Genomic DNA, 57,066 nt, shown 5'->3' on the forward strand with positions numbered 1-57,066 from the left:
GCGTCTCAATCGTCAGGTTTGCAGTGCCCCCTGGAGCAAGGCGCTCTGTTAGATCGGGACGATCTTGGCCTGCGCAATAAGCCAATCAATCAGTAGGGTTATCTCGGGCACGCCACGACTTTCCTCGTTGCAGATGCAGAAGTAGTCCATGCCGGTGGGCACCTTCAGTGCAAAAGGCTGCACCAGGCGCCCTTCGTCCAAGTCGCGCGACGAGTTGATCTCATCGCTCAGAGCCACCCCGTAGCCATCTCTGGCAGCTTGCAGGGCAATGCCTAGGTCTTCGAGATGAACATCGGCATCGCCGGGGTAGGGCAGGCGGGCTTCAAGTAGCCAGCGCCGCCATTGCGCACCGTCATCTTCATGCAGGAGGCGATGGTGAATCAGGTCTGATGGCTGCCTCAACGCGTGTGGGCCTCGCAGCAATTGCGGGCAGCAGACGGGGAACATGTGCAGGCTTTGCAGCGGCCGCCACCAGAAGCCCTCCCAGGTGGGCGCGTCGTAAAGCACGGCGATATCGGCCCGGCGCCAGTCCACTTCGCTAATGTCGTCCGCCGTAATCACACGCAGTTGAATGTGTGGATGTTCGGCGCGAAAGGCGAAGAGCTTTGGCATCAGCCAGGAGGCGCCAAATACCGGCTCGGTGGAAATGGTCAGCACTTTCGCGGCGGTCTTTTCGAACTGCGCATCGGCAATCTGCCGCACCCCTTCACTGATCTCGCCAATGCCTCGCGCGACAGAGCGTTGCAGGGTCAAGCCGCGTTCGGTGAGCAGCAAGCGACGGCCCTGCTTGTAGAACAGGTTGATGCCCAGCGAGGCCTGCAATGCCCTTATTTGCTGGCTGACAGCGCCTGCGGTGACATGCAGCTCGGCCGCAGCGGCGCCGACGTGGCCAAGTCGGGCAACGCTTTCAAATACGCGAAAGGCGTGTAGTGGGGGCATGGACATTGTGCTTAACCGTTTAGTTTGGCTGCTTATATATCTGTCAATTTATATAGATTGATTCGGTTTGCGGCAACCTCAACAATTTGCGCACGTTAAGCCCAAGACAACAATTAAACAGGCGATCCAATGCAAACTGCGCGCTCATACATCGGCTATCCCCCGTCTACGAACAAACGCTCTTGGTGCCAGGTCGGTGCGCGGATGGGCAGCATGCGTGCGGTGCTGATGTTGGTTCTGGCTACGTTAACGGCGCCGGTGTTGGCGGCCGAGCGCGTCGTCAATATCTACGCCTGGGCCGAGTACGTTGCTCCGGAGACGCTAAAGAAGTTCGAGACCGCAACAGGGATCAAGGTCCAGTACGACACCTTTGACAGTGCCGACGTTCTGGAAACCAAGATGCTCACGGGGGGCAGTGGCTACGATGTGGTCTTCCCGAGCATTGCCATGTTGGATCGGCTTATTCAGGCCAAGGCCTTGCAGCCAACCGGGATGCAGCAGATGTCTACGGTGGGTGAGCTGGACCCGCAACTGCTCGGTCAGCTGAGGGCTGTCGACCCCGGTAATTATTTCGCGGTGCCTTACACCTGGGGCACCACCGGGTTGGCTTTCAATCGCACTGAGATCGCAAAGCGTATCCCCAATCCGCCGCTGAACAGCCTTGACCTGCTGTTCAAGCCTGAGTACGCAAGCCAGCTCAAAGACTGCGGCATTTCGATTATCGACGCGCCGCAGGAGGTGATCAGCATTGCCCTGCACTATCTGGGTAAGCCCACTACCAGTAAACAGCCCGCCGATCTACGCGCTGTGCAGGCGCTTCTCAGCGCCGTGCGACCGTCAATTAGAAGTATCGCTACCGGCACTCAAAGCAGCGATTTGGCTAATGGTGAGCTCTGCCTGGCGCTGACCTACAGCGGTGATGCGGTGTTGGCCCAAAGCCTGGCCGTAGCGGCACAAAAAGCCGTCACCATCGAGTACGCCAGCCCCGAGGAGGGCACTTTGACCTGGGTCGATACCTTGGCCATTCCCGTGGACGCCCCGCACCCGTCCGAAGCCAAAGCCTTTATCGAGTTTATTACCCGTTCCGAGTCGATGGCCGAGCTGACCAGTAGCTTCTTCTTTGCCAACGCCAACCTGGCCGCCGTCCCGCTATTGGCGGCAGACATTGCCGCCGATCCGGCCATCTATCCCCCAGAGATCGTTCGTAGTCGGCTGTTTGGCGAGCAGCCATTGCCCCTGCGAGCACTGCGCGAGCGCACCCGTATCTGGGCCAATTTCCGTAACCAGCATTGAGAGTCCCATGACAGACGAGACCCCGACAATCGACCAGGCCCTGACTCGTGAGAGCCTTTACGGCACCGATGGCGAGCCTACGTATGGCGGTATCACCAGCTTTATGCGCCGTCGCTACAGCCGCGACCTGCGTGGCGTGGATATAGCCATCAGCGGCATCCCGTTCGATACCGCGACCAGTAACCGTCCCGGCAGCCGCTTTGGACCGCGAGCGATTCGCGAAGCCTCAGTGCAATCGGCCTGGGTGCGCCACTGGCCTTGGGAATTTGACCCGTTCGACCTGCTGGCCTGCGTCGATTACGGCGATTGCTTCTTCGATTACGGCAAACCTGAGCAAACGCCGGCAGCGATCAGGACGCATGCCGAGCGCATTCTGGCCGCGGGCAGCGCCATGCTGACCCTGGGCGGTGATCACTTCATCAGCTACCCGTTGCTGCAAGCACATGCGGCCAAACATGGCCCGCTGTCGCTTATTCATTTCGATGCGCACCATGACCTGGAGTGCGACGGCGAAGAGCAGCGAATCGATCATGGTTCGATGTTCTATCACGCGGTTCGCGAAGGCCTGATAGATCCGGCGCGTTCCATCCAGATTGGTCAGCGCACCACCAATGATGACGTCATGGGCTTTCAGGTGCTGAACGCCAACGCGGTCCATGAGCATTCTAATAAGGAACTGGCGGAGATCATTCGTGCCCGGGTTGGCGACAGCCCGGTTTATCTCACTTTCGACATTGACTGCTTGGACCCGGCCTTTGCGCCTGGCACCGGCACGCCGGTGTGCGGCGGCTTATCCAGCCATCAGGCATTGGCCATTCTGCGTGGCCTGCGTGGCATCAACTTGGTCGGTATGGACGTGGTTGAAGTGGCGCCACCTTACGATCATGCCGAGATTACCGCGCTTGCCGGTGCCGCCGTGGCTATGGAGATGATCTGCCTGTATGCCGCGCGGCATAAGTTGTAAGTCGCCAGTGACTTAGTCAGTAGGGGGGGATGTGGACCGATAATCCGGCTACCTGTTTCTGTGGGTAGACCTGGCTGTTCAGGTCCGCACGCCCCTGGACACTCCAGCGGGTGGGCAATGTGCTTGTCCTCCTGCTTCTTCGCTGACGATTGTGGTGTGGCTATTCACCGTCAAACCGTCATGAATAGCGACAGCACTCTCCGCGTCTTTTGGCTCCTGTCGCGATTCCTACCATCGTCGCTCAGTCGTGCTGCATACCCGCGCGCTTGAGCAGTTTTTTGCAGCGTTCAGACAAGTGCAGCACGCGCAGGTGTTTGCCGGCCTTGCTGTAGCGTTCACGCAGGGTTTTCAGCGCGGCGATGGCCGAGTAGTCGACGAAGCTCAGGTGGCGGCAGTCGAGGGTGACTTGGGCCGGGTCGTTGGCGGGGTCGAACTGGTTGAGAAACGGCGTGGTCGAGGCGAAGAACAGGGTGCCGTGCAGGCGGTAGAGTTTGCTGCCGTCGGCCTGCAGGTCGCTGTCGGCATACAGTTCGCGGGCCTGTTGCCAGGCAAAGTTCAGCGCCGCAATGACGATGCCGCAGAGCACGGCGGTGGCCAGGTCGGTGAATACGGTGATGGTGGTTACGGCGATGATCACCACGACATCGTTGCGCGGCACCTTGTGCAGCACCCGCAGCGAGGCCCAGGCGAAGGTTTGCTGCGCTACCACGAACATCACGCCGACCAGCGCGGCGAGCGGAATGCGCTCGATCAGGGGCGAGAGAAACAGGATAAACAGCAGGATCATCACCCCAGCCACCACGCCAGACAGTCGCCCACGGCCGCCGGAGCTGAGGTTGATTACGGTCTGGCCGATCATCGCGCAACCGCCCATGCCGCCGAACAGGCCGGAGACCATATTGGCTGCACCCAGGGTTACGCACTCTCGGTCCGGATAGCCACGGCTGGCGGTGATTTCGTCGGTCAGGTTGAGGGTCAGCAGGGTTTCCAGAATACCGACCAGGGCCATCAGCAGGGCATAGGGGGCGATGATGCGCAGGGTGTCCAAGTTCCACGGCACCTGTGGCAGGGCCAGCTCAGGCAGACCGCCGGCAATATGGGCCATGTCGCCGAGGGTGCGGGTGGGCAGGCCGAGCAGGTACACCGCCAGGCCGACGCCGAGAATTGCCACCAAGGCCGGCGGCACGCTGCGGGTCAGGCGTGGCAGCAGGTAGACGATGGCCATGGTCAGCGCCACTAGGCCGAGCATCAGGTACAGCGGGTTACCACTGAGCCAGGTTTCGCCGGCTTTGAAGTGCTCCAACTGGGCCAGGGCGATGATGATCGCCAGGCCGTTGACGAAACCGAGCATCACCGAGTGCGGCACCATGCGGATCAGTTTGCCCAGCCGTAACAGGCCGAAAATGCCCATCAGCAGCCCGCCCAGTAACACGGTGGCGAGCAGGTATTGCACGCCGTGCTCTACCACCAGCGCGACGATCACCACCGCCATCGAGCCGGCGGCGCCGGAGACCATGCCCGGCCGGCCGCCGAACAGCGCGGTGAGGGTGCAGATGATGAATGCGCCGTAGAGCCCCATCAGCGGGTTGAGGTGGGCCACCAGGGCGAAGGCGATGCATTCGGGCACCAGGGCAAACGAGCTGGTAAGCCCGGCAAGAATGTCGCTGCGCAGATGTTTGCTTTGCATGGGGTTTCGCTAGGTCGGCAGTGGTGCGGGGGCGGGCATGCTACGGCGTTGCCGCTACGCATGCCAGTCGGCGGACTCAGCCCTTAAGCAGGGCTGCGACCTCGGCGCTGCTGAGGACCTTGCCGACCGACACCACCTTGTCGTCAATCACCAGCGCCGGAGTGGACATCACGCCATGGGCGGCGATGGCGGCAAAATCAGTAACTTTCACCACCTCGGCAGTCAGGCCCAGATCACGCAGGGCGGCCTGGGTGTTGTCGGTCAGGGTGATGCACTTCTTGCAGCCGGAACCGAGAATTTTGATGATCATGGGCAGCTCCACAGGTCAGATAAACAGATAGGCAACGGCATTGAACAGATAGCCGATCAGCACAATGCCGACCACCACAATGGTGAAGAACAGCACCAGCAGCGGCGCCTTGATCACCTTCTTGAGCATGATCAACGACGGCAGCGACAGCGCCGTGACCGCCATCATAAAAGCCAGCGCGGTGCCCAGGCCGACGCCCTTGGCAACCAGGGCCTCGGCTATCGGCAGGGTGCCGAAAATGTCGGCATACATGGGTACGCCGACCAGGGTCGCCAGTGGCACCGACCACCAGTTCGCCTGGCCCAGCAGCGACTCGATCCAGGTCGCCGGAATCCAATTGTGGATGGCCGCACCTATGCCGACGCCAATCAGCACATACAGCCACACGCGGCGGAAAATATCGCTGACCTGGGACCAGGCGAATTGCGCCCGCTCACGCTGCGTCAGTTGCTCTTGGGGGATGTCGAGCACCGGGCTGTGCAGGACGAACGCTTCGATGTAACGCTCCATTTTCGCTCGGCCGATCAGCGTGCCACCCAGTACCGCCAACACCAGGCCGACCAATACGTAGGCCAGGGCAATCGACCAATTGAAGATGCTCGCCAGCAAAATCACCGAGGCCAGGTCCACCAGCGGTGAGGAGATCAGAAAGGCAAAGGTCACCCCCAGCGGTAGGCCAGCGCTGGTGAAGCCAATAAACAGCGGGATCGACGAGCACGAGCAAAACGGCGTGATGGTGCCCAGCAGGGCGCCGCTAAGCCGGGCCTTGAAGCCGCTCATACCGCCGAGAATGCGCCGTGTGCGCTCCGGCGGAAAATAGCTCTGCACCCAGGAAATGCTGAAGATCAGCACGGCCAACAGGATGAAGATCTTGATCACGTCGTAGATGAAAAAATGCAGGCTGGCACCGACCCGGCTGCTCAGGTCCAGGCCAAAACCGTCTTCCAGCAGCACGCGCACCAGCCCACTCAGCCAGTCCATGCGCAGCAGTTGGTCGTTCAGCCATTTAAACAGTTCCATGGGCCTTCCTTAGTTTTGCACCTGAGGGCGCTCGTACCAGCCCTTGCTGCTGTTGACCATGCGCACCAGCCAGAGCATCACCGGCACTTCGATCAGCACGCCGACCACGGTCGCCAGGGCGGCACCGGAGTTGAAACCATACAACACGATGGCGACGGCCACCGCCAGCTCAAAGAAGTTTGAGGCGCCGATCATGGCCGCCGGCCCGGCGATGTCGTGGCGGACCTTGAGGCGCCGGCACATCCAGTAGCCCAGCGCGGCAATCAACAGGGTTTGCAACAAAATAGGCACCGCCAGCAGGGCGATGATCAGCGGCTGGGCGACGATGGTCTGGCCCTGAAAGGAAAACAGCAGCACCAGGGTGGCCAGCAGGGCGACGATGGAAAACGGCCCAATACGCGTCAGCACGGCTGGCAGTGCTGTCTCACCACGGCGTAGCAGGCGGGCGCGGATAAATTGGGCGATGGCCAAAGGAATGACGATGTACATCACCACCGAGAGCAACAGGGTGTCCCACGGCACGGGGATCGACGACACGCCAAGCAGCAGGGCGACGATGGGCGCGAAGGCAAACACCATCACCAGGTCATTGATTGCCACCTGGCTCAAGGTGAAGTTGGCGTTGCCCTGGCACAGGTTGCTCCACACGAACACCATCGCCGTGCAGGGCGCCGCGCCGAGCAGAATCAGGCCGGCAACGTAGCTGTCGAGTTGCTCAGCCGGCAGCCAGTCGGCAAACACATGGCGCAGAAACAGCCAGGCGAAGAAGGCCATGGTGAAGGGTTTGATCAGCCAGTTGATGGTCAAGGTCACGGCCATGCCGGCGCGCTGCTCGTAGACCTCGTGCAGGGCGCTGAAGTCGATCTTCATCAGCATGGGGATGATCATCACCCAGATCAGCACGCCCACCGGGATGTTCACCTGGGCGATTTCCAGCGCGCCGATGGCCTGGGTTGCCGCCGGGGCCGCTAGGCCTAGCAGAGTGCCGGCGATAATGCAGAGAAACACCCAGAGGCTCAGGTAGCGTTCAAAGAAACCCAGAGGGCTGGCTTGGCTCGACATTGGAGGCTCCACGGTCATCAGGCTGCAATATTCGTTTTACAGAATATGCTTTACTGAATATATTCGGCAAACCATATTTGTTGTCGTGAGCCCGCCACCATGTCGCGTCCCCTGCGAGTCCTGTTCCTCTGTGTCGCCAACTCGGCCCGTTCGTTGATGGCCGAAGCCTTGCTGCGCCATGCCGGCGGCGAGGCCTATGCGGTGTTCAGTGCTGGCAGCCAGCCCAGCCAGCCCGATCCGCGCGCCCTGGCGGCGTTGGAGCAGGTCGGCGTGCAGGTGGCCGGGTTGCGCAGCAAGGCGGTCGATGAGTTTGCCGATGAGCATTTCGACTACGTGATTACCCTGTGCGACAAGAGTGCGCTGGAATGTGCAGCGCTGCCGCAGGCGGACGAAACCCTGGCCTGGCACTTTGAAGACCCGGCCGACAGCCACCAGCCGACGGCCTATCGACAGACCCTGCAAGCCATTCATGAGCGGATCAAGCTGTTTGTGCTGATCAACCGCAAGGAGCAGGCCGCGCTTGCCGACAGCCTGACGCCGGTCAACCTGTTCAAGTGCCTGGCTGACGAGACCCGAGCGCGCATGAGCCTGTTGATTGCCACCGAGGGTGAGCTGTGTGTCTGCGAGCTGACCTGCGCCCTCAACGAAAGCCAACCGAAAACCTCCCGCCACCTGGCGTTATTGCGCAGCAGCGGTTTGCTCGCGGACCGTCGCCAAGGCCAGTGGGTTTACTACCGCCTGCATCCGCAGCTGCCGGCCTGGGCGCGGCAACTGCTGGAGAACGTGGCACAGGCCAACGGTGATTGGCTGCAGGCGGATGTCGCCCGGCTGCAGGCCATGGCCGATCGACCGCTGCGCCAAGCGCTGTGTTGCTGAATCAGGGACCACTTTGCCAGGACTGTTTATGACCGATGATCACTTGCCGCACCTCGACCTTGAGCTGTTTGACCGACCCAGTGCCGATAAGCTCGCCAGCGTACCGACCGTTGCCCATCCGCCGCGCATCCTGCTGCTGTACGGCTCCAATCGCGAGCGTTCGTTCAGCCGCCTGCTGACCTTCGAGGCGGCGCGCTTGCTGCAGGCCATGGGCGCGGAAACGCGGATCTTTAATCCCAGCGGTCTGCCGCAGGTGGACGATGCGCCGGACAGTCACCCCAAGGTGCAGGAACTGCGCGAGCTGGTGCTGTGGTCGGAAGGCCAGGTGTGGTGCTCGCCGGAACGCCACGGGGCGATGACAGGGGTGTTCAAGTCGCAGATCGACTGGATTCCCCTGAGCATGGGCGCCGTACGTCCCAGCCAGGGCAAGACCCTGGCGCTGATGCAGGTGTCGGGCGGTTCGCAATCGTTCAACGCGTTGAACCAGATGCGCGTACTCGGGCGCTGGATGCGCATGTTCACCATCCCCAATCAGTCGTCGGTGGCCAAGGCGTTTCTCGAATTCGACGACGCCGGGCGAATGAAACCCTCGGCCTATTACGACCGGGTGGTGGATGTGATGGAGGAGTTGGTCAAGTTCACCCTGCTGCTGCGTGGGCAGGCGGACTACCTGGTGGACCGCTACTCCGAGCGCAAGGAGTCGGCCGAGCAGCTGTCGAAACGGGTTAATCAATCTTCCATTTAAGGAGCAGTGTATGACCATCAAAGTGGGTATCAACGGTTTTGGCCGCATCGGCCGCCTGGCCCTGCGCGCTGCCTGGGGCTGGCCAGAGCTGGAATTCGTGCAGGTCAACGACCCGGCTGGCGATGCGGCGACCCACGCCCATCTGCTCAATTTCGACTCGGTGCATGGCCGTTGGCAACATGAGGCCAGCCATGCTGGCGAGTGCATCGTGATCGACGGCAAGTCGATCAAGGTCACGGCCAACAGAGCCATCGCCGACACCGATTGGTCGGGCTGCGACCTGGTGATCGAAGCCAGCGGCAAGATGAAGACGGTGGCGGTGCTGCAGGGCTATCTCGATCAGGGCGTGAAGCGCGTAGTGGTCAGCGCCCCGGTGAAAGAGGCCGGTGCATTAAACGTGGTGATGGGGGTCAACCAGGACCTGTTCGACCCGGCCGTGCACCGCATTGTCACGGCGGCCTCCTGCACCACCAACTGCTTGGCACCGGTGGTCAAGGTGATCCACGAACACCTGGGCATCCGCCACGGGTCGATCACCACCATCCATGACCTGACCAACACCCAGAGCATCCTCGACCAGCCGCACAAGGACCTGCGTCGCGCTCGGGCTTCGGGTATGAGCCTGATTCCGACCAGCACCGGTTCGGCCACCGCGATTGCCGAGATCTTTCCGGAACTGCGCGGCAAACTGAATGGCCACGCCGTGCGTGTGCCGCTGGCCAACGCTTCGCTGACCGATTGCGTGTTCGAGGTTGAGCGTGCGACCACGGCGGAGGAGGTCAACGCCTTGTTTAAGGCGGCGGCGGAGGGTTCGCTGGCCGGGATTCTCGGTTATGAAGAGCGGCCGCTGGTGTCCATCGATTACCGCACCGACCCGCGCTCGTCGATCATCGACGCGTTGTCGACCATGGTCGTCAACGGCACCCAAGTGAAGATTTACGCCTGGTACGACAACGAATGGGGCTACGCCAACCGCACCGTTGAACTGGCACGGCTGGTGGGTTTGGCCGGCTGAGCGAAACCCGTGGGTGATTCGGGGGGCTATGGGTGCTTTCCCGGATTACATCCGGGCTACGGGCTTAAATCGTAGCGCGGATGTAATCCGGGAAGTTCTGGCAAGTGTCCACCTTGGATTGCACTCGGACTACCACCCTCTCCCCCAGCCCCCGCTCTGCGCCCCAGCCCTTCGCAGAGCTCAGGGCGCTTTAGCGGGCGAAGCAGTGCTTCGCTTTCCCGCTACGCCCCGTGAACGGGAGAGGGGAGCCAAACCCACGCAGTATTCAGCGCACGCGTACCGCCCATCTCACCTATGGGGAGAGGGGCGCGGGGCTCACACACTATTCAGGAATAACCCATGGGTTTGTTCTCGCAGCTTTCCAGCGACGTCCGCCAATACCTGCTGGTAACCGGTAACTACTGGGCCTTTACCCTCACCGACGGTGCCTTGCGCATGTTGGTGGTGCTGCATTTTCACAGCCTCGGCTACACGCCGCTGCAGATCGCCGCGCTGTTTTTGTTCTACGAAATCTTCGGCGTGGTCACCAACCTGCTGGGCGGTTACCTGGGCGCGCGGCTGGGCTTGAATCGCACCATGAACATCGGCCTCGGCCTGCAGGTGGGCGCCTTGCTGGTGCTCACCGTGCCAGCAGCCTGGCTGACGATTCCCTGGGTGATGGGCGCCCAGGCGCTGTCGGGCATCGCCAAAGACCTGAACAAGATGAGCGCCAAAAGCTCAATCAAGTTGCTGGTGCCGGATGGCGAGCAGGGCCGGTTGTACCAGTGGGTGGCGATTCTCACGGGGTCGAAGAACGCCCTCAAAGGCGTGGGCTTTTTCCTCGGCGGCGCGTTGCTGGCGCTGCTGGGCTTTGCCGGTGCGGTGTTGGCCATGGCTGCCGTGCTGGCGCTGATCTGGCTGGCCAGCTTGCGGCTGTTGCAGAAGGACTTGGGCAAGGCCAGCGGCAAACCGAAGTTTCGCGACATCCTGTCCAAGAGTCGGGCAATCAACATTCTTTCTGCAGCCCGGCTGTTTCTGTTCGGTGCCCGCGATGTGTGGTTTGTGGTGGCGCTGCCGGTGTACCTGTCCGCCGTGTTCGGTTGGGACTTCTGGCAGGTGGGCGGGTTTCTCGCCACCTGGGTGATCGGTTACGGCGTGGTGCAGTCCTTCGCGCCGCGCATCACCGGCAAGGCCCGCGGTGAGCTGCCGGATGGTCGCGCGGCGTTGGTCTGGGCCTTGCTGCTGGCAGGGTTGCCGGCGGCGATTGCTCTGGTCCTGGGCAGCCCGTTGCCGGCCGAATGGGTGTTGATCGGCGGCTTGTTGCTGTTCGGCGCGCTGTTTGCGGTCAACTCCTCGCTGCACAGCTACCTGATCGTCAGCTATGCCAAGGCCGATGGCGTTTCGCTGGACGTGGGCTTCTACTACATGTCCAACGCCCTCGGCCGCCTGCTCGGCACCTTGCTGTCGGGCTGGGTGTATCAGGCGTACGGGTTGGAGGCGTGTTTGTGGATTTCCTCGGCGTTCGTGTTGCTGGCGGCGCTGATCTCTATTGGCTTGCCGCGGCATGGGGTGCCGAGTGCTTAGGCGGGTTATGTCCATGTGCGGGGCTGTTATAGGGATTAAGTGATCGGCGCAATTCGCGGCTGAAGCCGCTCCTACAAAAGCCTGGTCGCCGTGCATACAAGCAGCGCAATTCTTTGGATTAGCGAGAGTCGCGCAGCGGGCTAGATCAGCATCGGCAGCGCCTGCCGCCATTCCTGTGGGAGCGGCTTCAGCCGCGAAGTGGGTGTTGAGAGTTGGAGGGTTCGCTGCTGAAGCCTCACCTAAGACAGGCGCGCGCGGTGCAACCGTGCGCAGGCGAGTCGCCGTCAATAAGCGCAACTTTGTGCAAGTGCGCCTGGCCTGGGCGGCGCAGACTTTGGCTTCGTGATTGGGAGCCGTCTGATGAACCTGTTTTTGTATCTGTTGACCGTGCTGATCTGGGGCACCACCTGGATCGCCATCAAACTGCAATTGGGTGAGGTGGCTCTGGCCGCCTCCATCGCCTATCGCTTTGCCATGGCGGCGCTGGTGCTGTTTGCCGTGCTGCTGCTCAGCGGCGGTTTGCAGCGCCTGGATCGGCGTACCCAAGGGCTGTGTCTGGCCCAGGGCTTGTGCTTGTTCAGCCTGAATTTTCTGTGTTTCTACACCGCCAGCCAGTGGATCCCCAGTGGCCTGATCGCCGTGGTGTTTTCCACTGCCACGCTATGGAATGCGCTGAATGCGCGGTTGTTCCTGCGCCAGCGGATTGCCGCCAATGTGCTGGCCGGCGGTGCTCTGGGGCTGTGCGGCCTGGGCCTGTTGTTTTGGCCGGAGTTGGTTGGTCATGAGGCCAGCCGGGAGACGTTGTTGGGGCTGGGTTTGTCGCTGCTAGGCACCCTGTGTTTTTCCGCCGGCAACCTGCTCTCCAGCCTGCAGCAGAAGGCTGGTTACCGCCCACTGAGCACCAATGCCTGGAGCATGGCCTACGGCGCCATCCTGCTGATTGGCTATTGCCTGCTCAGCGGTACGCCGCTTGAGATTGATTGGAGCACGCGCTATATCGGCTCGCTGCTTTATCTAGCGATTCCCGGTTCGGTGATTGGTTTTACCGCTTACCTGACCCTGGTCGGGCGCATGGGCCCGGAGCGCGCGGCCTATTGCACGGTGCTGTTCCCGCTGGTGGCGCTGAATATCTCCGCCGTGGTCGAGGGCTATCAATGGACGCCGCCAGCCTTGCTTGGCCTGCTGCTGGTGATGCTCGGCAATATCCTGGTGTTCCGCCGGCCCAAGCCACAGTTGGCCCCGGCTTAGTTTTCTGGCACCAGCAGCTTGGCGTAGTCCGCTGCCGGTAGCGGTCGGGAGAAGTAGTAACCCTGCAACTCGTCGCAGTTGAGACGGTGCAGCAACTGGGCTTGCTCGGCGCTTTCCACCCCTTCGGCAATCACCGACAGGTTGAGGCTGTGGCCAATGCTGATAATGGCGCTGACCAGCGGTGCGTCGGGGTCTTCGCTGCTCAGACTGCTGATAAAGGAACGGTCGATTTTCAGCTGATCAACCGGGAAGCGGTGCAGGTAGGACAGCGACGAGTAGCCGGTGCCGAAGTCATCCAGGCTGATTTTGATGCCCAGTTGCCGCAGGCCGACGAGGTTGCTGTGCACGGTGCAGCTTTCTTGCAGCAACAGGCCTTCGGTGACCTCCAACTGCAGCAGGTTGGGCGTCAGCGCAAACTCGTCGAGCAAGGCCTGCAGCTCTGGTAGCAGAGACTCGCGGCCAAAGTGGGCCGATGACAAATTTACCGCCACTGGCAGGCCCGGCACGCCGGCATCAAGCCATTCGCGCAGCTGGCTGCAGGCCTGGCGCAGCACGTACTGGTCGATGCCGAGGATCAGGTTGCGCTGTTCGGCGAACGGGATGAACTTGTCCGGCGGTACTTGCCCTTGGCCGTGGCGGTTCCAGCGGATCAACGCTTCGGCGCCGATGATTTTCTGGCTGGCGGCGGCGACTTTGGGCTGGTAGTAAAGCTCGAACTCCTGTTGCTCGATGGCTTGGCGCAGGGCCATTTCCAGGCGTAGGACCTCGCTGGCCAGTTCGCCCATATCGGCGGTGTAGCACTGATAGCTGTTGCGCCCCTGGGCTTTGGCCCGGTACATGGCAATGTCGGCATTGCGCAGCAGGGTTTCCGCATCCAGACCGTCATTCGGGTAGAGGGCGATGCCGATGCTTGGGGTGATGGTCAGGTTGGCGCCTTCCAGATGCACCACATCGCCCAGGCATTTGATGACGTTTTTCGCCACCCGGATGGCGTCTTCACTGTGGGTGATGTGCGGCAGCAAGATGACAAATTCGTCCCCGCCCAGGCGGGCCACCGTGTCGCCTTTGCGCACCTGATTGCACAGCAGGCCGCTGACCATCTTGAGCAGTTCATCGCCCAGGCTGTGGCCCAGGGTGTCATTGACCTGCTTGAAGTGGTCGAGGTCGATGAACAACAGCGCGATCAGATGGGGATTGCGTTCGTTGGTCAGGATGGTTTGTTGCAGGCGATCGGTCAGCAGCAAGCGGTTGGCCAGGCCGGTCAGCGAATCATGGGTGGCCATGTGCAGGATGCGCTGCTCGACCCGTTTGCGTTCGGTGATGTCCACCTGCACGCCGGTGAGGCGGCTGGCCTTGCCGTTGTTGTCGAAGCTGACGTGGAAGATGCACGACAGGTAATGCACCTCACCATTTGGCCACTTTAGTTGGTACTCGATCTCGTGCCGCGAATGGGGACCGTCGATGCCATTGCGCAGGACGGTTACCAGGCGCGAGCGGTCCTCGTCGGTCAGCCGTTCGAGCCAGATATCAGTGCTGGCTTTGACGCTGAATGGCTCCAGGCCATAAAGCCGAAAGGTTTGTGCATCCCAGTAGGACTGTTGAGCGCTGATGTCCCACTCCCAGACGCCCAGGTAGGCCACCTCGGCCGCGATCGACAGACGATCGGAAAGCCGTTGACGGGCGTCCTCGGATTCATGGCGTTGCTGGATTTCGTGTTCCAGTTGCGCGGCGCGCACACTCAAGGCTTCATCGCGGGCTCTTAGCTTGCTGGCCATTTCGGTAAAGCTGCGGGCCAGTTTGCCCAGTTCGTCCTGGCGTTCGGTAGGCAGTTCTGGACTCAGTTCGCCGGTTGCCAGGGATTGGGTCGCCCGTTGCAACATGCCCAGCGGGCGCGCCACCTGCCAGCGGATAATCCAGGCCAACAACAGCAATTCAATCGCCAGGCCAATCAGGCCAGCGATCAGAATGGTACGGGCGGAGGCGAAGGCTTTTTCTTCTAGCAGTGCCTTGGGGTAAACGCTGACAAACGACCAGTTGGGCCCGCGAATACGCCCCACACCCAGGTAGTACTGACCGTCGGCCGAGGTTACGACGCTGGGCCAGCGTTGGAGATTGCGAATGCTCTGGGCAAAGCTCTGCAGCAGAGGGTCACCCAATTTATCCAGATGCAGGCTGCCGGCCGACGTACGAATTTTTTCCATCAACTGCGGGTGGGCGATCAAGCGTTGTTGGTCGTCAATGATTAAGTTGTAGGTGCCGGTGTTGTCCTGCTCAGTGGTGCGCTTCACCAGGGCTTCGATGGAGATATCCTGGGAAACGGTACCCAGCCACTGGCCGTGTTGGTCCGCCGGGGTGATGGTGGACAGCATCCAGATGCCGGCCTTGTCATCGAAGTACACCTCCGTCCAGCTGTTCAGGCGCTGTGGGTTACGGTCAGGCGCGGAGTTGCGCACCGGTGGGTAGTCGAAATTATTGGTATTACGATCAGACTCCTGGCCCCAGTTGACCGAGGGCGAGTACATGATCAGGGCGACGCCGGGTAAGTCGATATAGGCCGAGTAATAACGCATGGTCATCGGCGCGCCCCATTCGCGCAGCAGCTTGAAGGCCACGAGTACCTGGCGGCGGATATCGTCATTCAACGTCACCTGAGCACGGATATAAATCGATGGCTGACGCTTGAAGTCGTCCAGTTCCGGGCGCACACGGATCAAGCCGTCGGGGTAGCGCACGAACCAGTGATCAAATTCAATTTGCGGGTCTTGCCCAGCCTGCTCCTGCAGGCGCCGTAGGTATTCATCACGCAGCAGGTAGGTGTTCTGTTCGGCTTGGATAAACACATCGGAGTCGAACTGGGTGCGCGAGGACACTTCGCTGCGCAGGCTGTCGAGCGCTTGCTGGCGCAGGCTGCGCATGCTGGTCTGGTAGCTGAGCCAGGTCACGGCAATGATCGCCAGAGCAATCACCAGGCCGATTTGCAACTGAATGCGGCGGGCCAGATTGAAATGGCGACGTGTGACGACTGATCCCATGAGTACTACTCGGCGTCTTGCAGGGGGGAGAGAGGCGCTGACGCTTCTCTTGGCAGCATAGCTGACGGGTGGCGTGGCTCTGTTGCTGTCATTTCAACGCCCCTCACGCCTGCTGCGCGCCGAAAGCTAGATTTTCCGTCGCGCATTGCGCCCGGCTAACGCCAGCCAGGCCAATAAGGGATAGCAGAAATAGTGCGCGCCGAACAGCAACAGGCCCATGGGCCCTGGTTCATCTTTGAGCACCATCAGGCCGAGCAAACCGAGGTAGAGCAACGCCAGTACGCCGCCATAAACGCCGAGCAGGCGCAGACGTTCACTGCTGCTGGGTGGGCGCTGCTGTTGCCAGGCAAACCAGCGGGCCATGCCGAAGCCGACAGCGCTGGCGATCAGCAGCGTGGTAATCACGCCGCCCAGGTGCACCAGGCTGCGCAGCAGTAGGTTGAGCACTATCACCGCAGCAACGCCGCTCAGGGCCAGGCGGCTGACTGCAACATTGCTGGACGTGGGTTCGTGCATGGCGCCCCCTACAGGCTGCGATTGAGGCCGAAGCGTTTTTTCAAGCCGGCTTGCAGCCAGGCCTTGGGCACCAGAGCGGCGAGCAGGGGCAGGGCGCGGCTGCCGTTGCCCAGGCGCAGCAAGTGCGGGCGCCGGCGTTTTTGCACGGCGGCGAGCAGGTCACGGGCAAACTCGCTGGCCGGGGTCGGGTGGTCCTGAGAGGCATTGGCGCGGGCGCGGATGCCATCACGGATCGGCCACCAGGGCGAGGCTTCGTCCAGCAGTTGTTCGGCCTGGGCGCTGGCGTTGCTGCCGAAGCTGGAGGCGATCGCGCCGGGTTGTACTTCCATGACCTCGATGGCGAACGGTGCCAGCTCCATGCGCAGGGCATCAGAGAGCGCCTGCACGGCCGCCTTGCTGGCGCAGTAGGCGCCGGCAAACGGGGTAACCAACACGCCGGAGACGCTGCCGATATTCACCACCAGGCCCTTGTTCTGGCGCAGCAGCGGAAAACACGCGCGGGTCACGCCGATCAGGGCAAAGACGTTGGTTTCGAACTGCTTGCGCAGGGCCTCAACGCCGCCATCCAGCAGCGGTCCCATGGCGCCGTAACCGGCGTTGTTGATCAGCACGTCGAGGCCACCGGCTTCGGCTTTCAGGCGTTCGGCCAACTGGCCCAGGGCCAGGCCGTCATTGACGTCCAGTTGCACCGCGGTAAAGCCGGCGGCGCTCAGGGCGGCTAGGTCTTCGGCTTTGCGGGCGCTGGCCCAGACGCAATAGCCGGCAGCCTGGAAGGCGTCGGCGAGGGCGCGGCCGATGCCGCTGGAACAACCGGTGATCAGGGCGACAGGCTGGGTCATGCAACAGTCCTTGTGAAAGATAAGTTTGAGGGTGGCTCAGTCGTCGGCGTGGTCGCGCAGAAACACCAGGCTGTCGGCCTTGGAGTGCTCGCTGCTGAAACGGTAGCCCTGGGCGTTGAAGTCCTTGAGGCCGGCCGGGTCTTGCAGGCGTTCCTTGATCACATAGCGCGCCATCAGGCCGCGGGCTTTCTTGGCGTAGAAACTGATGATCTTGTACTGGCCGTTTTTCAGGTCTTTGAACTCAGTGTTGATCACCCGCGCGTGCAGGGCTTTGCGCTTCACGGCGCTGAAGTATTCATTGGAGGCCAGGTTGAGCAGCACGTCGTCGCCCTGTGCTGCCAGGGCCTCGTTGAGCCAGCCGCTGATGCGCTCGTCCCAGAATTCATAGAGGTTCTTGCCGCGCGGGTTGGCCAGCTTGGTGCCCATTTCCAGGCGGTAGGGCTGCATCAGGTCGAGGGGCCGCAACAGGCCATAGAGGCCGGAGAGCATGCGCAGGTGCTGCTGGGCAAAGTCGAAGTCGGCGTCGTTGAAGTCGTCGGCGTGCAGGCCGGTATAGACGTCGCCCTTGAACGCCAGCAAGGCCTGCTTGGCGTTGGCCGGGGTGAAGTCCAGCGACCAGCTGCCGAAGCGTGCCGCGTTCAGGCCGGCAAGTTTGTCGGAGAGGTCCATCAGCGTGCTGATGTCCGCCGGGCTCAGTTCGCGCAGCTGAGCGATCAGTTCGCTGGCGTGGTCGAGGTGAGCGGGCAGGGTGAAGCGCGGGGTCGCCGCTGGGGTCTCGTAGTCGAGGGTCTTGGCTGGGGAAATCACCATCAGCATAAAGCGGCTCCTAAATATGTGCGGCGATTCTAGCGCGTCGCTTGCAGGGCTGGGTTATCGGGTAGTGGGAGAAAATAAAGATTTGTAACCGTTAGCTGTTGTAAGGCAATCATCCTTGCGCCCGGATAGAGCTGGAGCTGTTAAAAGCTTCGCGGTCAAGACCGCTCCCACGGATTCTCAAGCGCCTCGGTCCCGTCAGGAGGTCGAAACGTAGCGCACCGAAGTAACAGCCGCAGGCTGGCCCGAAGGGCGAGCGTAGCGAGTCAAGAGAAAGTAACTCGGCGTAAAGCCGAAACCGGTAATGGCGGTAAGCGCAACAGGTAGCTGGCGCTGCAGAAAAATAATCACCGCGAGTCTGTTGTAGTGCTTTTCCTGTCATCGTTTTTGCGTTATCTACTGAGCTAGACCGTCGAACCCGGCAACACCGGTGGCGGTCGTGGCGTGTTGTGGTTTATCGCTGCCTTGCCACTGCAGCGGTGCTGTTACCACGGCCTGCTCGGCCTTCACGGGTGTGTACCGGCCCACCGCCCTGGGTGGGAGCTCGACGCTCTGTTCGCGGCGCAATGCTGCTGCAGTGCTGCGTCGTCTGGCCCCCAGTGAAAAGGTGAGCGAGTATGGAAAATCACGGACGTGTCAGCCCCACCGCGCCAACCCTGTACGCCCTCGATACCAACGTACTGATCCACGACCCGAATGCCTTGCTGAACTTTCAGGAGCACCACGTCGCCATCCCGATGACGGTGCTGGAAGAGTTGGACAAGCTCAAAAGCGGTAAACAGGGGGTGGCGGCCGAGTGTCGCCAGGCCATTCGCCTGATCGACAAGATTCTTGGCGGTGCCACGCCGGAGGAGGTCGAGCACGGGGTGCCGATCCTGCGCGACAAGAGTGGGCCCTGCGGTTACCTGTCGATCCTCATGAGCAAGCGCGCGGAGCCGCTGACCTGGCTGCCGGAAGACCTCAACGACAACAAGATCATCAACCAGTTGGTCGAGCTGCAAGCCAGCCGTCCGGGCCTGTCCGTGGTGCTGGTGACCAAGGACATCAACATGCGCCTGAAGGCGCGGGCCTGCGGGATTGCCGCCGAGGATTACCACACCGACCAGTTGGTGGACGATGTGGCGCTGTTGCCCAAGGGCTATCACACCCTGAGTGGCTCGTTCTGGGACCGCGTCAGTAAGGTCGAGACCCGTCAGGGCCAGGGCCGCACCTGGCATCAGGTGCAGCTGATCGACAACCTGCCGGCGGTACACATCAATGAATTTATCGTCGACGAGCAGGGCTTCGTCGGCTGGATCAAAGGCATCAAGGCTGATGAGTTGCTGATTCTCGATCTGCATCAGGAGCCATTGCTGCATCAGGAGGCCTGGGGGTTGCGGCCACGGGATATCTATCAGGCGCTGGCGCTGTATGCGCTGCTCGATCCGGATATTCACTTAGTCAATCTGTCCGGCGCGGCGGGCTCGGGCAAGACCATCCTGGCCCTGGCGGCGGCCATCGAGCAGACCATGGTCAGCAAGCGCTACCGGCGCATCATCGCCACCCGTAGCGTGCAAGGGCTGGATCAGGAGATCGGCTTTCTGCCCGGCACCGAGGCGGAGAAGATGGAGCCCTGGCTTGGCGCCATCACCGATAACCTCGAAGCCTTGCATATGGATGACGAGAACACCCACGGCAGCGTCGACTACATCCTGCAAAAGGTGCCGCTGCAGTTCAAATCCCTCAACTACATTCGCGGGCGCAGCTTCCAGCAGAGCCTGATCCTTATCGACGAGTGCCAGAACCTTACTCCGCACCAGATGAAAACCATCATCACCCGCGCCGGCACCGGCTCCAAGGTGGTGTGCCTGGGCAACCTGGCGCAGATCGATACGCCCTACCTGTCGGCGCCCAGCTCCGGCCTGACCTACCTGACCGAGCGCTTCAAGGACTTCCCCCATGGCGTGCACATCACCCTGCAAGGGGTGCCGCGTTCGCTGCTGGCGGAATACGCCGAGGCCAATATGTAAGGCGATGTCCCGATAGTGTGTTGCGCGTTTGGCCACTATCGGTTTCGCCTTTACGGCGAGTCACTTTCTCTTGACTCGCTACGCTCGCCCTGCGGGCCAGCCTGCGGCTGTTACTTCGCTTCGCTTCGCTACGTTGGCTTGCGCGAAAGAGAAAGTAACCAAAGAGAAAGCGCACCCGGCATCCGGGTTTCGCTGCGCGAAACTTCCCTCGCTCCGGCACTGCTCCGAGGGTCGTCACGGTGGGCCATCCTTGGCCCATCGTGACTCATTTGGCATCCATGCCAAATGCCCCTCTCCACAGCACCTCCACTACTCGCTGCGCTCGCCCTTCGGGCCAGCCTGCGGCTGTTACTTCGCTTCGCTACGTTTCGGCCTTCTGACGGGACCGGGGGACCGCGGCGCCTGCACGATCCGTGGGAGCGGTCTTGACCGCGAAGCGTTTAACCGCGCCCACTCAATGCTGTGTCAAACATAGTCGTAAGGTGACAGACCCATATGTGAGTGCCCGGCGGGTGTCACTTAGGCGCCCGCCGACGTTTGCCCCATGGTTGGCCTGGCGGTTTACAATCGGCGCTCCTAATCCGGAGCAATCCTGTGCTGACTCATCTCGATTCCCAGGGCCACGCCAATATGGTCGATGTCACCGCCAAGGCCGTGACCTTCCGTGAAGCGCAAGCCGAAGCGCTGGTGCGTATGCGCCCTGAAACCCTGCAGTTGATCGTCCAGGGCGGTCACCCCAAGGGTGATGTGTTCGCCGTGGCGCGGATTGCCGGCATCCAGGCAGCGAAGAAAACCTCTGATCTGATTCCACTCTGCCATCCGCTGTTGCTGACCGGCGTCAAGGTCGAGCTGACGGCCCTGGGCGAGGATGCCGTGCGCATCGTCGCGCGCTGCAAACTGGCCGGCCAGACCGGGGTTGAGATGGAGGCCCTGACCGCTGCCAGCGTTGCTGCCCTGACCATTTATGACATGTGCAAGGCGGTGGATCGCGGCATGGTCATCGAACAGGTGCGCCTGCTGGAGAAACTCGGCGGCAAGAGCGGCCACTACCGTCTGCAGGATCAAGAGGGAGGCGAAGCATGATTCATGTGCAGTATTTCGCCCGCTATCGCGAAACCCTAGGCATCGATGCGGAGCAACTGAGCGGCAGTTTCGCTAGTCTCGACGCGTTGCGTCAGCAACTCCTGGCCCGTGGCGGGGTGTGGCAGGTGCTGGCCGAGCCGAACCTGATGTGCGCGCGCAATCAAGAGCTGTGCAGCCTCGATGAGGCCGTCAGCGCCGGTGACGAAGTCGCCTTTTTTCCCACCGTAACGGGAGGTTAGCCACATGGCCATTCGGGTCCAGAACGCGCCGTTTGATCCGGGTGCCGAGGTCAATGCCCTGCACGCGGCCAATGTCGGCATCGGCGCGGTGGTCGGCTTTGTCGGCTATGTGCGCGACTTCAATGCCGGGCAGGACGTGGCCGGCATGTTCCTCGAACATTATCCGGGGATGACCGAGAAGGCCCTGGCCAAAATTGCCGTCGAGGCCGAGCAGCGCTGGCCGCTGCTGCGCCTGGAAATTCTCCATCGCGTTGGCGCCCTGGAGCCCGGTGAGCCGATTGTTTTTGTCGGCACCGCCAGCGCCCACCGCGAGGCCGCTTTCGAGGCCTGCAACTTCGTTATGGATTACCTGAAGACCCGCGCGCCGTTCTGGAAGAAGGAACACGGCAGCACCGGCGCCAGCTGGGTGGAAGGTCGTGCCAGCGATCAGCAAGCCGCACAGCGCTGGCAGGATGAAACACCGAGTTGAATATGTCGGTTCTGCCGCCGCAGGATGAGGCCGCCGCCAGCCTTGAGGCGCCGGCCAAACCCTGGTTTGTCTACCTGGTGCGGGCCGCTAACGGGGCCTTGTATTGCGGCATCAGCGACGACCCGCAGCGGCGCTTTGCCCAACATCAGCGCGGCAAGGGCGCGCGCTTCTTCTACTCCAGTCCGGCCCGGGCCCTGGTGTATGTCGAGCGTTGCGCCGACAAGCCGGCGGCCCTGCGCGAAGAGCGCGGCATCAAGCAATTGAAGAAGTCCGCCAAGGAAGCCTTGGTGGCCAGTTACCTGGCTATCCAGGCCGCTGATGGCGTGCCATCAGCCTGAGTGGCTAGGCCAGCGCAGGCTGCACGGGTAAGCTGGATTTTTCCCCGCCGCCCGGAGCGCGCCATGCACGAGTTGATTCTGCATCACTACCCGAACTCGCCGTTTGCTGAGAAGGCTCGCCTGTTGCTCGGCTTCAAACAGCTGTCCTGGCATTCGGTATTGATCCCGCCGGTGATGCCCAAACCCGACCTGACCGCCCTCACCGGCGGCTACCGCAAGACCCCGGTGCTGCAGATCGGCGCCGATATTTATTGTGATACGGCGTTGATCGCGCGCCGTCTGGAAGCAGAAAAAGCCACGCCGGCGCTGTTTCCCGAGGGCCAGGAATTCAATGTTGCCAGTGTTGCGCAGTGGGCCGACTCGGTGCTGTTCCAGCATGCGGTGAGCCTGGTGTTCCAGCCCGAGTCGATTGCCGTGCGTTTTGCGGCGCTGCCGCCAGAGGCCGTTAAAGGCTTTATGGCCGACCGTGCTGGCCTGTTCAGCGGCGGCAGTGCCAGCCGCTTGCCGTTGGAGCAGGCGCAGCAGCAATGGCCGACCTTTATGGCGCGGTTGGAGCAGCAGCTGAGCCGCGAGGACGGCGACTTCCTGTTTGGCGAGGCGTCCCTGGCCGACTTTGCCATGGCCCATCCGCTGTGGTTCCTGATGGCCACGCCGGTCACCGCACCGCTGGTGGACGAGTATCCGGCCGTGGCCGCCTGGCTCAAGCGGGTGTTGGGCTTTGGTCATGGTTCGGTGAGCAAGCTGGATGCGGCCGCTGCCATTGAAATCGCGCGCAATGCCACCCCGGCCGCTTTGCCGAACGAGGCCAGTCTCTTGCCCGCGGGCTTCCAACTTGGCCAGCAGGTGGCGATTGCGGCCACTGACTATGGCGTCGATCCGGTGGTTGGCGAGCTGCTGTTTGCCGGTACTGAAGAGCTGATCCTACGTCGTGAAGACGCGCGTGCGGGTGTCGTGCACGTGCACTTCCCGCGGGTCGGCTTTCGTCTCGAAGCCGGCTAAATCGACGCAGTAACACCACACGCCCGGCCTTGCGCCGGGCGTTTTCGTTTTCGCCTGCAGTCGGCGTTGCTGCCTCGCGCTGCAGCTCCCTGTTTATGGCCTGACACCACTCGTCGTTTCGTGGACCAAAGCGGGAAACTTGGGGTATTCCTGACTAAGCTGCTCAACAAATCTGTTGATGTCGGCAACCTGGCGTCAAGTAACGGTTGAATGGGGTGTTGCTGCCCCGGAGGTCCCATGGATGAAGTGCCTGGACCGTCTGCACGCCTGCCTCTGCTGGTGGTGCTGACGCTGCTGGCGGGCCTGGGCGGGCTGGTCAGCTGGCAGTGGTATGCACTGGAAGCACGTGACCGGCAGGTGCAGGAGCAGAGCTTTGCGCTGGCGGTGGATGACATCACCCAGCGTATCAATGACCGCATGGGCGCCTACGAGATGGCCCTGCGCGGCATGTCGGGAGTGTTCGCCAGCAGTCAGCAGGTTTCGCCCGAGGAGTGGCAGCGGGCCGTCGCCCAGCTGCAATTGCAGTCCCGTTATCCAGGCGTTCTGGCGTTGGGCTGGGGCCGCTACCTGGCGGGCCCGCAAGCTGTGACGGGGATGTTCCCCGCAGGCGTGCGCCAGGATTACTTGGTGGTGACCTATATCGCCCCGCCTGAGGACGCGAACTTGCGCGTGCTGGGTTTTGATCTGCTCAGCGAAAGTCGGCGCCGCCAGGCATTTGAGCGGGCCAGCCTCAGTGGTGTAGCCGCGCTTAGCCAGCCCGTACAACTTAAACAGGCCGGTACCCATGAACCGCTGCTGGGCGTGCTTTTGTTTGTGCCGGTTTACCGGCCTCAGCCTGCAGGCACACGTGCGAGCGCATCGTCGACTGAATTGCTCGGCGCCGTATATGGCGCCTTTCGGGTGCCGGAGCTACTGAGCGGCCTGCTTGGTTCGCGCGGGGCGTTGTTCGACCTGGCGCTTAGCGACGAGGGGCAGCCGCTCGACCTGCGCCGCGAATCGCGTCGAGTGCCCCGTTTACAGGTTCAGCGCGAGCTGGAGTTGTTTGGCCGGCGCTGGCAATTGACGGTCAGCAGCACACCGCAATACGAGCAGGGCCTGGATAACCGCAGCCTCAGTTTCAGTCTTTGGGTCGGCTTGCTGGCCGCCGCCTTGTTGGCCTTGCTGGTGGGCGGTTACCTGTACCTGCGCGAGCGGGCGCTGGTCAGTCAGGAACAACTGGACGAGGGCCTGCGCGAGCGCGAAGAGCGCTTTCGCCTGGTGGTTGAAGCCTCGCCCAATGCCATCGTGCTGGTGGACAGTCACGGCCTGATCGCCATGGTCAATCGGCAGACCGAGCAGATGTTTGGCTACGCCCGCGAGCAGATGCTCGGGCAGGCCGTGGAGATGCTCTTACCCGGCGCGTTGCGCAACGCCCATGTGGCGATGCGCCAGGGATTTCAGCAGGCTCCCGAGCCCCGGCGCATGGGCGGCAACCGCGAGCTGTTCGGTCAGCATCAGGAGGGTCGGCTGATTCCGCTGGAGGTGGGCCTGTCGCCCTTGCGCAGCGGTAAGGATGTACTGGTGCAGGCGGTGATCATCGACATTAGCGCTCGTAAGGCGGCCGAAGAGCGCTTTCGCTTGGTGGTCGAAGCATCGCCCAATGCCATCGTGCTGGTGGACAGCCATGGCGTGATCGTCATGGTCAACCGCCAGACCGAGAAGATGTTTGGTTACCCCCGTGATCAGGTGCTCGGCCAGCCGGTTGAAATGCTCCTGCCGGATGCCCTGCGGCACGCCCATGTTGGCTTGCGCCAGGGCTTCCAACGGGCGCCGGAACCCCGGCAGATGGGCGGCAGCCGCGAGTTGTTCGGCCAGCACTGCGAGGGGCGGCTGATTCCGCTGGAAGTGGGACTGTCGCCGTTGCGCAGCGGCGACGATGTGTTGGTGCAGGCGGTGATCATCGATATCAGCGCGCGCAAGGAGGCCGAGCAGCGCCTGCGTGAACAGGCCGAGCAACTGGCGCTGGCCAACCGTTATAAATCGGAATTTCTTGCCAATATGTCCCACGAACTGCGCACGCCGCTCAACAGCATTCTGATCCTCAGTGATCAGTTGAAACAAAATGCTCCCGGCAACCTCAGCGTCAAACAGGTCAAACATGCCGACATCGTGCACAAGGCCGGCAGTGACCTGTTGCAGTTGATCAATGACGTGCTTGACCTGGCCAAGGTTGAGGCCGGGCGCGTGCAGCTCAAGCTGGAGCCGCTGAATGTGCGCGAGATGCTCCACGAGCTGGACGCCAGCATGCGCCCGCAAGCCGAACAGAAGGGCCTGCGCCTGCTCAATCTGGTGGCGGACGACGTGCCCCAGAACATCCTCAGTGACCGCGTGCGCTTGCACCAGATTTTGCGCAACCTGCTGTCCAACGCGCTGAAGTTCACCGATCAGGGCCAGGTTGAATTACAGGTCAGCATTCAGCCTGGCGTGAGCGACAGCGGCCTGACGGTGCTGTGCCTGCGGGTGTGCGACAGCGGTATTGGCATTGCCGCCGATCAGCATGCGCGGATTTTCCAGGCGTTCCAGCAGCTCGACGGCTCCACCAGTCGTCGCTACGGCGGCACCGGCTTGGGCCTGGCCATCACCCGCCAGTTGCTGGAAGCGCTGGGCGGCGATATCCAGCTGCAGAGTCAGCCGGGGCAGGGCTCGCAATTCAGTGTGCGGCTGCCGGTGGAGGTGCTCAGTGAGCAACAGGTGCGGGCTCAACTGGGACAGGTGGCGCCGCTGCTGGCGCTGCCTGCGGAGCGCCGTCGAGCGCCGTTACAAGGCCAGCATGTGCTGTTGGTCGACGATGATGTGCGCAATATATACGCCTTGATGGCCCTGCTCGATGAGTTGGGCCTGCGCGTCACGCCGGCGGCGGACGGCATTGAGGCGCTGGCCTGCTATGGCCGTGACCGCTTTGATTTGATCCTGATGGACATGGCCATGCCCAACATGGATGGCTACACCGCCACCCATCTGCTCAAGCATCAGCATGGTTGCAACATTCCTATTATTGCCATAACGGCCCATGCGATGAAGGGCGACCGGGAAAAGTGCCTGGCCGCCGGTGCAGATGATTACCTGGCCAAGCCGGTGGCGCGCCAGGAGCTGCTTGATCTGCTTTGTCGTTGGCTGAACAGTCCGGGAGGTAATGACCATGCCGGTGCAAACTGAAGCCCCGTGTCAGGCACCCACCTTGCTGGTGGTGGACGATCGTCAGGAAAACCTGGTGGCCATGGAGGCCCTGCTGGAAAACAGCGCCTGGCAGGTGCGTAGCGCCGACTCTGGCGAGGCCGCCTTGCGCTGCCTGCTGGAGAACGAAGTCGAGCTTGTGCTGCTGGATGTGCAGATGCCGGAGATGGATGGCTTCGAAGTGGCGCGCTTGATGCGTGGCACGCCGCGCACCCGTTTCACCCCGATCATCTTCGTTTCGGCCATCGCGCAAACCCAGGATGCCGTGCTTAAAGGCTATGCCAGCGGCGCTGTGGATTTCATCCTCAAACCGTTTGACCCCCAGGTGCTGCGGCACAAGATCCGGGCCTTGCTGGTGCACGAGCAGAGTCGGCGTGAACTGCAGCAATTGACCCTGCAACTGGAACGCGCCCAGGCCTTCAATGCGTCGGTATTGGCCAATGCCGCTGAAGGCATTCTGGTGGTCGACGAGCAGGGTTGCATCCAGTTCGCCAACCCGGCCGTGGCGCAGATGCTTCACGGGGCGGCCGCAGACCTGGAAGGCACGGCGCTGATGTCTTATCTGCAACAGCCCGGCTTGCCGGTGCGCTGGCAGGACAGCGAGTTCTATCGCTACTGGCAACGTGGCGAAACCCGCCGTGTACATGACGTCAGCCTGTACACCTTTACCGGCGAGCTATTGCCGGTGACCTTGTCGTTTTCACCGCTGACGGGCTTGCAACGCTCAATGGTCGTTATCGTTCTGGACATGTCCATCGAGCGTGCCTTGCATGCCCAACTGGCGTCGCAGGCGATTACCGACCCCTTGACCGGCCTGCTTAATCGCCGTGGTTTCAACCAGGCGCTGGAGTCCTTGCTGGCGCGGGTAGTGCGCAGCGGCAAGCGCATCGCCGTGTTGTACCTGGACCTGGACGGCTTCAAGCGGATCAACGACTCCCTCGGCCATGCCGCCGGTGACCAGGTGTTGCAGCACGTGGCCGAACAGCTGCGTGTGTGTCTGCGCCCCTACGACATTCTGGCGCGTGTCGGTGGTGATGAGTTCACCATCCTGCTGGACTCCCTGGTGCACCCGGAGTACGCCGCCAAGATTGCGGAAAAACTGATCCAGATGATTTCCGTGCGCCACCGCGTCGACGGTGTCGAGGTCACTCTGGGCGCGAGCGTCGGCATTGCCAGCTTTCCCGAGTGCGGCCAGGACCTGGAAGGCTTGCTGCGGGCCGCCGACATGGCCATGTATGAAGCCAAACGTGCCGGTCGCCAGCAGTACCGCTTCTTCTCACCGGAGATGAACGGCCGCGCCCGTTCCCGCCTGATGCTGGAAGAGAGCCTGCGCACGGCCATCGAACAGAATGATTTTCAGCTGGTCTACCAGCCGCAGGTTCATTTGCAGACGGGTCGCCTGCGCGGTTTCGAAGCCCTGCTGCGCTGGCAGCGCGCGGGTGTCGGCATGGTATCGCCTGGGCTGTTTATCCCGCTGCTGGAGGAGACCCGGCTGATCAATCGGGTGGGCGACTGGGTCTTTCATACCGGGGTCAGCCAATTCCTCACGTTCCCGCCGGCGTTTCGTGAGCAACAGGTTCTCAGTCTAAATGTCAGTCCGGTGCAGTTCAGCATGCCTTCGCTGCTGGAGGACCTGCGCCGGGTGCTTGAGCTGTATCAGATGGCCCCGTCCCAATTGGAACTGGAAGTCACCGAAAGTGCCTTGATGCACAACCTTGAAAACACCCGCGAGCAGCTGCAGCAACTGCGGCGGTTGGGGGTGCGGGTGGCGATTGATGATTTTGGCACCGGCTACTCATCACTGGCGTACCTGCGCCATTTCGAGTTGGACACGTTGAAGATCGATCGTCTGTTTATTGCCAACATGCTTGAGTCCGAGCGCGATGCGGCGATTGTCAGCAGCATCATCGAACTGGGGCGCAACCTTGGGCTTGAGGTGATTGCCGAAGGGGTAGAAACCCTTGAACAGCGTAACTGGCTGGTTAGCCAGAATTGCGCCGTGATGCAGGGCTTTCTGGTGGCACCAGGCTTGCCCCTGGCTCAAGCGCAGAACTTTCCGTTGACGCTGGACTGGCAGCGCTTGCCTTTCAAATCCACGCCGTAGTGCCCGCTTGAAAGTGCCCTTGGGCATTTTTTAGTGGGCCGAAATGGCGTTTGATGCCCTTCTAGTCAAGGCCAATGGCCAGTATCATCACCCCGCGTCATGGATGAACGCTTGGGTTTTACGCCGTATGCCGTCGGTTACCCAATACCGGATAGGAGTCCTTATGAAAGAACAGCGCCATCTTCCCGCCCTGCGCGCGCACATTGAGCAACTGCTCAATCAGGGCTGGGTCATCACCACCCGTGCCCCCCTCAAGTTACGCAACGGCCGGCAAAGCCTTGTGGTTAGCCACGGCATGCTGATCAGCGAAGGCCTGTTTTAGCGCGCGGCTGCGTAACAACCCGTTCGCACCACACTTCCTACTTCGTCATCTGCACAGTTCAGCACGGCTGCCGCTGCGGACGGTTGTGGTCACGCGCTGCTCGAGCAGACCTCAGGGTGTTTGCGCCGAGCGCACCTTGGGCAACTGGGCGGCCAGTTGGCGGAAGTGTTCGAGGCGTTCGTAACACAGGGTCAGCTCACCGCTTTGGGTGTTGTACCAGGCGTCCGGACTGCCGCAGGTGGTCAGGCGCAAAGTCAGTGGGCGGGGCAGGGCAAAGGTGTCGCTGGCCTTGTTGGCTACAGCTTCCAGCTCGCCACTGGCGCGCACCTTGGCCAGCATGTCGGCACCGTGCTCCAGCTGGCGCGGCGGCTCATCGTAGAGCACCTGAATGCGCTGTCCTGGCGGTGCTCCAACCGGCCGGCGAAAGTGCTGCGCCAGCCAGTCCACCGCGTGCTGCACCTGCTGGTATTCCTGAGGGCAGTAGAACGCTCGCTCGTCCGGTAGGCCGGTGGCGGTGATGATCCACTCCAGATTTTGCGGGTCGCTGCCATAGGCCAGGCAGGCGATGTTGTAGAAGCGCTGGGCGTCGAGGCCATGACTGTCCCAGCTGTAGACCTTTTCCTCGGGCGCTTTTGGCAGCCGCCACTCCAGGCGCCAGTAATCGGCCACGTCCAGCAGCTTGGCGTAGAAGTTGGCGTCGCGTTGCTTGCCCTGCAGCAGAAACAGACCGACAAAGCCAAGCTGGTCGGCCGCATCCTCCTCGCGGCCAAGCACCGGCAACTGCAGTTCATTGATCAGCAGATGACCCATCTCATGCAGCAAGGTGAACTCGGCGTTGGCTGTGACAAAGCGCAACTCGGTAGCTGTCAGATCGCTTTGTTGCACTGGAGCAGCGGCGTTGCAGGCGCTGGTCAGCAGTAACATCAGGGCCAGATACCAAAGCCTCATGGCGGCGGTCTCCTTCACGCGTCGGCGTCGGTCTGCGGCTGCTGACGAAACATCAAGGCCTTGAGACCGCTGGCGGCGCTGATGTCGGGAAACTCGGGCGGGTTCTCCAGGCGCTCGCTGAATATCAGGGTGGGCGCCTCGCGGGCCATGCTCTCGATCAGAAACTCCGGGCCGACGTCCGGGTCGTTGACGCAGGCCAGCACCGTACCTTGCGGCGTCAACAGTTCGGGCAGTTGACGGAGGATGCGCTGGTAATCCTTGCTCAGGGCAAAGCTGCCTTTCTGGAAGGTCGGCGGGTCGATGATCACCAGGCTGTAAGGCCCGCACTTTTTCACCTTGCCCCAGGACTTGAACAGTTCATGGCCGAGGAACGTGACCTGACTGAGGTCGTGCTGATTCAGGCGATGGTTGTCGCGGCCGCGGCTCAGGGCCGCACGGGCCATATCCAGGTTGACCACATGTTCGGCACCACCGGCGATGGCTGCTACGGAGAAGCCACAGGTGTAAGCAAACAGATTGAGTACGCGCAGGCCGCGCGCCTGGGCGTGCACCCACTGGCGGCCGTAGCGCATGTCGAGGAACAGGCCAGTGTTCTGCTTTTGCCCGAGGTCGAGCTTGTAGTGCAGGCCGTTTTCGCTGATCAGGCATTCGTCCACCGCCTCGCCCAGCAGCCATTCGGTGGTGCTTTCCAGCAGGTAGCGGTGTTGCAGCAACAGGCTGTGGGCCTGACTGTGTTGCCAGTTTGCCGTTTGAGTGAAGGCCATCAGCATCTGCTTGAGGGCCGCCAGCTCTTCATCGCTTGGCTGACGAAACAGCGCGACCAACAGCACACCTTGCAGCCAATCGACCGTCAGGTGCTCAAGCCCCGGATAGCAGCGTCCGCGGCCGTGAAACAGTCGGCGGGTTTCCGTGGGGGCGGGTTGCAGGGCGGCCAGCAGGTGCTGGTGCAGAAAGGCGATGGCTGCGGTGTTCATGGGTTCGGTTCGGCGTAAAGGTTATTGGGCATGTGCCGCTGGGAGGTCATCCGGGCGACTTAGTTCTGTTCCAGCTCGGCCAGGCTGAATGGCAGCGGCGGGGTCGGCCACTGTAGGTCGAGGGCTTCAAACTGGCGTGCCAGCAGGCTGGCTAGCAGCAGGTTGCGCAGCCATTTATGGTCAGCGGGCAGCACATACCAAGGTGCACTCGGGCGGTGGCTGCGGGCCAGGGTGTCAGCCCACTCGGCTTGGTACTGGGGGAACTGGCGATGGGCCTGGAGATCGGCGGCGCTCAGTTTCCAGTGCTTGTGCGGCGTGAGGATGCGTTTGCGCAGGCGCTTGAGCTGCTCTTCAGGCGAGATCTGCAGGTAAACCTTGAGCAGGTGAATGTTGTTGGCGCTCAGCTCGTCCTCAAAATCAGCAATCTGTTGCAAGCGCTCATGGCTTTGCGTGACCTGGATAAAGCCGTCGCGCCGGTCGCCGACAATGCCTTCATAGGGGCTGCGATTGAAGATGCCGATGCTGCCCAGCGGCGGCAGGCGCCGCTGGTAACGGGCGAGGAAGTCTTCCTGGCGTTCGGCGGTGCTGGGCAACTGAAAGTTGCTGACGTCCACCCCTTGCGGGTTGAGGCCGCGGAACAGGTGGCGGATGGCGCCGTCCTTGCCCGAGCAGTCCGGGCCTTGCAGCCACAGCAGCAGGGCCTGGCGGCGGTTGGCCCAGAGCAGTTGCTGTTGTTCGTCCAGATACTGCTTGAGCGCCTCGAAACGTTCTTGGCAATCATCCTTGTCCAGGCCGAAGTCGCGGGCCGGATCGCCCGCCAGCGGTGCCGCAACATCGCAGCGGCAACTGTCCAGCAGGGCATCATCGAGGCGCGGCAGCATCAGTCTTTACGACGCTTGAGCTGGTCGCGCAGTTGAGTCGGCAGTTGACGGATGATCAGCATGTCGCGGGCTTCGTCGAACTCGATCTTCGAGCCCAGCAGGTGTGATTCGAAGCTGATCGACAGACCTTCGCCACGGCCGGTAAACCGCTGGAATTGCTGCAAGGTGCGTTTGTCCGCCGGGATTTCTGGCGACAGGCCGTAGTCCTTGTTGCGGATGTGGTCGTAGAAGGCCTGCGGACGTTCTTCGTCGATCAAACCGGAGAGCTCCTGCAAACCGACCGGCTGGCCGATCTTGGCCTGGCTGCTGGCATAGCCGACCAGGGCTTGGGTTTTTTCGCGGGCGGCTTCCTCCGGCAGGTCTTCGCTTTCGACGAAGTCACTGAAGGCTTTCAGCAGGGTGCGGGTTTCTCCGGGGCCGTCGACGCCTTCCTGGCAGCCGATAAAGTCGCGGAAGTATTCCGAGACCTTCTTGCCGTTTTTGCCCTTGATAAAGGAGATGTACTGCTTGGAGTTGGCGTTGTTCTGCCACTCGGAGATGTTGATCCGCGCGGCCAGGTGCAGCTGGCTGAGGTCCAGGTGCTTGGCCGGGGTGACGTCGAGCACCGCATTCACCGCCACGCCTTCGCTGTGGTGCAGCAGGGCGATCGACAGGTAGTCGGTCATGCCTTGCTGGTAGTGGGCAAACAGCACGTGGCCGCCGGTGGACAGGTTGGATTCTTCCATCAGCTTTTGCAGCTGCTCGACTGCCTGGCGGCTGAACGTCGTGAAGTCCTGGCCGCCGTCGAGATAAGTCTTCAACCAGCCGCTGAACGGGTAGACGCTGGATTCCGCATGGAACAGGCCCCAGGCCTTGCCCTGCTTGGCGTTGTAGGTGTCGTTGAGGTCGGCCAGCATGTTCTCGATGGCCTGCGACTCGGCCAGCTCGGTGCTACGGGCATGCAGCACGGCCGGGCTGCCGTCGGGTTTTTTCTCGATCAGGTGGACGATGCAATGACGGATCGGCATGGGTTTTCTCGGCAGCAGGTCGGGGGCGTGGCCCGGATCAGCGCAATCCGGGCCGCAATGGCCAGCAGTTTACCCGAGCTGACGCTGGCGCTGCTGCAATGCCTGCAGGCGTTCGATCACATAACGCAGGTGCACGTGCAGTTGGTACAGCTCGTTGGAGTAGGACAGCGGCACTTCGACCTTGGCCAGCTGCACTTCGAGTTGCTCCAGGCGGCCGATTTCATCCTGCAGACGTTCGGCCGGGGTATCGGCGTTCAGGGTTCGATCAATTTCACGCAGGTATTTGTACCAGCGATAAATCCGCGCGCGGATGCGCCATTGGTAGATCGGGCCGATGGCCTTGGACAGCGGGAACAGCACCATCAACAGCGGGATCAGCAGAATGATGTAGCGGTCGGCCAGGGAGGCGATGCGAAACGGCAGGTGGCGTTGCAGCAGCGGCAGGCCGTCCTTGTAGTAGCGCTCGGCATCCTCGGCCAGCTCGAAGGTCAACGGTCCGGCGTTGGGAAAGGCGCCGGGTGGGTCGAGCAGGCTGCCGGCAGCCATCACCTCGCGGGCGGCATCGAGAAACAACGGTGCCAGGCCTGGATGAAAATCGTCATTGATGACCAAGGTGGCGGCGGGTGCGAGCATAGGCGTGTCCTGGGCCGGGGCGTTGGCCGCCAGGTTGAGCAGGCCTTCACCGACCCGGATGCGGTTGAAGTACGGCAGCCGCGCCGCATAGGCCGCCGCGCGGCGAAAGCCGGCCAGGCGCAGCTCGGGGTGGCTGGCCAGTTGTTGAATCAGCGGGTTCTCCGCCGGGCCGATAAAGAACCCGGCATCCAGCTCGCCGGCCTGCAGCGCGGCCGCTGCTGGAGTGCCGCCGAGCAGTTGCCAGTGCGCCGGGTACTGCGCAGGCGTTATGGCGTTGGCCGTCAGAATCGCCGAGCTGGCCGCCAAGGTGCCGCTGCCTGGGCCGCCCAGGGCCAGGCGCAACGGTTGCAGGTCGGCAATCCGGTCGAGGTCCAGGCCCTGGCGATAGAACAGCCATAAAGGCTCGTGATAGACAGCACCGAGGCTGCGCAAACGCGCACGTTGGTCGGTGGGCAACTGCTGCTCCAGACCGCTTTGCACCAGGGCAATCTGCACCTCACCAGGCTCAGCCAGCAGGCGTTGCAGGTTGTCGCTGGAGCCCGTACTGGTCACCAGGGTCAGCTCGAAGCCCTGCTTGGCCAGGGCGATTTTCAGTTGCTCGGCAAACTGGCGATAACTGCCGCCCTCGAAGCCGGTGGCCATGTGCGCATGCATCGGCGGCGGCGGGGCGACAAAATAAAACAACGCCCCCACCAGCGCGGCAAACACCGGCACCGTCCACAGGTTGGCCAGCAGGATGATTTTCAGGTCTTTTAATGCACGGCGCATGGCAACGTCCTTTCGCGGGCCTTTACCCAAGGATAGGCCGGCCCTGGCACAGAATGAAACCGGTACGGCAGAGCCATGGGGTAACATGCGCCCTGGTTTTTAGCGTCGAATCAGGGACTGCTCCATGCGCATTCTGCACAGCTCCGACTGGCACCTTGGCCAGCACTTTATGGGCAAGACCCGCCAAGTCGAGCATCAGGCGTTTCTCGCCTGGTTGATCGAGCAGGTGCAGGCGCAGCAGGTGGATGCCGTGCTGGTGGCTGGGGATATCTTCGACACCGGCGCGCCGCCCAGTTATGCCCGCGAGCTGTACAACCACTTTATTGTTGAGTTGCGCCAGAGCGGCGCCGAGTTGCTGGTGCTGGGCGGCAACCACGATTCGGTGGCCATGCTCGGCGAGAGCAAGACCTTGCTGGCGCAACTTAATACCCGAGTGATTCCCAGCGTCTGCGCTGAACTGGAGGAACAGGTGCTGGTGCTGCATGACCGCACCGGCCAGCCGGGGGCGATTCTTTGCGCCATTCCGTTCATTCGCCCACGCGATGTGCTGTTCAGCCAGGCCGGCGAGAGCGCACAGACCAAGCAGCAAAACCTGCAGAGCGCGATCCAGCAGCACTATCAGCAGTTGTATGCCTTGGCGTGTGCCAAGCGCGATGCGCTGGGCGGCCAGCTGCCGATTATCGCCACCGGCCACCTGACCACTGTCGGTGCCAGCGCCAGCGAGTCGGTGCGCGAGATTTATGTCGGCAGCCTGGAAGCCTTTCCCACCAGCGCCTTTCCGCCGGCGGCCTATATCGCCCTAGGCCATATTCACCGACCGCAGAAGGTCGGTGGCCTGGAACACATTCGCTATTGCGGTTCACCGATCCCCTTGAGTTTCGATGAGGCCAAACAGCAGAAGGAAGTGCTGCTGGTGGACGTCACCAGTGATGGCTTGCAGCAGGTCACGGCTCTGCCGGTGCCGCGCTTTCAGCCGTTACTGTCGCTGCGCGGCAGCTTGAGCGAACTGCCTGCGGCGATCACCGAAGCCGCCGCGCAAGGCACGCCAGCAACCCCGGTATGGTTGGAAGTGCTGGTCACGGCTGATGACTATCTGAGCGACCTGCAGCCACGGCTGCAGGCTCTGTGCGAAGGCTTGCCGGTTGAGGTGCTGCGCATCCGCCGCGAGCGCGGTACGGCGGTGGCGGGGTTGACCAGTGCCACACGGGAAACCCTGGATGAGCTCAGCGTGAGCGATGTATTCGCTCAGCGCCTGAGCAGCGAAAGCCTGGAGCCCGAGGTGCAGGCGCGCCTGGTGGGCCTGTACCAGCAGGTGGTGGCCGAACTGGCGGAGGCGCCGACATGAAAATCCTCAGCCTGCGCCTGAAAAACCTCAACTCGCTGAAGGGCGAATGGAAGATCGACTTCACCGCCGAGCCGTTCAAGGACAACGGCCTGTTCGCCATCACCGGGCCGACCGGGGCGGGTAAGACCACCCTGCTGGATGCCATCTGCCTGGCCCTGTACCACCGCACGCCGCGCATGGGCACACTGTCGGCGAGCAGCAACGAGTTGCTGACCCGGCACACCGCCGACTGCCTGGCCGAGGTCGAGTTTGCGGTCAAGGACCAGCACTACCGCGCCTTCTGGAGCCAGCGCCGGGCCCGCGACAAGAGCGACGGCGCGCTGCAGGCGCCGAAAGTCGAGCTGGTGCAGATCGATCAGGCCACGGGCGTTGGGCAGATCCTCACCGACAAGCTGAATGAAAAACTCAAATTGACCGAGAGCCTCACTGGGCTGGATTTCGAGCGCTTCACAAAATCCATGTTGCTGGCCCAAGGCGGTTTTGCGGCCTTTTTGGAGGCCAACGCCAACCAGCGCGCCGAGCTGCTGGAGGAGCTGACCGGCACCGATATCTATGGGCAGATTTCCCAGCGAGTGTTCGAGCAGACCCGCGAGGTCAAAGCTGCATTGGATCAGCTTCGGGCCAAGGCTTCTGGGGTCGAGTTACTGAGTGATGAGCAGCGCCACGAGCTGCACAGCGAAGTGCAGAACCTGCTGGCCGACGAGGCAGAGCTGCTCTGTGAACAGCAGCAGTTGCAGGTGCAACGCCAGTGGTGCGAAGACCTGGCCAAGGCGCAAAACCAGCAGCAGGTGGCGCAGCACAATGAGCAGCAGGCGCTTCTGGATCTGGCTGACGCGCAACCGCAGCTTGAACAGCTGCTCGCCAGTGAGCCGGCCAGCAAGTTGCAGCCCCAACATGCGGCCTGGCAGCAGGCGCAAGCAGCGCTTATTCAGGTTGAGCAGCATTTGGCGCACACCAGCGCCGCGCGGCAGCAGGCCGATCAGCAACTATGCCAGCGGCTTTGGCAGGCCAGTCAGTTAAGTCAGCACTTGGCTCAGGCGCGGCAGCGCGAGTTGAGCCAGTTGCAGCAGCAGCGCGAGCAGGTTGCGGCACAGTTGGCCGAGCAGCCCCAGCGTGGTCAGTTAGGCGAGCAGTTGCGCGCCTGGGCAGGCCAGTTTGAGCAGCTGCAACAGTTGGCTGGCGATATCACTGGGCAAACCGCCCAGCAGCAAGCGGGCCAACTACGCCTGCAGCAATTGACCGAGCAACGGGGCGGCCAGCAGCACCAATTAAGCGCCGCCCAGGATCAGTGGCAGCAGGCGCAACAGACGCAAGCGGCCGCCCAGGCGCACCTGGATCGGGTGCAAGGTGCCAGCCATGAAGCTGCCTTGCGTGAGCAGTGGCAGCAGCTACTCAATCAAGGCAATGGTCTGGAACGCCTGGCCGAGCTGGTGCCGTTGCGCCAGCGTCTGGCTCAGCAGGCTGCACAGTTGCAGGCGCAGCTACAAGCTCAAGACGCACAGCTCGCGACCAACGAGCAGACCCTAGGCGCGTTGCGCCAGCAGTACAAAGACCTGGCCCAACAGGTGCTCGACAAGAAAAAACTCCTGGAGCAAGAGCAGCGCATCCAGGCACTGGAGGTCTACCGTGCGCAGTTGCAGCCCCATGAGGCCTGCCCGCTGTGCGGCGCCCATGAGCATCCGGCGGTAGCCGCTTACCAGGCGCTGGATATGTCGGTAACCCAGCAGGCCTTGAGCCTGAAAGAGGCCGAGCTGGAAGCACTGAAAGCGCAGGGCGAAACCCTCAAGACCGAGCAGGCCATCCTCGTCGAGCAGCGCAAGCAGCAAACGCTGCAGTTGCAGCAGTGCGCAGACGAGCGCCACGCGCGCGCCGAGGACTGGCAGCAGCACTGTCAGGCCCTGGGCATGCAGCTCGCCGATGCGCCTGCCCTGACGGCCGCTCGCCAGCAACATGGGGTTGAACTGGCCAGCCTGGAACAGCGCCTGGCCCAGCTCGATGGCTGCAAGGCAGCGCTGGAGGCCGCCCGCAGCCAGTCCCTGGCAGAGGAAAAACGCTACAGCCAGCTGGAACAGCAACAGGCCTTACTGGATAAGGATCAGCTTAATCAGCAACAGGCGCTGGCGGCCATCGACGAACGCCTAGCCCATTTACAGCAGCAACAGCAGCAGCATCGGGTGGCGCTGGAACAGGCTCTGGCGGCCTTGGGGTATGCACTGCCCAGTGATGCCGCCGCCTGGCTGGCCGAACGCGAGCAGGACTGGCACACCTGGCAGCAACAACAGGCGCACCAGCAGGATCTGACTGAGCAGCAGCGCGAGCTGCAGCACGCCGTACAGGCGGCCAGTGAGCAGCAAGCCCTGTGGCAGCAACGCTGGCGTGAGCTGGCCCAGGTCGAGTTGCCGGCCCTGAGCGAGGCGCAGCTAACGCCGTTATCCCTGGCCGAGGTCGAGGCTCAGTATCAGGCGGCGCAGAAGCTGGCCAATGATCTGGCTGTCGAGCAGCAGTTGCGCACCGAACAGTTGGGCCAGGCGCAAGCCAATCAGCAAGAGCAACAGCAGGTCTGGCTGGCGGCGCTGCAGATCAGCCCGTTCGCCAGCGAGGCGGCATTCGCCGCGGCGCTGCTCAGCGACGAACAACAGACCCAATTACGCACCCTCAAGGCGCGCCTGGACAAGATGCTGACCGAGGCACAGGCGCGCAAAACCAGCAGTGAACAGGCCTTGGCCCAGTTGCTGGCGGCGCCGCAGACTCAGCTCGGCCGTGGCCAGTTGGACGAACAGTTGCTCAACCTCAGCCAGCAGAGCAAGGCGCTCAATGAGCGCCAGGGCGAGTTGCGCGCCCAGTTGCAGGGTGATGAGCAGCGCCGCGCCAGTCAGCAGGAACTGTTTGCCGAGATCGCCCGCCAGCAGGCTGACTACGACCTCTGGCAGCAGCTCAACAGCCTGATCGGTTCGGCCGATGGGGCCAAATACCGCAAGTTCGCCCAGGGCCTGACCCTGGATCATCTGGTCCATCTGGCCAACCAACAGCTGCAACGCCTGCATGGCCGCTATCAGTTGGCCCGGCGCGGCAGTGGTGAACTGGAGCTGGAGGTGGTCGATACCTGGCAGGGCGACGTGGCCCGTGACTGCAAGACCTTGTCCGGCGGCGAGAGTTTCCTGGTCAGCCTGGCCCTGGCGTTGGCGCTGTCTGACCTGGTCAGCCACAAGACCAGCATCGACTCGCTGTTTCTCGACGAAGGCTTCGGCACCCTCGATGGCGAAACCCTGGAGGTGGCGCTGGACGCCCTGGATGCCCTCAACGCCAGCGGCAAGATGATCGGCGTGATCAGTCACGTCGAGGCGTTGAAGGAGCGCATCCCGGTGCAACTCAAGGTGCACAAGGGCGTCGGCCTGGGTTATAGCGCGCTGGACAAGCGTTATGCGGTGGTGAGCTCGGCTGGTAATTGAGAATGCGCGAGCGCCTAGGTTTCGGCTGTGGGAGCGGTCTTGACCGCGAACTAGGGATTTTTTGTATCTATGGGTGTATAAATCCCGCCGTTAAATAAAGGCTATTGGCCGGATTTTGTTTGAGTCGGGTGCAGTCCATACACCCGGCTTTCAGCTTTGAGGAGTCAGCATGGGCGCTCAGTGGAAAGTAAAAGGTAAAGAAGCCGCCGCCAACGCACGGGGCAAGATCTTCGGCAAACTGGCGAAAGAAATCGCCATTGCGGCGCGTGCTGGCGCTGATATCGACATGAACCCGCGTCTGCGCCTGGTGGTTGAACAGGCGAAAAAAGCCTCGATGCCGCGCGACACCTTGGAACGGGCGATCAAGAAGGGCGCCGGTCTGCTCGGTGATGCCGTGCATTACGAGCGCCTGACCTATGAAGGCTTCGCCCCGCACCAGGTGCCGGTGATCATCGAGTGCCTGACCGACAACACCAACCGTACCGTGGCGGAAATCCGCGTGCTGTTCCGCAAGGGCCAGCTCGGTGCGACCGGCTCGGTGGCTTGGGACTTCGACCACCTGGGCATGATCGAAGCCAGCCCGACGACTGCCGATGCCGACCCGGAGCTAGCGGCCATCGAAGCCGGTGCCCAGGACTTTGAAGCCAGCGACGAGGGCGCCACCCTGTTTATGACCGAGCCGACTGATCTGGATGCCGTGTGCAAGGCGTTGCCGGAGTTTGGTTTTAGCGTCAACTCGGCGCAGCTGGGCTATCGCTCGAAGAACCCGGTGAGCCTGAGTGGCGCGCAACTGGAAGAAGTCGAGGCGTTCCTCGATGCGCTGAACAACCATGACGACGTGCAGAATATGTACGTGGGCCTGGCTGGCTAAGCAGCACCTCAGCGTCAGGGTTACATCCTCGCGGCCAAGGTCGCTTCTACAGACTGCGACGTGGCATGAGTAGGAGTGACCTTGGCCGCGATGCGTTTGACGGGTGGATAAACAAATTCTGGAAAGGAGTTCAGGCGATGACCTTGCAGCAACTGTTGGCTATCGAGTTACCGATCATTCAGGCGCCGATGGCTGGCGTGCAAGACCATCGCCTGGCGGTGGCGGTCAGCAATGCCGGTGGGCTGGGTTCGCTGCCGGCGGCCATGCTCAGCCTGGAGGTGCTGCGCAGCGAGCTGACGGCCTTGCAGGCGCAGACCGGCAAACCCTACAACGTCAACTTTTTCTGCCATACCCCACCCACTCCGGACGCGACTCGCGAAGCCGCCTGGCGTGCGGCGTTGGCGCCGTATTACGCTGAACTGGATCTTGATCCTGCACAGATTCCGGCCGGCCCCGGGCGCGCGCCGTTCAGTGCCGAAGCCGCCGCGCTGTTGACCGAGTTTCGTCCGCAGGTCGTGAGTTTTCACTTTGGCTTGCCGTCGGCCGAGCTGCTGGCCCAGGTAAAAGGCTGGGGCAGCAAGGTCATCGCGTCCGCCACCACGGTGGCCGAGGCCCTGTGGCTCGAGGCGCATGGCGCGGATGCAGTGATCGCCCAAGGGCTGGAAGCCGGCGGCCATCGCGGGCACTTTCTGTCGATGGATTTGACCGAGCAGGCCGGTTTGTTTGCCTTGCTGCCGCGCATCGTCCAGGCGGTGAGGGTGCCAGTGATCGCTGCCGGCGGCATTGCCGATGCTCAGGGTGTGGCGGCGGCCATGGCCCTGGGGGCCGCAGGTGCACAAGTGGGAACGGCTTATCTGCTGTGCTCGGAAGCCACCACCAGTGCGGTGCACCGTGCCGCACTGCAAAGCCCTGCCGCTGGCCATACGGCGCTGACCACCCTGTTCAGCGGCCGCCCGGCGCGTGGCATCGTCAACCGGGTTATGCGTGAGTTGGGGCCTTTAACGGCACCCACGCCGGAGTTTCCCCTGGCCACCACCGCTATCGCGCCGTTACGGGCCAAGGCCGAGAGCCAGGGCCTTGGTGATTTCTCGCCGCTGTGGAGCGGGCAGAATGCCAGTGGCTGCAAGTCGATAGGGGCGGCGGCGTTGACGCTGGAGTTGGCAGGTCGCTCGTCATTGTTATGACGTTTGTTTTTTTGGCGCCGTTTTATCGCGGTGTCTAGACTGCCTGGCAGACGACCGCGGTATGCCCGCGGTCAATCTGTCGCCATGGAGAAGGAGTCTGCATGCGTCCGGCGTTCAAATGTTTGTTCGCAGTTACGTTGCTGGTGCTGGCTGCGCGAGCCCAGGCCGAGCGCTTACAGGTGGTTGCGGACATCTGGTGCCCCTTCAACTGCCAGCCCGATGCACCTTTGCCGGGGTACATCATTGAGGTCTTGGCGGCCGTCTTTCCCGAAGATCATATCGATTATCAGGTGGTGCCCTGGAGGCGCGCCGTGCTGCAGACGCGCCAGGGCGTGAGCGCGGCGGCGATTGCCGCGACGGCAGAGATGGCGCACGAGGGGCAGTTGCTCATCGGTCAGCAACCGGTGGGGCATGCCTACGATTGCCTCTATGTGGCCTCCAGCAGCACGCTCGCCTACCACGGCCAGGCCGAGGATCTTCGCGGTGTGCAGCGTCTGGGCATCGCCTTGGGTTATGAATATGCCGAAGGTATTGGCGAGTGGTTGGCCAATGAGGAAAACAAGGCAAAGATTTTCGCCGAGTCGGGTGATGAGCCTGCTCGGCGCAACCTACGCAAGCTGGTGCGCGGCGGGTTGGACGGCATGATCGAAGACCGTTCGGTGATGAACTTCCTGCTGCTTGATCCCGCCTATGCCGGGCGCGTGGTTTCGGCCGGCTGCAATCAGGCGGTGCCGCTGTATGTGGCGTTCAGCCCCAAGCGGCCAGGCGCCGATAGCGTGCTTGAACAATTCGACCAGGGCCTGGTGGCGCTGCGTCATTCCGGCCGTTTGGCGCAGATTTTGGGCAAATATGGTGTGACTGATTGGCAGCCCTGAGCTGTGAGCTGTAAACAAAAAAGCCCGCACAACCGTGCGGGCTTTTTTGTTTAGCGGTCAAGCAAGCGGCTAGGGGGTTGCCCCGGTAGTCGCCGTTGCGACGTGCTAGCGGTTTGCTCAGTCGCGGGCTTTGAGGTCTTGCTCAGAAATATGAGGGACAAAGGAGAAGCCGAAGAAGGCGAAGAAGCCGAAGAGTTTCATGGTAAGCACCAGTGGTTTGCTAACTGTTACCGGATAAGCCCGGCGACAAGGGTTTGAACGAGGTTGGCAACCTGTTGTGGGTTGTCGTGTTACCTATCGTACCAGCTTGTCGTGCAAGAAAATGCAGCGGATGTTAAATATTTGCTACATTTTGATGCGATTTTTCGTCGCAGTCAGGCGCTTTATTTATTTTTGCACTGAAAGTGTGCGTTTTTAGGCTTCAACTGTTACGCGGTAACACTGTTCTGTTGCGGTCTTTGGCATTAGCCGTTGAGGCTGCTGCGCAGGGTTAGCCATTTGGGCATGCACCAGTGCCGGTGGATGGCCAGGGCGCGGAAGATAAATGTTACCGCGACCCCTGCCAGGGTAGTCAGGGCTGTTTTGCCGCCGAGGCCCATCAGGCCGATGTAGCAGATGCTGCCGACGATGATGGTGGTGGCGTAGATCTCGCGGCTGAGCAGCAGGTTGGGGCGCTGTGCGAGGACGTCGCGGACCAGACCGCCGCCGATGCCGGTGATGGTGGCCATGACCACCGCCACCGGGGCCGAGAAGTGCAGGGCCAGGGCCTTGTCGATCGATTGCACGCCGAACAGGGCAATGCCGAAGGCGTCTAGGTAGAGGATCAGTGCCCACACGCTTTCATCGCGCAGGTGACGCTCCAGGTAAAAGGCAAAGATCGAGGCGCCAATCGCGATCCACACGTAGTTGAAGTCGAGCACCCAGAACACCTGAGTGCTCAGCAGCAAGTCACGCAAGGTGCCGCCACCCACAGCGGTGATCACGCCGAGGAAGGTCAGGCTGATGATGTCCATGTCTTTACGCGCGGCAGCGAGCACGCCGGCCATGGCGAAGGCGGCGATGGCAGTCATGCCGATCAGGTAGTTAAGGTTGTGCATGGGTAGGGCTCAACGGCGGGGGATTGGTGGCCGTTGAACTCTGGCGCAGTCGTCTGCTGGCTGCAAGCCTTGGCCGCCAGGTAGGGCGGGCCAAGGCGTGCGCGGGGCGGGGTTATTGGCGGTCGATGCGGTACAGAGTGGTGGTGCCGCTGACTTCGTTGCCGACCACCAGCAGAGGGACGCCTGGCAGCGGGCTGCGTTCTGCGGCAATCACCATCACACCTTCCGGGCCGAGGTCGCCTGCTTCGGCGGCGGGTGGTTTGGCGTTGGCATTGCGGTTGCTGACCAGCTCGACGAAGCGCGGGGCTTTAGGTTGACTGAGGTCGTAGACCATCAACGCACTCAGGCGCTCCAGGCCGATGAAGGCATAGGGCTTGCCCCACAGTTCACTGACGGTAACGCCTTCCGGCTCTGGGCCTTTGTCGTCGCTGCGTCCGTCGGGGCTGTTGTCCTTGTGGTTGCTGTTGAACAACGCGGGCAGGCGTGCAGCGCTGATGCGCTCGAACTCACTGCCGCTGTCGTAGACCGGCTTGAGGTCGCTGTTCCAGATTGTGAAGGAGCGCGCGCCGAAGGCGTAGATCGCCTGGTAAGTGCCGGTCGCCGGGTTGAGACCGCTGGCCTTGCTTACGGTCAGGCGCCCGAGGTTGGCGTTTTGCTTGAGGCTGGCAGCGTCCGGAAATTGCGCAGGGTCAAGCAGGTAGGCGGCGCTGCCGAGGCGTACTTCTTCGTTGTAGCCGCTGTAGGCGCGGGCATCGCCTTCGTTGGCGGTCACCAAGTAGGTCTTGCCGTGGTGTTTGAAGTTGCTGATTGCGTCGGGTTGGTAGAGGCCGCGGATCGGCCAGTTGCGGATATTCACCGCGTTGTCCTTGTCGCTGGCGTCCAGTTCGTTACCGCTTAGGCTGTGGTCCTTGTAGCCGAGGCCATGCACCGCCGTGATACGTCCGCGGCGGATGTCCAGTTCGGCGATGGCGTTGTTTTCCTGCAGGGTGATCCAGGCGCGCCGACCGTCTTTGTCGACGCTGATGTATTCCGGCTCCAGGTCCTGGGCCACGCTGGCGTTGGGGCCAAAGATACGCACCGAGGCGTCCAGTTGTGCGCGGTTGAAGCGTCGGAAGTCAGCAGTACGTACGTCACTTTGGCGCAGGCGGCTGAGGCGTGACGGCAGGTCAATGATACTCACTGAGCCTTCCGGGTCCTGCAGGTAGTCGTCACTGGGTTCACCTTCGTTGGCGACCAGAATGTGACGGCCATCGGCGGTGAAAGTGAGCATGTCGGGCAGAGCGCCAACGGTGACGGCACCTTGCACCTGGCCATCGACATTCATCAGCACGACCTTGCCAGGTTCGGTTTTTATCGCGTTCTCCACCGCCGCCGCGACCAGGCCTTTGTGCACCGCGACGCTGTTGATGCCGCTGCCGTAGGCCGACAGGTCGATGCTGAACAGCAGGTTGGGCTGGGCCGGGTTGCGAATGTCCAGCACGTCGATCCGCGCGTTGGCAGCGTTGACCACGAACAGGCGCTGGGAGCGCGCGTCGTGGGCGACGATCTCGGCAGCGCTCTGCTCGAACAGGCCACTCTGGTAGGTGCCGATGGCGGTGAAGGTGAGTGTCTGCGGCTTGCTGGCGGCAACAGCCGGCAAAGCGAACAGCGATGTAAGGGCAATGGCGGAGGCGAGAAGGCAAGGGCGCATGGGGCAATCCTGATTGACGGTTGTCAGCCAAATTGCCTGGCCATGATGGCGATTGTGTGACGCCCTGAAGACCCTTTGTTGACGCTTTTAGGGCGTGCGCGGCGCTTGCTGGTAGTAGCCCCGGTGCAGGTTGTCGAAGTAACGCTGGTAGCGACCGCTGTCGCGGTAGCTTTGCAGGCGGCGATTGAAACGCTCGAGCAATTCCGGGCTGCCCGCCAGGCTTTTCGGCAACATCAGGTAGCTGAGGTTGTTCAGTAGTGGCTTGGGGTGGTGGGTGATGGCTGCGATTTCAGCGACGCTGAACTGGCTGTGCAGGGCGGCGTAGCCGACGTTGAACTCCTGAGGGTAGAGGACGATGCGTTCTTTCAGCAGTTTCTCGAAGTTCTGCCGGTCGCTGGCTACCCGTTCCATCTGTACCTGGCCGCTGGCGAGAAAGTCATCGAAAGCGGCCCCGTAGCTGTATTCCAGGCCGCCGCCGAGGGTCATGCCACTGAGGTCGCTGAACTGCTGCCAGTCGAAGGGCAGGCTCTTGAGGTGGAAGAACACAAACTGCTCGTCGAGCAGGGGCGCGCTGAAGAGGAAGTCGACCTCCCGTTCGCGCTTGTGCATCCACACAGCGCTGGCGTCGAACTTGCCCGCCGCTGCGTCGGCATAGGCCCGTGGCCAGGGCAGAAAGCGGAAGTTGACGCGGTAGCCTTCATCGGCAAACACATCGCTGATCAGGTGGGCAACCACGCCGTCATGCTTGAGCTCACTGGAAAGATAGGGCGGCCAGTCGCCGACACTGATCTGCAGCTCCTGGGGTTCGCTGGCCTGTGCCGTACGGGTGATGAGCAGGCAAAGCAGGCTGGCCAGGCGTATCCAGTTCATCCGGGGTCCTTAGGTTTGTCGAGGAGGGCGGCCCAGGTTGATCAACGGGCATAGTGCAGTAGTAGCACCGAATCGCCCCGGTTGAACATGGCCACCGGCGGTGTGGTTATTTTTGCTTACTCACGTGCCAGGCCAGGCGCTGGGCGTCATTCATAAAGCTCCAGGCAACAAAACGACTTTGCTTGTTGCCTTGGGCCATTTCCACCGTGCGCACCGCCTGGGCGCCGACCTTGTGCAGCTGTTTGTGGATGTCCGGCAGGTTACCGGCCTTGGAGATCAGGCTGCTGAACCACAGCACCTGGCTAGCGATGCCGACGCTCTCCTTGATCATGCGTTTGACGAACGAGGCTTCGCCGCCGGTGCACCACAACTCGTTGTTCTGCCCGCCGAAGTTGAGCGCTGGCAGCGCGCGCTCGGGGGCCTGTTTGCCGAGGTTTTTCCATTTGCGTCGACTGCCGCTGGCGGCCTCGGCGGCGCTGGCGTGGAAGGGCGGGTTGCACAGGGTCAGGTCGAAGCGCTCGTCGGTTTGCAACAGGCCGGCGAAGATCTGCCCACGGTTGAGTTGCTGACGCAGTTCAATGGCCTGACTGAGTTGGTTGGCGTCGATGATGGCCTGCGCCGAGGCCAGGGCCTGGGCGTCGATGTCCGAGCCGACAAAGCGCCAGCCGTAGTCGCTGTGGCCCAACAGTGGATAGATGCAATTGGCGCCGACGCCCACGTCCAGGGCGCGTACGCCAGGGCCACGGGGGATGGCACCGTCGGTGTCAGTGGCGAGCAGGTCGGCCAGACCGTGCAGATAGTCGGCCCGCCCAGGAATTGGGGGGCACAGATAACCTTCGGCAATCTGCCAGTGCTGGATGCCATACAGGCTGTGCAGCAGGGCGCGGTTGAACACTCGCACGGCGGCCGGGTTGGCAAAGTCGATGCTGGGTTTGCCGTGGGGGTTGGTGATGACGAAAGCGCCCAGTTCCGGACAGCTGTTGATCAGTGCCGGGAAGTCGTAACGGCCTTGGTGACGATTGCGTGGGTGCAATAAGCCCGGCTCGGCCGCAGGAGGTTGAACGGGGGGATTGCGGGGCGCATCGGGCATGGCAGAAACACTCTTGAACGGGGTAAGCCAGCCAGGTGTTACCTGGCCGTGTGGCAATAATTTAGTCGGCTGGCAGGCCCAGACGGGCGAGCATGATACGGGCAATTTCCCGTTCGCCCATCACCACCAGATCGGCGCTGCAGGCTTTCAAGTAGTCAACTTCGCTGTCGGCCTGGGCGCGGGCGAGAATTTGCAGGCTTGGGTTGGCGGCGCGCGCGTGGCTGATGATCTGCCCGGCTTCCAGACTATTGGCGATTGCAACGATCAGGCAGCGGGCGCTGGCGATATTGGCCTGGGCCAGGGTCTGGCTGCTGGCGGCATTGCCGTGTACTACGCTGAGGCCACTTTCGCGCAGGTCTTCCACCAGGCTGTGCAGCTCTTCGATGATCACCAGCGGCATGTGTTCAGCCTGCAAGCGTTGGCTGATACGGCTACCCACGCGGCCATGGCCGATCAAAATGGTATGGGCGCTTTCGCTCAGGGGCAGGACGTTGTCGTTTGGTTCGCTGGCCGGAACAGGGCTGGCGGCTGCAGGCTGGCGTTGTTCGCGTGCGGCCAGCCAGGGTTGCAGGCGATCAAGCAGGCTGAAGAGCATCGGGTTGAGCAGGATGGCGATGATTGCCCCGGCAAGAATCAGGTCGCGGCCCACTTCGGGCATCAGCTCCAGGCTGACGCCGAGGCTGGCGAGAATAAAGGAGAACTCGCCGATCTGCGCCAGGCTGACGGCAATGGTCAGGGCGGTGCTCAGCGGTTTGCGGAACGCCAGCACGATCAGCAGGGCGGCCAGGCCTTTGCCGAGCACGATGATCAGAACGGTGGCGAGCACCAGTAGCGGTTCTTCGAGCAGAATGGATGGATTGAACAGCATGCCCACGGCAACAAAAAACAGCACGGCGAAGGCGTCGCGCAATGGCCGTGAATCATCGGCAGCCTTGTGGTTGAACTGCGAGCTGTTGAGGATCATCCCGGCAAAGAAGGCGCCGAGTGCGAAGGACACGCCGAACAGTACCGCGGAGCCGTAGGACACGCCCATGGCGATGGCCAGCACCGCCAGGGTGAACAGCTCGCGCGAACCACTGCCGGCACTGCGCTCCAGCAGCCAGGGGATCAGGCGGCCGCCGAGGGTGATCATCAGGGCGATAAAGGCTGCCACCTTGCCGAGGGTTAGCAGCAGTGGCCAGAGGATGTCCTGCTCGCCGCTGCCGGTTGCTGGCTCGGCGCTGAGCAGGCCGGCGAGTGCCGGGATTAGCACCAAGGCCAGGACCATCACCAGGTCTTCAACGATCAGCCAGCCAACGGCGATCTTGCCGCGGCGGCTGTCGATCAACTGGCGCTCTTCTAGGGCGCGCAGCAGCACCACGGTACTGGCCACCGACAGCGCCAGACCGAAGATCAGCCCGGCGCCCCAGTGCCAGCCGAGCCACCAGGTCATCCCCATGCCCAGTAACGTGGCGGCCAGAATCTGTACCAGTGCGCCGGGGATGGCGATGTTTTTCACCGACATCAGGTCTTTCAGCGAGAAGTGCAGACCGACACCAAACATCAGCAAAATCACGCCAATTTCCGACAGCTCATGGGACAAGTCTTTGTCGGCGACAAAACCCGGCGTGAACGGCCCGACCATAACTCCCGCAAGCAGGTAGCCGACCAGCGGTGACAGACGCAAGCGGTTGGCCAGGGCGCCAAGAATAAAAGCCAGTACGAAACCGGTGGCAATGGCGGCAATCAAGGGCGTGTGATGGGACATGGACATTCCTGGTCGTGGCGGGCTGGCGCCTGCAGTTTAGCGGGCGGCTAATAGCTGCGCGGCTGCTTAGTTGTAACCGAGTACGGCCTTGATGGTGTTCAGGTGGCTGGCGATCCAGTCGCGGTTGACTGGCCCCCAGTCACGGATGCGGTAGTGGCCGGCGTTGTTGCGTTCGCCATCCTGCTGTTCGAAATGGCAATCGATATCCAGCTCGGCCAAGGCCGCCAGGGTGTCCTGGGCGGTGCGCCGGGGCATGCCGGTGGCGGCCATCAGCGCCGGCACGCTGCAGGCGGCGCCGCTGTCGATCAACCAGGCCACGTACAGGCGGCGGTAGAAACTGGTGCGGGTCTTGCTGCTTTCCATGTCTGTGCTCCCAGGGTTGTCGCGGGTGGCGGGCCTGTCAGCCCAGGCTGGCGATGCCAATATAGGTGGCAGCGCCCGCCAGGTAGCCGAGCAGGGCCAGCAGGCTGATCTTCTTCAAGTACCAGATGAAATCGATTTTTTCCATGCCCATGGCCGCCACCCCGGCCGCCGAGCCGATGATCAGGCAGCTACCGCCGGTGCCGGCGCAGTAGGCCAGCAACTCCCAGAAGGTGCCGTCCGCAACGAAGTTGCTCAACCAGGCGCTGTCAATGTTGGCGGCGGCCAGGGTGTGGGCATCGATCAGTGGATACATCTTCATCGCCCCGGCCACCAGCGGCACGTTGTCGACCACCGAGGACAGCAGGCCAATGGCCAGGTTGATGGCGTAGACGTTGCCCAGGCTGTCCTTCAGCGCCGCTGCGACCTGGGTCAGATGGCCGGCGGTGGCCAGGCTGGATACCGCCAGGAGGATGCCGAGGAAGAACAGCACGCTGGTGGTATCGATCTTGCGCAACACACCGACGACGGACAGCGGATGCTTGTCCTCGTCATTCTTGCCGCGGTGCAGCCATTCGGTGACCACCCAGAGCACGCCGAGACCGAAGAGGATGCCCATATACGGCGGCAGGTGGGTGATGCCCTTGAATACGGGGACAAACAGCAATGCGCCGAGGCCGAGGGCAAACACCAGGTTGCGCTCGAGCGGCGTAGTCGGATCGCGGCGCTCGGCCTCGCTGAGTAGCTCCTCGGGGCGCTCGAATTCGCCGCGCATCACCAGGCTGAGGGCTGTGAGCGGCACCAGCAGGCACACCAGGCTGGGCACAAATAACGCGCCGATAATGCCGGTGGCACTGATCTGGTGGCCGATCCAGAGCATGGTGGTGGTCACGTCGCCAATCGGTGACCAGGCGCCGCCGGCGTTGGCGGCGATCACCACGATGCCAGCGTAGAACCAGCGTTCGTGCTGGTTGCGGATCAGCTTGCGCAACAGGGACACCATGACGATGGTGGTGGTCAGGTTGTCCAGCACGGCGGAGAGGAAGAAGGTGATAAAGCCGATCAGCCACAGCAGGGTTACCCGTTTGTGGGTGCGGATGCGGTCGGTGATGACCTTGAAGCCTTCGTGGGCGTCGACCAGCTCGACGATGGTCATGGCGCCGAGCAGGAAGAACAGGATTTCGGAGATTTCACCCAGGTGATGGCGCAACTCACCCGCCGGGCCATGTGCGCTCTGGGCCAGCGTCGGTAGGATGGTTTCGGCACCCAGGGCCAGAACGGTCCAGCAGAGTACGGCGGTGAGAATGGCTGAAGCCGCCTTGTCGATCTTCAACGGGTGTTCGAGGGCGATGCACAGGTAGCCCAGGATGAAGATCAATGCCATCAACGCATACATGGGAGTCTCCAAAAGCAGGTAATGAAAACGGTGGTGCCGGATAAGAAAAAGGCCCGCGATCATCAGATGGCGGGCCTTCGCAGGCAGCGGGTTTAGAGGTTGGCGATCTTCTCGCGTTGCTCGCTCAGCTTGGCCAGGGCCTGTTCGGCCTCGGCCAGCTTGGCCCGCTCCTTGTCCAGGACTTCGGCGGGGGCTTTGGCCACGAAGCCTTCGTTGGCCAGCTTGCCACCCACGCGCTGCACCTCACCGCTGAGACGCTGGATTTCCTTGTCCAGGCGTGCCAGTTCGGCGTCCTTGTCGATCAGCCCGGCCATCGGCACCAGCACTTCCATCTCGCCAACCAGAGCGGTGGCGGACATCGGTGCGTCTTCGCCAGCTGCCAGTACGCGCACGGATTCCAGCTTGGCCAGCTTGTTCAGCAATGGCTCGAACTCGGCCAGGCGGCGCAGGTCTTCGCTGTTAGCGTTCTGCACGATGATGTCGATGCGCTTGGCCATGGAGATTTTCATCTCGCCACGGATCTGCCGCAGGCCGAGCATCAGGGCCTTGACCCACTCGATGTCGGCTTCGGCGCCGGCGTCGATGCGGCTGTCATCGATCATCGGCCAGGGCTGCAGCATGATGGTCTCGCCACTGACGCCAGCCTGGGCCTTGATCCGCTGCCAGATTTCTTCGGTGATAAACGGCATAAACGGATGGGCCAGACGCAGGGCCGCTTCCAGCACGCGGATCAGGGTGCGGCGCGTGCCGCGCTGACGCTCGACGCTGGCGCTTTCGTCCCACAGTACCGGCTTGACCAGCTCCAGGTACCAGGCGCAGTACTCGTCCCAGATGAACTCGTACAGGGCTTGGGCGGCCAGGTCGAAGCGGAAGTTGTCCAGTTGACGGGTGACTTCCTGCTCGGTGCGTTGCAGCGCCGAGATGATCCAGCGGTCCACCGGCGACAGTTCGAGGGCCTCGCCATTGATGCCGGTGTCCTGGCCATCGGTGTTCTCGATGACGAAGTTGGCGGCGTTCCACAGCTTGTTGCAGAAGTTGCGGTAGCCCTCGACGCGGCCCATGTCGAACTTGATGTCGCGGCCGGTGGAGGCCAACGAGCAGAAGGTAAAGCGCAGGGCGTCGGTGCCGTAGCTGGCAATGCCTTCAGGGAACTCGGCTTTGGTCTGCTTGGCGATTTTCTCTGCCATCTTCGGCTGCATCAGGCCGCCGGTGCGTTTCTCCAGAAGCGCATCCAGGGTGATGCCATCGACGATGTCCAGCGGGTCGAGCACGTTGCCCTTGGACTTGGACATCTTCTGGCCCTGGCCATCGCGTACCAGGCCGTGCACGTACACGGTCTTGAACGGAATCTGCCCGGTCAGGTGGGTCGACAGCATGATCATCCGGGCGACCCAGAAGAAGATGATGTCAAAGCCGGTGACCAGCACGTCGGTCGGGTGGAAGGTCTTCAGTTCGGCAGTCTGCTGCGGCCAGCCGAGGGTGGAGAAGGTCCACAGGCCCGAGCTGAACCAGGTGTCGAGGACGTCGTCGTCCTGGCGCAGATTGGCATCGCCGAGGTTGTGCTTGGCGCGTACTTCCGCCTCGTCACGGCCGACATAGACGTTGCCGGCATCGTCGTACCAGGCCGGGATGCGATGGCCCCACCACAGCTGGCGGCTGATGCACCAGTCTTGGATATCACGCATCCAACTGAAGTACATGTTCTCGTACTGCTTGGGCACGAACTGCACGTCGCCACTCTCGACCACGGCGATGGCTTTTTCGGCCAACGGCTTGGTGGAGACGTACCACTGATCGGTCAACCATGGCTCGATGATGGTGCCGGAGCGGTCGCCTTTTGGCACTTTCAGAGCGTGGTCGTCGATGCTGACCAGCAGGTCGGCGGCGTCAAACGCAGCAACGATCTGTTTGCGCGCAACGAAACGGTCGAGGCCGGCGTATTCCGCTGGCAGGCTGCCGTCGAATTCAGCGTTAACGCTGCCGTCGATGTTGAACACCTGAGCGGTGGCGAGAACCTGCGCATCCTTGTCGAAGATATTGATCAGCGGCAGGTTGTGGCGCTTGCCGACTTCATAGTCGTTGAAGTCGTGGGCTGGGGTGATCTTCACGCAGCCGGTGCCGAACTCAGGGTCGCAGTAGTCGTCGCCGATGATCGGAATCAGACGGCCGAGCAGTGGCAGCTCGACGAACTTGCCGATCAGCGCCTGATAGCGCTCGTCGTTGGGGTTTACTGCGACGGCGGCGTCGCCGAGCATGGTTTCCGGGCGAGTGGTGGCGACGATCAGATAGTCGAGGCCGTCAGCCGTCTTGGCGCCATCGGCCAGCGGGTAACGCAGGTTCCACAGGCTGCCTTTCTCGTCGTGGTTTTCCACTTCGAGGTCGGAGATCGCCGTGTGCAGCTTGGTGTCCCAGTTGACCAGGCGCTTGCCGCGGTAGATCAGGCCGTCTTCATGCAGGCGCACGAAGGCTTCTTTCACCGCATCGGACAAGCCGTCGTCCATGGTGAAGCGCTCGCGCGACCAGTCCACCGAACTGCCCAGGCGACGGATCTGCCGGGTGATGGTGCCGCCGGACTGTTCCTTCCATTCCCAAACCTTGTCGAGAAACTTCTCACGGCCCAGGTCATGGCGGCTGACGCCCTCGGCACCCAGCTGACGCTCGACCACCATTTGCGTGGCGATGCCCGCGTGGTCGGTGCCCGGCTGCCACAGGGTGTTGCGACCCTGCATGCGGCGGAAGCGGATCAGGGCGTCCATGATGGCGTTATTGAAACCATGGCCCATGTGCAGGCTGCCGGTGACGTTCGGCGGCGGGATCATGATGGTGTAGGCGTCGCCAGAGCCTTGCGGAGCGAAATAGTTGTTCGCTTCCCAGGTCTGGTACCAGGTGGTTTCAATGGCGTGCGGCTGGTAGGTCTTGTCCATAGCGCGGCGGGGACCCTAATTTGGCGGCTAATCGGGAAAGCCGGCAAGTATAACGGGTTCGCGCCGTGGGCCGTAAGCGCAGGCGCTTATTTAGCCAGCGTTGGGGGTGACATGGCGGTTTAAGGCTTGCGCTGGCTGAGCAGCAGGTCGAGGCGGACGTCGAGGCGGCGCTTGAGTTCGGCTTCGATCTGCGGGACGAAGTCGTCGATTACATCTTGCAGCAGCAGTTGGGCGGCGGCGCGCAGTTCGCGGTCAACACGCTGCAGCTCCAGGGCGCCAGGGTGCAGGCGTTGTTGCAGGCTGGCGTTGATGGTGCTGGCTGTCGGGGTTGGTGCAGCCGGTGCCGGTGTTACTGGCGTGCTGACGGGCGCTACGCTCGGCGCGGGGTCGGGACGATTGTGCAGGGCGGCGGCCAGGCTCGGACGGGGCGGCACCAGCTCGCTGGGCGGAACGATGTCGCACAGCAAGGGGATGGCGCTGGTGTCGACCGACTCGGTCAGCAATGGCGGTTCCAACTGCTGCTGGTCGAGCAACTGGCGGATCGACTCAAGGTCGTTGAGCAAGTTGCCGGGTTTAGGCGGATTGTGGCTATCCATGGTCAAAGTTCAACGCGTTGCGGGGCAAAGCCCCGTTGCCGATAAAGGCGAAAATTGTCCCGAGCCAATTGCAGCTGCTCGGGATGCTGGTTGACGATCTCGATGACCCGGCTGAAAGGGCTGAGGTCTTCACGCAGGTGTGGATGCAGGTTGATCAGCAAGCCGTTGGCGACATGGGGTGCTTGATCGATACCGATCAGTACCGGCGCGTCGCTGCCGTCTTCGTACAGATTGTGCGGGACAAAGGTTTCACCCTTGAAACGCCACAGCAGTTCGTCCAGTTGTTCGCACTGCGCCGCATCGGCGCCGCGCACGAATACGGGCAGGTCATGGCGCCAACCCTTGGCCGCCAACTGGCAGGCCGCGCGCAGGCGCTCGCCCGGCTGGTCGCCGGGTAGCACATAAAACTCTATGCGCATTTACACCCGGTCCAGCAGGTACTGAGTCAGCAGCGGTACTGGGCGGCCAGTGGCGCCCTTGTCCTTGCCGCCGCTGATCCAGGCGGTGCCGGCGATGTCCAGGTGCGCCCAGTGGTACTGCTTAGCGAAGCGTGAGAGGAAGCAGCCGGCAGTGATGCTGCCGGCCTTCGGCCCGCCGATGTTGGCGATGTCGGCGAATGGACTGTCGAGCTGTTCCTGGTATTCCTCGAACAGCGGCAGCTGCCAGGCACGGTCATCGGCGTAAACGCCGGCGTCGAGCAGTTGCTGCACCAGGGTGTCATCGTTGCCCATCAGCCCCGAGGTGTTGCTGCCCAGGGCGACGATGCAGGCGCCGGTGAGGGTGGCGATATCGATCACCGCCTGCGGCTTGAAGCGCTCGGCATAGGTCAGGGTGTCGCACAGCACCAGGCGGCCTTCGGCGTCGGTGTTGAGGATTTCCACGGTCTGCCCGCTCATGGTGGTGACGATGTCGCCAGGACGGGTGGCGCCGCCGCTCGGCATGTTCTCGGCGCAGGCCAGCAGGCACACCAGATTGATCGGCAGTTGCAGGGCCAGTACGGCGTGCAGGGTGCCGAACACGCTGGCGGCGCCGCACATGTCGTACTTCATCTCGTCCATGCCCAGGCCCGGCTTGAGGCTGATGCCGCCGGTGTCGAAGGTGATGCCCTTACCGACCAGCACTACTGGTTTGGCGTCTTTCTTGCCGCCCTGGTAGTTCATCACGATCATGCGGGGCGGCTGGTCGCTGCCCTGGGCCACCGCGAGGAAGGCGCCAGCGCCGAGCTTTTTCAGCTCTTTCTCGTCGAGAATCTCGACCTTGAGGTTCTTGTGCGCCTTGCCCAAGGCTTTGGCCTGCTCGGCCAGGTAGCTCGGGTGACACAGGTTTGGCGGTAGGTTGCCGAGGTCGCGGGTAAAGGCCATGCCGTTGGCGATGGCCTGGGCGTGCTGGCTGCCGCGCTCGGTATCGGCCAGCTCAGCCTTGTCGGCCAGCAGGGTGATCTTCTTCAGGGCGCGCGGTTCGGCCTTCTGACTCTTGAACTGGTCGAATACGTAGCCACCGTCGGCCAGGGTTTCCACCAGCAAGCGCGCCTTGGCGTAGGCATCGCGGCCTTTGACGCTGAGTTCGGTCAGGGTCAGCGTGGCATCGCTGCCGCCCAAACCTTTGAGGACAGCATGGCTGGCTGCGACAATTTTGCGGAACTGACGGTCGCTGAGTTCGGCGTCTTTACCGCAACCCACCAGCAGTACGCGCTCGGCCTTGAGGTTGGCCAGGTTGTGCAGCAGCAGGCTTTGTCCGACCTTGCCGGCCAGGTCGCCACGCTTGAGCAGGCTGCTGATGGCGCCGCCACTGGCCAGATCAATGGCGGCGGCGGTGGCGCCGAGCTTGCGCCCTTCGCCAACGGCGACCACTAATGTGGCGGTTTTCAGGGTTGTTACCGGGCTGCTTTTAACCAGAAATTGCATGCTGTGGTGTCCCCAAGACAAAGAGTCGGGATTGCAGGATAATGGCCACCATTTTTTGGTGGATCGCCAGGTGGCGATTGGCATCAGTCCGGCTAGTTTGAGCGTAGCCGCCCAAGCCTGACAACCCTGGAGTGTCTGCTTTGATCGTGTTCCGTTATTTGTCCCGAGAGCTGTTGCTGACCTCTGGCGCCGTCAGTGCGGTGTTGTTGGTCATCATCATGAGCGGGCGTTTCATCAAGTACCTGGCCCAGGCCGCCGAAGGGCGTTTGGACCATACGGTGCTGTTTTTGATCATGGCCTACAAACTGCCGAGCTTTTTTCAGCTGATTCTGCCCCTGGGTCTGTTCCTGGGCGTGTTGCTGGCCTACGGCCGCCTGTACCTCGATAGCGAGATGACTGTGCTGTCGGCTTCCGGCGTCAGCCAGCAGCGCCTGACGGCCTATACCCTGGTGTCAGCCGCCGGGGTTGCCTGTCTGGTGGCCTGGTTGAGTTTGAGCCTGGCGCCCCAGGGCGCCACCGAAGTGGCCAAGATTCTCAATCAGCAAGCCGCCATGACTGAATTCGACACCCTCGATGCTGGGCGTTTTCAGGCCATTCGCAGCGGTACGCGGGTGACCTACACCGAGAAGCTGTCAGCAGACCGCAGCCAGCTATCTGGGGTGTTTATCTCCGACAAGCGTCTGTCGGCCGCGGGTGATAAGGAACGAGCGATTGCCTTGCTGGTTGCCGAAAAGGGCCATCAGGAAATTCAGGCCGACGGCAGCCGCTACCTGGTGCTGGAAAACGGTTACCGCTACGACGGCAACCCCGGTCAGGCCGATTACCGCAAGATTCACTACGACACTTATGGCGTGCTGCTGCCCAAGCCGGAAGTCAGTGAGGACATTGGTGAGCGCGAGGCGGTGCCAACCCTCGATCTGTTCGCTAGCAAGGACCGGGTAGAGCAGGCCGAACTGCAATGGCGCCTGTCGATCCCGTTACTGGTATTTATCGTCACCTTGCTGGCAGTGCCGCTGTCGCGGGTCAATCCACGCCAGGGCCGCTTCCTCAAGCTGCTACCGGCCATCCTGATTTACATGACCTACCTGGCCCTGTTGATCGCCGCGCGCGGTGCGCTGGACAAGGGCAAGATTTCGCCACAACTGGGCCTGTGGTGGGTGCATGGCATCTTCCTGGCGCTGGGGCTGTTGCTGTTGTACTGGGAGCCGTTACGGCTCAAATGGGCTTCCCGCCGCGCTGCACCGGAGGTGACCCATGGTTAAGCTCGATCGCTACATTGGCACCAGCGTGTTCTTCGCCATTCTGGCGGTGCTGGGCATCATCGTCGGCCTGGCCTTGTTGTTCGCCTACATCGATGAGCTGGGCGATATCAGTGCCTCCTATGGCCTGCTCGACGCGGGCATCTGGGTGTTGCTGACCATTCCGCGACGCACCTACGAAATGTTGCCGATGGCCGCACTGATTGGCTGCCTGATTGGTCTGGGCAATCTGGCCAGCAGCAGCGAGCTGACCATCATGCGCGCCGCCGGGGTGTCCATTCGCCGGATCGTCTGGGCGGTGATGAAGCCGATGCTGGTGATCATGCTGGCGGGTGTATTGATCGGCGAATACCTGGCGCCTTGGAGCGAGAACTTGGCCCAGGCCAATCGGGCCATGGCCCAGGGCGGTGGTGAGGCGCAAAGCTCCAAGCGCGGCCTGTGGCACCGACAGGGTGATGAGTTCATCCATATCAACGCCGTGCAGCCCAATGGCGTGCTGC

48 protein-coding genes (1 of these 48 running past the window's edge) are annotated in these 57,066 nt (G+C 62.2%); 23 read left to right on the forward strand and 25 right to left on the reverse strand.

Annotated elements, in window-relative coordinates; genetic code table 11:
- Positions 1-48: 48 nt before the first annotated feature.
- Entirely contained in the window at positions 49-939 is an 891-nt protein-coding gene (locus AC56DI_RS07210) for a LysR substrate-binding domain-containing protein (protein ID WP_496345543.1), read from the reverse strand.
- 213 nt (positions 940-1,152) lie between these two features.
- Here AC56DI_RS07210 and AC56DI_RS07215 point away from each other — a divergent pair, with 213 nt between their 5' ends.
- Entirely contained in the window at positions 1,153-2,232 is a 1,080-nt protein-coding gene (locus AC56DI_RS07215; RefSeq protein WP_496345544.1) for an extracellular solute-binding protein, read from the forward strand.
- Between the two features lie 7 nt (positions 2,233-2,239).
- Complete coding sequence (gene speB, locus AC56DI_RS07220) at positions 2,240-3,196, forward strand: agmatinase (RefSeq protein WP_496345545.1); 957 nt, start codon at positions 2,240-2,242, stop codon at positions 3,194-3,196.
- Positions 3,197-3,437: 241 nt separating this feature from the next.
- On the opposite strand, the gene AC56DI_RS07225 is transcribed toward speB, so the two are convergent.
- The 4 genes from AC56DI_RS07225 to arsB all read right to left on the reverse strand — a co-directional run bounded on the left by AC56DI_RS07225 (position 3,438) and on the right by arsB (position 7,275).
- Complete coding sequence (locus AC56DI_RS07225) at positions 3,438-4,883, reverse strand: SulP family inorganic anion transporter (protein WP_496345546.1); 1,446 nt, start codon at positions 4,881-4,883, stop codon at positions 3,438-3,440.
- A 76-nt stretch (positions 4,884-4,959) separates the two neighbouring features.
- Positions 4,960-5,193 (reverse strand): thioredoxin family protein, encoded by a 234-nt coding sequence (locus AC56DI_RS07230; protein WP_324519936.1) that lies wholly within the window; start codon positions 5,191-5,193, stop codon positions 4,960-4,962.
- Between the two features lie 15 nt (positions 5,194-5,208).
- Positions 5,209-6,213 (reverse strand): permease, encoded by a 1,005-nt coding sequence (locus AC56DI_RS07235; protein WP_496345547.1) that lies wholly within the window; start codon positions 6,211-6,213, stop codon positions 5,209-5,211.
- Positions 6,214-6,222: 9 nt separating this feature from the next.
- On the reverse strand, positions 6,223-7,275 hold the full coding sequence (arsB, locus tag AC56DI_RS07240) for an ACR3 family arsenite efflux transporter (protein ID WP_496345548.1): 1,053 nt from the start codon (positions 7,273-7,275) through the stop codon (positions 6,223-6,225).
- A 99-nt stretch (positions 7,276-7,374) separates the two neighbouring features.
- Here arsB and AC56DI_RS07245 point away from each other — a divergent pair, with 99 nt between their 5' ends.
- From AC56DI_RS07245 to AC56DI_RS07265, 5 genes are all read left to right on the forward strand, one after another.
- The gene (locus AC56DI_RS07245) at positions 7,375-8,151 is read left to right on the forward strand and encodes a metalloregulator ArsR/SmtB family transcription factor (protein WP_496345549.1); all 777 of its coding nucleotides are present in this window, start codon (positions 7,375-7,377) and stop codon (positions 8,149-8,151) included.
- 28 nt (positions 8,152-8,179) lie between these two features.
- Positions 8,180-8,896, forward strand: a complete 717-nt coding sequence (gene arsH, locus AC56DI_RS07250) for an arsenical resistance protein ArsH (RefSeq protein ID WP_422589195.1) — start codon at positions 8,180-8,182, stop codon at positions 8,894-8,896.
- 10 nt (positions 8,897-8,906) lie between these two features.
- Positions 8,907-9,911, forward strand: a complete 1,005-nt coding sequence (locus tag AC56DI_RS07255; RefSeq protein WP_496345550.1) for an ArsJ-associated glyceraldehyde-3-phosphate dehydrogenase — start codon at positions 8,907-8,909, stop codon at positions 9,909-9,911.
- 339 nt (positions 9,912-10,250) lie between these two features.
- Positions 10,251-11,474 carry an organoarsenical effux MFS transporter ArsJ gene (arsJ, locus tag AC56DI_RS07260; RefSeq protein ID WP_496345551.1) on the forward strand — a complete coding sequence of 408 codons (1,224 nt, stop codon included), beginning with the start codon at positions 10,251-10,253 and terminating at the stop codon, positions 11,472-11,474.
- 360 nt (positions 11,475-11,834) lie between these two features.
- A complete protein-coding gene (locus tag AC56DI_RS07265) occupies positions 11,835-12,722 on the forward strand; it encodes a DMT family transporter (RefSeq protein ID WP_496345552.1) in 888 nt (295 codons plus the stop codon).
- Here the strand turns inward: AC56DI_RS07265 and AC56DI_RS07270 are convergent.
- The 4 genes from AC56DI_RS07270 to yaaA form a co-directional block, all read right to left on the reverse strand.
- Positions 12,719-15,754 (reverse strand): putative bifunctional diguanylate cyclase/phosphodiesterase, encoded by a 3,036-nt coding sequence (locus tag AC56DI_RS07270; protein ID WP_496345553.1) that lies wholly within the window; start codon positions 15,752-15,754, stop codon positions 12,719-12,721. The genes AC56DI_RS07265 and AC56DI_RS07270 overlap by 4 nt on opposite strands.
- A gap of 126 nt (positions 15,755-15,880) precedes the next feature.
- Complete coding sequence (locus AC56DI_RS07275) at positions 15,881-16,270, reverse strand: hypothetical protein (protein ID WP_496345554.1); 390 nt, start codon at positions 16,268-16,270, stop codon at positions 15,881-15,883.
- Between the two features lie 8 nt (positions 16,271-16,278).
- On the reverse strand, positions 16,279-17,109 hold the full coding sequence (locus AC56DI_RS07280) for an SDR family oxidoreductase (protein WP_496345555.1): 831 nt from the start codon (positions 17,107-17,109) through the stop codon (positions 16,279-16,281).
- A gap of 36 nt (positions 17,110-17,145) precedes the next feature.
- The gene (yaaA, locus tag AC56DI_RS07285) at positions 17,146-17,925 is read right to left on the reverse strand and encodes a peroxide stress protein YaaA (RefSeq protein ID WP_496345556.1); all 780 of its coding nucleotides are present in this window, start codon (positions 17,923-17,925) and stop codon (positions 17,146-17,148) included.
- 614 nt (positions 17,926-18,539) lie between these two features.
- On the opposite strand from yaaA, the gene AC56DI_RS07290 reads away from it, so the two are divergent.
- The 9 genes from AC56DI_RS07290 to AC56DI_RS07330 all read left to right on the forward strand — a co-directional run bounded on the left by AC56DI_RS07290 (position 18,540) and on the right by AC56DI_RS07330 (position 28,698).
- The gene (locus AC56DI_RS07290; protein WP_496345557.1) at positions 18,540-19,931 is read left to right on the forward strand and encodes a PhoH family protein; all 1,392 of its coding nucleotides are present in this window, start codon (positions 18,540-18,542) and stop codon (positions 19,929-19,931) included.
- Positions 19,932-20,525: 594 nt separating this feature from the next.
- Positions 20,526-21,014: a cyclic pyranopterin monophosphate synthase MoaC gene (gene moaC, locus AC56DI_RS07295; protein WP_496345558.1), complete on the forward strand. Its 489-nt coding sequence runs from the start codon at positions 20,526-20,528 to the stop codon at positions 21,012-21,014.
- Positions 21,011-21,253 carry a MoaD/ThiS family protein gene (locus AC56DI_RS07300; protein WP_324519949.1) on the forward strand — a complete coding sequence of 81 codons (243 nt, stop codon included), beginning with the start codon at positions 21,011-21,013 and terminating at the stop codon, positions 21,251-21,253. Before moaC ends, AC56DI_RS07300 begins: the two co-directional genes overlap by 4 nt.
- A gap of 4 nt (positions 21,254-21,257) precedes the next feature.
- Entirely contained in the window at positions 21,258-21,722 is a 465-nt protein-coding gene (gene moaE / locus AC56DI_RS07305) for a molybdopterin synthase catalytic subunit MoaE (protein ID WP_422589187.1), read from the forward strand.
- Positions 21,723-21,724: 2 nt separating this feature from the next.
- Entirely contained in the window at positions 21,725-22,060 is a 336-nt protein-coding gene (locus tag AC56DI_RS07310) for a GIY-YIG nuclease family protein (protein ID WP_496345559.1), read from the forward strand.
- Between the two features lie 63 nt (positions 22,061-22,123).
- Complete coding sequence (locus AC56DI_RS07315) at positions 22,124-23,059, forward strand: glutathione S-transferase family protein (protein ID WP_496345560.1); 936 nt, start codon at positions 22,124-22,126, stop codon at positions 23,057-23,059.
- Between the two features lie 237 nt (positions 23,060-23,296).
- Positions 23,297-26,254, forward strand: a complete 2,958-nt coding sequence (locus tag AC56DI_RS07320; RefSeq protein ID WP_496345561.1) for a CHASE domain-containing hybrid sensor histidine kinase/response regulator family protein — start codon at positions 23,297-23,299, stop codon at positions 26,252-26,254.
- Positions 26,238-28,376, forward strand: coding sequence for a putative bifunctional diguanylate cyclase/phosphodiesterase (locus tag AC56DI_RS07325; RefSeq protein WP_496345562.1), 2,139 nt, complete (start codon positions 26,238-26,240; stop codon positions 28,374-28,376). Before AC56DI_RS07320 ends, AC56DI_RS07325 begins: the two co-directional genes overlap by 17 nt.
- 163 nt (positions 28,377-28,539) lie before the next feature.
- On the forward strand, positions 28,540-28,698 hold the full coding sequence (locus AC56DI_RS07330) for a hypothetical protein (RefSeq protein ID WP_496345563.1): 159 nt from the start codon (positions 28,540-28,542) through the stop codon (positions 28,696-28,698).
- A gap of 111 nt (positions 28,699-28,809) precedes the next feature.
- Here AC56DI_RS07330 and AC56DI_RS07335 read toward each other — a convergent pair whose 3' ends face one another.
- From AC56DI_RS07335 to AC56DI_RS07355, 5 genes are all read right to left on the reverse strand, one after another.
- Positions 28,810-29,646, reverse strand: coding sequence for a DUF4344 domain-containing metallopeptidase (locus AC56DI_RS07335; protein ID WP_496345564.1), 837 nt, complete (start codon positions 29,644-29,646; stop codon positions 28,810-28,812).
- Positions 29,647-29,660: 14 nt separating this feature from the next.
- On the reverse strand, positions 29,661-30,620 hold the full coding sequence (locus AC56DI_RS07340; protein WP_496345565.1) for a class I SAM-dependent methyltransferase: 960 nt from the start codon (positions 30,618-30,620) through the stop codon (positions 29,661-29,663).
- Positions 30,621-30,679: 59 nt separating this feature from the next.
- Positions 30,680-31,501, reverse strand: a complete 822-nt coding sequence (locus AC56DI_RS07345; protein WP_496345566.1) for a PPK2 family polyphosphate kinase — start codon at positions 31,499-31,501, stop codon at positions 30,680-30,682.
- Positions 31,501-32,508, reverse strand: a complete 1,008-nt coding sequence (gene yejK, locus AC56DI_RS07350; RefSeq protein ID WP_496345567.1) for a nucleoid-associated protein YejK — start codon at positions 32,506-32,508, stop codon at positions 31,501-31,503. The genes AC56DI_RS07345 and yejK overlap by 1 nt, the downstream gene beginning before the upstream one ends.
- Positions 32,509-32,577: 69 nt before the next feature.
- Complete coding sequence (locus AC56DI_RS07355; protein ID WP_496345568.1) at positions 32,578-33,909, reverse strand: TAXI family TRAP transporter solute-binding subunit; 1,332 nt, start codon at positions 33,907-33,909, stop codon at positions 32,578-32,580.
- Between the two features lie 124 nt (positions 33,910-34,033).
- Between AC56DI_RS07355 and sbcD the strand changes: the two genes are divergently transcribed.
- The 5 genes from sbcD (at position 34,034) to AC56DI_RS07380 (ending at position 41,633) form a co-directional block, all read left to right on the forward strand.
- The gene (gene sbcD, locus AC56DI_RS07360) at positions 34,034-35,254 is read left to right on the forward strand and encodes an exonuclease subunit SbcD (RefSeq protein WP_496345569.1); all 1,221 of its coding nucleotides are present in this window, start codon (positions 34,034-34,036) and stop codon (positions 35,252-35,254) included.
- Positions 35,251-38,703 carry an SbcC/MukB-like Walker B domain-containing protein gene (locus tag AC56DI_RS07365; protein WP_496345570.1) on the forward strand — a complete coding sequence of 1,151 codons (3,453 nt, stop codon included), beginning with the start codon at positions 35,251-35,253 and terminating at the stop codon, positions 38,701-38,703. Before sbcD ends, AC56DI_RS07365 begins: the two co-directional genes overlap by 4 nt.
- Before the next feature lie 169 nt (positions 38,704-38,872).
- Positions 38,873-39,574, forward strand: coding sequence for a YebC/PmpR family DNA-binding transcriptional regulator (locus AC56DI_RS07370; RefSeq protein ID WP_496345571.1), 702 nt, complete (start codon positions 38,873-38,875; stop codon positions 39,572-39,574).
- Positions 39,575-39,711: 137 nt separating this feature from the next.
- Positions 39,712-40,758, forward strand: coding sequence for an NAD(P)H-dependent flavin oxidoreductase (locus AC56DI_RS07375; RefSeq protein WP_496345572.1), 1,047 nt, complete (start codon positions 39,712-39,714; stop codon positions 40,756-40,758).
- Between the two features lie 101 nt (positions 40,759-40,859).
- On the forward strand, positions 40,860-41,633 hold the full coding sequence (locus AC56DI_RS07380) for a transporter substrate-binding domain-containing protein (RefSeq protein ID WP_496345573.1): 774 nt from the start codon (positions 40,860-40,862) through the stop codon (positions 41,631-41,633).
- A 464-nt stretch (positions 41,634-42,097) separates the two neighbouring features.
- Here AC56DI_RS07380 and AC56DI_RS07385 read toward each other — a convergent pair whose 3' ends face one another.
- From AC56DI_RS07385 to AC56DI_RS07435, 11 genes are all read right to left on the reverse strand, one after another.
- Positions 42,098-42,730: a trimeric intracellular cation channel family protein gene (locus AC56DI_RS07385; protein ID WP_496345574.1), complete on the reverse strand. Its 633-nt coding sequence runs from the start codon at positions 42,728-42,730 to the stop codon at positions 42,098-42,100.
- Between the two features lie 112 nt (positions 42,731-42,842).
- Positions 42,843-44,420: a choice-of-anchor I family protein gene (locus AC56DI_RS07390; protein ID WP_496345575.1), complete on the reverse strand. Its 1,578-nt coding sequence runs from the start codon at positions 44,418-44,420 to the stop codon at positions 42,843-42,845.
- An 87-nt stretch (positions 44,421-44,507) separates the two neighbouring features.
- On the reverse strand, positions 44,508-45,290 hold the full coding sequence (locus AC56DI_RS07395; protein WP_496345576.1) for a substrate-binding periplasmic protein: 783 nt from the start codon (positions 45,288-45,290) through the stop codon (positions 44,508-44,510).
- A gap of 106 nt (positions 45,291-45,396) precedes the next feature.
- Positions 45,397-46,380, reverse strand: a complete 984-nt coding sequence (gene rlmF / locus AC56DI_RS07400; RefSeq protein ID WP_496345577.1) for a 23S rRNA (adenine(1618)-N(6))-methyltransferase RlmF — start codon at positions 46,378-46,380, stop codon at positions 45,397-45,399.
- A gap of 61 nt (positions 46,381-46,441) precedes the next feature.
- The gene (gene ybaL, locus AC56DI_RS07405; RefSeq protein ID WP_496345578.1) at positions 46,442-48,127 is read right to left on the reverse strand and encodes a YbaL family putative K(+) efflux transporter; all 1,686 of its coding nucleotides are present in this window, start codon (positions 48,125-48,127) and stop codon (positions 46,442-46,444) included.
- A 66-nt stretch (positions 48,128-48,193) separates the two neighbouring features.
- A complete protein-coding gene (locus tag AC56DI_RS07410) occupies positions 48,194-48,490 on the reverse strand; it encodes a winged helix-turn-helix domain-containing protein (protein ID WP_496345579.1) in 297 nt (98 codons plus the stop codon).
- Positions 48,491-48,527: 37 nt separating this feature from the next.
- Positions 48,528-49,883 (reverse strand): sodium:proton antiporter NhaD, encoded by a 1,356-nt coding sequence (gene nhaD, locus AC56DI_RS07415; protein ID WP_496345580.1) that lies wholly within the window; start codon positions 49,881-49,883, stop codon positions 48,528-48,530.
- Positions 49,884-49,975: 92 nt separating this feature from the next.
- Positions 49,976-52,807 carry a valine--tRNA ligase gene (locus AC56DI_RS07420; protein WP_496345581.1) on the reverse strand — a complete coding sequence of 944 codons (2,832 nt, stop codon included), beginning with the start codon at positions 52,805-52,807 and terminating at the stop codon, positions 49,976-49,978.
- A gap of 119 nt (positions 52,808-52,926) precedes the next feature.
- The gene (locus AC56DI_RS07425) at positions 52,927-53,403 is read right to left on the reverse strand and encodes a DNA polymerase III subunit chi (protein WP_496345582.1); all 477 of its coding nucleotides are present in this window, start codon (positions 53,401-53,403) and stop codon (positions 52,927-52,929) included.
- A 2-nt stretch (positions 53,404-53,405) separates the two neighbouring features.
- Positions 53,406-53,822 (reverse strand): DNA polymerase III subunit chi, encoded by a 417-nt coding sequence (locus AC56DI_RS07430; protein WP_496345583.1) that lies wholly within the window; start codon positions 53,820-53,822, stop codon positions 53,406-53,408.
- On the reverse strand, positions 53,823-55,307 hold the full coding sequence (locus tag AC56DI_RS07435) for a leucyl aminopeptidase (protein ID WP_496345584.1): 1,485 nt from the start codon (positions 55,305-55,307) through the stop codon (positions 53,823-53,825). It abuts the gene before it with no gap.
- A gap of 140 nt (positions 55,308-55,447) precedes the next feature.
- On the opposite strand from AC56DI_RS07435, the gene lptF reads away from it, so the two are divergent.
- Together lptF and lptG are read left to right on the forward strand one after the other, a co-directional pair.
- Positions 55,448-56,569, forward strand: coding sequence for an LPS export ABC transporter permease LptF (gene lptF, locus AC56DI_RS07440; protein ID WP_496345824.1), 1,122 nt, complete (start codon positions 55,448-55,450; stop codon positions 56,567-56,569).
- Positions 56,562-57,066 carry the 5' portion of an LPS export ABC transporter permease LptG gene (gene lptG, locus AC56DI_RS07445; protein ID WP_496345585.1) on the forward strand. Its footprint extends 557 nt past the window's final position, so only the first 505 of its 1,062 coding nucleotides appear in the window; it begins with the start codon at positions 56,562-56,564; its stop codon lies beyond the right edge, outside the window. Before lptF ends, lptG begins: the two co-directional genes overlap by 8 nt.

This window comes from Pseudomonas sp. BGA-UO-ETr-WB11, from assembly GCF_059567785.1.

What these genes read in the sequence shown, in the direction of transcription:
- AC56DI_RS07210 (WP_496345543.1), bottom strand. Translation starts at nt 939, where the DNA reads ATGCCCCCACTACACGCCTTTCGCGTATTTGAAAGCGTTGCCCGACTT.
- AC56DI_RS07215 (WP_496345544.1), top strand. Translation starts at nt 1,153, where the DNA reads ATGCGTGCGGTGCTGATGTTGGTTCTGGCTACGTTAACGGCGCCGGTG.
- speB (WP_496345545.1), top strand. Translation starts at nt 2,240, where the DNA reads ATGACAGACGAGACCCCGACAATCGACCAGGCCCTGACTCGTGAGAGC.
- AC56DI_RS07225 (WP_496345546.1), bottom strand. Translation starts at nt 4,883, where the DNA reads ATGCAAAGCAAACATCTGCGCAGCGACATTCTTGCCGGGCTTACCAGC.
- AC56DI_RS07230 (WP_324519936.1), bottom strand. Translation starts at nt 5,193, where the DNA reads ATGATCATCAAAATTCTCGGTTCCGGCTGCAAGAAGTGCATCACCCTG.
- AC56DI_RS07235 (WP_496345547.1), bottom strand. Translation starts at nt 6,213, where the DNA reads ATGGAACTGTTTAAATGGCTGAACGACCAACTGCTGCGCATGGACTGG.
- arsB (WP_496345548.1), bottom strand. Translation starts at nt 7,275, where the DNA reads ATGTCGAGCCAAGCCAGCCCTCTGGGTTTCTTTGAACGCTACCTGAGC.
- AC56DI_RS07245 (WP_496345549.1), top strand. Translation starts at nt 7,375, where the DNA reads ATGTCGCGTCCCCTGCGAGTCCTGTTCCTCTGTGTCGCCAACTCGGCC.
- arsH (WP_422589195.1), top strand. Translation starts at nt 8,180, where the DNA reads ATGACCGATGATCACTTGCCGCACCTCGACCTTGAGCTGTTTGACCGA.
- AC56DI_RS07255 (WP_496345550.1), top strand. Translation starts at nt 8,907, where the DNA reads ATGACCATCAAAGTGGGTATCAACGGTTTTGGCCGCATCGGCCGCCTG.
- arsJ (WP_496345551.1), top strand. Translation starts at nt 10,251, where the DNA reads ATGGGTTTGTTCTCGCAGCTTTCCAGCGACGTCCGCCAATACCTGCTG.
- AC56DI_RS07265 (WP_496345552.1), top strand. Translation starts at nt 11,835, where the DNA reads ATGAACCTGTTTTTGTATCTGTTGACCGTGCTGATCTGGGGCACCACC.
- AC56DI_RS07270 (WP_496345553.1), bottom strand. Translation starts at nt 15,754, where the DNA reads ATGGGATCAGTCGTCACACGTCGCCATTTCAATCTGGCCCGCCGCATT.
- AC56DI_RS07275 (WP_496345554.1), bottom strand. Translation starts at nt 16,270, where the DNA reads ATGCACGAACCCACGTCCAGCAATGTTGCAGTCAGCCGCCTGGCCCTG.
- AC56DI_RS07280 (WP_496345555.1), bottom strand. Translation starts at nt 17,109, where the DNA reads ATGACCCAGCCTGTCGCCCTGATCACCGGTTGTTCCAGCGGCATCGGC.
- yaaA (WP_496345556.1), bottom strand. Translation starts at nt 17,925, where the DNA reads ATGCTGATGGTGATTTCCCCAGCCAAGACCCTCGACTACGAGACCCCA.
- AC56DI_RS07290 (WP_496345557.1), top strand. Translation starts at nt 18,540, where the DNA reads ATGGAAAATCACGGACGTGTCAGCCCCACCGCGCCAACCCTGTACGCC.
- AC56DI_RS07300 (WP_324519949.1), top strand. Translation starts at nt 21,011, where the DNA reads ATGATTCATGTGCAGTATTTCGCCCGCTATCGCGAAACCCTAGGCATC.
- moaE (WP_422589187.1), top strand. Translation starts at nt 21,258, where the DNA reads ATGGCCATTCGGGTCCAGAACGCGCCGTTTGATCCGGGTGCCGAGGTC.
- AC56DI_RS07310 (WP_496345559.1), top strand. Translation starts at nt 21,725, where the DNA reads ATGTCGGTTCTGCCGCCGCAGGATGAGGCCGCCGCCAGCCTTGAGGCG.
- AC56DI_RS07315 (WP_496345560.1), top strand. Translation starts at nt 22,124, where the DNA reads ATGCACGAGTTGATTCTGCATCACTACCCGAACTCGCCGTTTGCTGAG.
- AC56DI_RS07320 (WP_496345561.1), top strand. Translation starts at nt 23,297, where the DNA reads ATGGATGAAGTGCCTGGACCGTCTGCACGCCTGCCTCTGCTGGTGGTG.
- AC56DI_RS07325 (WP_496345562.1), top strand. Translation starts at nt 26,238, where the DNA reads ATGCCGGTGCAAACTGAAGCCCCGTGTCAGGCACCCACCTTGCTGGTG.
- AC56DI_RS07330 (WP_496345563.1), top strand. Translation starts at nt 28,540, where the DNA reads ATGAAAGAACAGCGCCATCTTCCCGCCCTGCGCGCGCACATTGAGCAA.
- AC56DI_RS07335 (WP_496345564.1), bottom strand. Translation starts at nt 29,646, where the DNA reads ATGAGGCTTTGGTATCTGGCCCTGATGTTACTGCTGACCAGCGCCTGC.
- AC56DI_RS07340 (WP_496345565.1), bottom strand. Translation starts at nt 30,620, where the DNA reads ATGAACACCGCAGCCATCGCCTTTCTGCACCAGCACCTGCTGGCCGCC.
- AC56DI_RS07345 (WP_496345566.1), bottom strand. Translation starts at nt 31,501, where the DNA reads ATGCTGCCGCGCCTCGATGATGCCCTGCTGGACAGTTGCCGCTGCGAT.
- yejK (WP_496345567.1), bottom strand. Translation starts at nt 32,508, where the DNA reads ATGCCGATCCGTCATTGCATCGTCCACCTGATCGAGAAAAAACCCGAC.
- AC56DI_RS07355 (WP_496345568.1), bottom strand. Translation starts at nt 33,909, where the DNA reads ATGCGCCGTGCATTAAAAGACCTGAAAATCATCCTGCTGGCCAACCTG.
- sbcD (WP_496345569.1), top strand. Translation starts at nt 34,034, where the DNA reads ATGCGCATTCTGCACAGCTCCGACTGGCACCTTGGCCAGCACTTTATG.
- AC56DI_RS07365 (WP_496345570.1), top strand. Translation starts at nt 35,251, where the DNA reads ATGAAAATCCTCAGCCTGCGCCTGAAAAACCTCAACTCGCTGAAGGGC.
- AC56DI_RS07370 (WP_496345571.1), top strand. Translation starts at nt 38,873, where the DNA reads ATGGGCGCTCAGTGGAAAGTAAAAGGTAAAGAAGCCGCCGCCAACGCA.
- AC56DI_RS07375 (WP_496345572.1), top strand. Translation starts at nt 39,712, where the DNA reads ATGACCTTGCAGCAACTGTTGGCTATCGAGTTACCGATCATTCAGGCG.
- AC56DI_RS07380 (WP_496345573.1), top strand. Translation starts at nt 40,860, where the DNA reads ATGCGTCCGGCGTTCAAATGTTTGTTCGCAGTTACGTTGCTGGTGCTG.
- AC56DI_RS07385 (WP_496345574.1), bottom strand. Translation starts at nt 42,730, where the DNA reads ATGCACAACCTTAACTACCTGATCGGCATGACTGCCATCGCCGCCTTC.
- AC56DI_RS07390 (WP_496345575.1), bottom strand. Translation starts at nt 44,420, where the DNA reads ATGCGCCCTTGCCTTCTCGCCTCCGCCATTGCCCTTACATCGCTGTTC.
- AC56DI_RS07395 (WP_496345576.1), bottom strand. Translation starts at nt 45,290, where the DNA reads ATGAACTGGATACGCCTGGCCAGCCTGCTTTGCCTGCTCATCACCCGT.
- rlmF (WP_496345577.1), bottom strand. Translation starts at nt 46,380, where the DNA reads ATGCCCGATGCGCCCCGCAATCCCCCCGTTCAACCTCCTGCGGCCGAG.
- ybaL (WP_496345578.1), bottom strand. Translation starts at nt 48,127, where the DNA reads ATGTCCCATCACACGCCCTTGATTGCCGCCATTGCCACCGGTTTCGTA.
- AC56DI_RS07410 (WP_496345579.1), bottom strand. Translation starts at nt 48,490, where the DNA reads ATGGAAAGCAGCAAGACCCGCACCAGTTTCTACCGCCGCCTGTACGTG.
- nhaD (WP_496345580.1), bottom strand. Translation starts at nt 49,883, where the DNA reads ATGTATGCGTTGATGGCATTGATCTTCATCCTGGGCTACCTGTGCATC.
- AC56DI_RS07420 (WP_496345581.1), bottom strand. Translation starts at nt 52,807, where the DNA reads ATGGACAAGACCTACCAGCCGCACGCCATTGAAACCACCTGGTACCAG.
- AC56DI_RS07425 (WP_496345582.1), bottom strand. Translation starts at nt 53,403, where the DNA reads ATGGATAGCCACAATCCGCCTAAACCCGGCAACTTGCTCAACGACCTT.
- AC56DI_RS07430 (WP_496345583.1), bottom strand. Translation starts at nt 53,822, where the DNA reads ATGCGCATAGAGTTTTATGTGCTACCCGGCGACCAGCCGGGCGAGCGC.
- AC56DI_RS07435 (WP_496345584.1), bottom strand. Translation starts at nt 55,307, where the DNA reads ATGCAATTTCTGGTTAAAAGCAGCCCGGTAACAACCCTGAAAACCGCC.